Below are 57,671 nucleotides of genomic sequence, written 5' to 3' on the forward strand. Positions count from 1 at the left end.
CTAAAATGGAACTAAATGGTGTAATCAAACTTTATTTTGGTTTGGTTGCCATGGTAATTGCTTTTTTTCTTTTGCATTCTGTATTATACCTTTCTTTTGAAGTCTATTCAATGAAGGGTATTGGGCGCTATGTAAGCTATTTAATGTTTGCAATTATACTATCCCATTTCGATAGGAGCGATATTTCAAATAGCTTTAAAGTGCTAATTGTATACTTTGGCCTGTCTCTTCCCATAGCAGTTTATCAATTTCTGGAATTGGGGAGATATCAAAACATATTCAGCCATGCAAATCATTTGGCCTATGTCCTGGTAATGTGTATTTATTTTTTAATATTCTATAAGTCTTTTACTTCCTGGTGGAAGTATTTGTTTCTTGCCTTGTTGTTTGTTTCCTTAATCCTCACAAAATCTTCTGGGGCAATGCTGGTTCTACTTGGTTTATGGGCATTTAGTTTGATCAAGTCAAAAAAGATTTCTTCTGCAAAAAAGTTTATTTTATTATTTGTTTTTATTGGATTGACTATTATAATTTTAAATTCTTCAGAGAAAATATCAAGTCAAATAGATACTATTAATTATTTGAATTGGGACTTTTTATTAGAACGTGCCGAATCTTTTAAAGCTGGCGGTTATGGATCATTTATTTGGAGAATTGTTTACTGGTTAGAAATTATGTTATCATTTTTAGCGGAACCTTTTTATAAAATTTTCTTTGGTTTAGGGGTTGATTCATTAACAAAAGGAAATATGCCTTACGAGTTTATGTATAAAGATCCACATAATGATTTTTTGAAAATTTGCGTTGAATATGGGATTTTAGGACTAACCTTATTTATAGCATTAATAATGCGGGTTTATTATTTAACGAACAAAAACTTTAATTTAATAATTCTAATAATTATCCCATTGTTCTTTGGCAATGCCATTGTGAATTTTCCTTTTAACCTGGCCTTTTTAATGATCTGGATTTATGAGTATAAGAGAATTACTTAAAGTATTAACAAATGTTTTTATAGTCCTATTTTTGGCATTTACGATTCTACCCGTAAAGTTAAATTATAGTAGTATGGCTATAATAGGTCTGTTGGTTTTAGCCTTGGGAAATTTTTTTTATGAACGACAAGGACTTGTTCAACACAAGTCTTTTCTTTTAATCATGATTGCTCCACTACTGATATATTTGTTAGGGCTACTTAATACCCAAAATTTGGATTCGGGTTTTAGCTTCGTTACAAGAAACTTGAGTTTTATTGCCTTCCCAATTATATTTATTGGTGTGGGGAATCTGGTCCAGAAATCGTTTGTACTAAAAGCTTATGTTATTCTTGTTGTAATTATTGATTTGTACCTGGCCTATTTGTTTGTTTATTATTTTAATTTTGGAGAGCGGTTTTATATGATAATTCAACATGAAATCTATCATTCTACCTACCTTGGGATGTTTAATTTGTTTGCCTTTTGGATTAGTGTTTTGGCTTTCAGGAAACACCAGACAAAACGTAATGCAGCTATTGCAATTTTCTTTATTATTTGCGCAATTATAACAGCTTCCAGAATTGTATTTTTATTGTCTTTTGTTTCCTTGATAATTTCGATAGCATTTTTAATTCAATCAAGAACAAAAAGACTGTTTTTGGTACTTGCCACTGTAGCGATAACACTGTCAACATTATTCTATGCACCCGGCTTGAAACAGAAATTTAAACAGCTTGTGGAGATTAGTAAAATTGGTTTTGACCAAAATAATTACGAAAGTATTTCATCTCGTTTTGGAAAGTTAGAAGCTTCTGCCAATATAATTAAGAAAAACCCTGTATTTGGAACTGGTACTGGGGATTTGACTGATGAATTGGTTCTTGAATATAAAAGGATGAATTTTACAATGGGTTATAAATATAAATACAATCCTCATAATCAAATATTAAGCAATTTAGCCAGAAATGGTTTTGTTGGGGGGGGTCTATGTTTAATTTCAATTTTTATTTGGCCTGCCTATATGTCAACAATAAAAAAGAATGTTTTGTTATTAGCTTTTATAGGTGTCCTTTTTGGAGTAGGTTTAACCGAATCTATACTGGATGTCCATAAGGGTATAACTTTCTACACTTTTTTTAACAGCCTCCTTATGTACAACCTTATTATTCAAAGTAAAACGGGGAAGAGATTATAACTAAATGCAGAGGATAAAGATACTTAACACGAATATTCATAATTTAAGCATGAAAGAATCGCTTAAAGTAATTGAAAAATCGATTCAATCAAACAAACAGATTCATCATGTGGTGGTTAATGCGGGTAAAATAGTGATGATGCAAGAAGATTTACAACTACGACAAAGTGTCAACGAGAGCGATTTGATAAATGCAGATGGGCAGGCAGTAGTGTGGGCTTCAAAGGTATTGGGAAAACCGTTAAAAGAAAGAGTCGCAGGGATAGACCTTATGAGGAATTTGGTGCAATTGGCACACAAAAGAAACTATAAAATATTTTTCTTTGGCGCCAGAGAAGAAGTTGTTAAAAAAGTTGTCGATATTTATTCAGGAGAATATTCACCTAACCTCATTGCCGGCTATAGAAATGGGTATTTTAAAAAAGAAGAAGAACTATTGATTGCACAGGAAATTGCAAAAAGTGAAGCAAATATGCTATTTGTGGCAATTAGTTCACCTACAAAGGAAAATTTCCTTTTTGAAAATAAAACTATCTTAGAAAAGGTAAATTTTGTTATGGGTGTTGGGGGTAGTTTTGATGTGGTAGCCGGGAAAGTGAAAAGAGCACCATTATGGATGCAAAAAGCTGGACTTGAATGGTTTTACAGGTTTTTACAAGAGCCCAAGCGAATGTGGAAAAGATATTTGATTGGAAATTTAAAGTTTCTTTTATTAGTCTTTAAGGAAAGGTTTTATTTTTAATAATTTTAAATAGTTTAACTAGACAGGAAATATGTTCCTTAGAAAGGGTAAGTACTCTGGCATTATAGCCCCTATATCTTATTTGATTGATTTGTTGGTTATTAACCTCTTTGCGTTTTTTTTACCAATTAATTTAGTTGAAGTTGTCCTTTTTCACAGCTACATTTCACTTGCTTGGATAATAATCGCGCTTATGACCAAATTTTATGTCATATACAGATATACCAAGGCAACTCAAATTTTAATCTTACTTTTTAGACAATTCTTCTTTTACTTTCTAATATTATACGCTTTTATCGGGTTTTTCAAACAACCCAATATGAGTAGATTGGCCTTGGCCAAATATGCAATCTTTGTATTTCTCGCAATATCTACTATAAAGTTTATCAGTTATTTCCTCTTATTGAAGTATCGACAAAAAATAAAAGGAAATACAAGGAATGTAGTAGTTATTGGTAAAAATAAAAAAACAGAACAGCTTATAAATGTTTTTAACCAAAGAACGGAATATGGATATGAATTTGTAAGGCAATTTTGTCCCAGAAAAAGCGATTTTGATATACGCGCTTGTTTTCTATATATAGTGGAACAAAATGTAGATGAAATCTACTGTTCGGTTTCAGAGCTAAGAAATGACGAACTTGCAGAATTTATTGATTTTGCTGATAATAACTTAAAAACACTTAAATTTTTACCGGATAATAAAAAGATATTTTCTAAAAAATTAAAGTTTGAATATTACGATTACCTTCCAATTCTTTCTTTACGGGATATACCACTTCATAATCCAATTAATGCACTATTAAAAAGAACGTTTGACATTGTATTTTCTTTTATTGTAGTTTTTGGACTGCTAATTTGGATTGCTCCAATATTAGCTTTAATAATAAGCCTCGAATCTAAAGGCCCTGTATTTTTTGTTCAAAAAAGAACTGGATTTGACAATAAGGAATTTACATGCTTTAAATTCAGATCCATGACCTTAAATCCATCATCTGATTTGCAACAAGCAGGGAAGAATGACATGCGCGTTACACAAATTGGAAAGTTTCTGAGGAGAACCAGCATTGATGAATTACCTCAGTTTTACAATGTACTTTTTGGAAACATGTCCGTGGTAGGGCCCCGACCGCATATGATAAAACATACTGACGAATATGCAAGTAGAGTGGATAAATACATGTTACGCCACTTTGTTAAACCGGGAATTACCGGATTAGCACAAGTACGGGGCTACAGAGGTGAAATAGAAAAAGATAGTGATATTCAGAACAGAATTAAATTCGATATTTTCTACGTTGAAAACTGGTCATTTTTTCTCGACATTAAAATTATCATTCAAACTATACTTTTAGGTTTTTCAGGAGACGAGAAGGCCTATTAATCTGGAATAGATTGTTCAAAAAACAAAAAAAATGAAAAAGGTATTAATTACAGGTGCTGCGGGCTTTTTGGGATCTCATTTATGTGATCGTTTTATCAAAGAAGGTTTCCATGTAATTGCAATGGACAACCTTATTACAGGAGATTTAAAAAATATTGAGCACTTATTCCCATTGCAACAATTTGAATTTTACCATCATGATGTAACGACCTTTGTTCATGTTCCTGGTAAGCTTGATTATATCTTGCATTTTGCTTCCCCCGCCAGCCCGATAGACTACCTGAAAATTCCTATTGAAACTTTAAAAGTTGGGTCATTAGGCACTCTAAATCTTCTTGGATTAGCTAAAGAAAAGGATGCAACTATCCTTGTCGCTTCTACTTCTGAAGTTTATGGTGATCCATTGGTTCATCCTCAAAATGAGGATTATTACGGCAACGTAAGTCCGGTTGGCCCAAGAGGTGTCTATGATGAGGCCAAAAGATTTATGGAGTCAATTACTATGGCATACCATCGTTTTCATGGTGTTGACACACGGATTGTTCGTATTTTTAATACCTACGGATCAAGAATGCGACTAAACGACGGGCGGGTTGTTCCGGCATTCATGGGACAGGCACTCAGGGGTGAAGATCTTACGGTTTTTGGAGATGGAAATCAAACCCGTTCATTCTGTTATATAGATGATCAGGTTGAAGGCATATATAGGTTACTTATGAGTAATTATACAGACCCTATAAATATTGGAAATCCGCATGAAACCACTATAAACGAATTTGCCGAAGAAATAATCAAACTTACCGGGTCAACTCAAAAAATAATCCATAAACCCCTGCCTAAAGATGATCCCATGCAACGGCAACCGGATATTACCAGAGCCAAAGAAATTTTAAACTGGGAGCCAAAAGTAGAGCGATCTGTAGGACTGAAAAAAGTCTATGAGTACTTTCGTTCTTTATCTCCCGAAGAATTAAAAGTTAAGGAACATCGCGAATTTTCATAAATACCATGACCAATTATTTAGCACATCAATATTTTACCCACACCAGTAACCCATGAATATACTTATATTAGGCTCAGGCGGCCGGGAGCATACCCTTGCCTGGAAGATTAATCAGACTTCCAAACTAGATAAATTGTTTGTTGCTCCCGGGAATGCAGGTACAGAGGGCATTGCCCAAAATATTCCCATAGATGTGAATGATTTTGAAGCAATTAAACGAATTGTGAAAAAGGAAGGCATAAATATGGTTGTTGTTGGACCTGAAGATCCTTTGGTTAACGGAATTCATGATTTCTTTCTTCAGGATCCTGAATTAAAGGATGTTTCAGTGATTGGGCCCGCAAAGAAGGCAGCTACTCTGGAAGGGAGTAAGGAATTTGCAAAGCAGTTCATGATAAGGCATAAGATACCTACTGCTTCATATAAGAGTTTTACCTCAGATGAAATTGAAGAAGGACTTCAATTTCTAGACACAATAAAGCCGCCTTACGTGCTAAAGGCCGATGGACTTGCCGCAGGTAAAGGGGTTTTAATACTTGAATCTCTGGATGAAGCTAAGAAAGAGCTACGCGACATGCTTTTAAATGCCAAGTTTGGCAATGCCAGCTCAGTTGTTGTAATTGAAGAGTTTTTATCTGGAATAGAACTTAGTTGTTTTGTCCTCACAGATGGCAAGGATTATAAGGTATTACCCATGGCAAAGGATTATAAGCGTATTGGAGAAGGCGATACAGGATTGAATACAGGAGGTATGGGTGCAATATCACCAGTTCCTTTCGTTACCGAGGAATTCTTAGACAAAGTCCATGAACGTATAATAAAACCTACTATAGAAGGATTACACAAAGACCAACTGCCTTATAAAGGTTTTATTTTTATTGGGTTGATAAAAGTGGGGGATGATCCATTTGTTATAGAATACAATGTGCGATTAGGGGACCCGGAAACCGAGGTAGTAATTCCGAGAGTTAAAAACGATCTTATTGAACTATTTGATGCAGTGGCTAAAGGCGAACTAAATTCAATTGAACTGGAAATTGATGAAAGAACTGCAACCACGGTTATGCTTGTCTCCGGGGGTTATCCACAAGCCTATAAAAAGGGTATAGAAATAAATGGGATTGAGGATGTGGAAGATTCTATTGTTTATCACGCAGGCACACAATTAAAAGATGGAAAAATCCTGACTAACGGTGGCCGCGTTATGGCTATTACTTCCTTTGGAAGTGATTTCAGGGAGGGACTTAGCAAATCGTATCAGAACATTAAAAAAATAAACTTTGATAACATGTACTATAGGAAAGATCTTGGCTTTGATCTTTAGACTACAGGGATAAAGGTTACCCTCTTGATAAGACTTTACTAAAAACAGGAAAAAGTATATTTATAAGTAGGAATGTGCAGTAATGTCCTTATCTTCCTCTCCACTATCATCAAACTTTTTAAGTTGCATTAGCCAGTAAACCATGGCTATGGTTCCCAGAATTACAAAGAGCCAGTTTACAATATTGGAGGTCCACCAGTTAGACATAAATCGAAAAAAATCATAAGGCCAGAACAGTCCGTTCACGAATAAATCCTCTATGCCCTCAAAAAATGCTCTCATCTTGGTTATATTTACATTGCAAAAATATAAAAACCCGGGATGATTTCAGGCATTTTTGGAAAAACAAAACCAATAAACTTTATAATTCTTCAAGGTTTTTTATTTGTATTCTATTGGTTTGTCAATTTTGTACTCAATGATAACTACTATGAGCCGGAAAAGCTGGTAGTTAAATTTGTGGTCCTGGGGATTTTATTATTTAGTGTTTTTGCAGTTGATTTTATTGTAAAACGAAATCAGATTACAGCCACAAATTCATTTGCCATACTCTATTTTACCCTGTTAATTGTTATTTTTCCTGAAGTCTTGCTGGATGATAATGCCGTTTTTTGCAATTTCTTCCTTTTACTGGCATTAAGGAGACTTATTAGTTTAAAATCTTTAAAGAATATTAAACTCAAAGTATTTGATGCTACAATATGGACTCTGATTGCAAGCCTTTTTTACGATTGGGCCATATTATACCTCATTTTGGTTGGGATTGCTATATATTTCTATGAACCCAAGAATATAAAAAATTGGTTGGTTCCTTTGGCAGGGATTTTTACCATAGGCATAATTCTATACTGTTTTTTACTTATTACGGATAATCTTGCTTTTTTAAGCAGCCATTACCAATTGTCCCTGAAGTTTGATGTTGTGGGATACTGGATGGATAGTACAAAACTTGCAGTTTATGGCATAATAACATTTATTGGTGCTACGCTGGTATTTATTAAAATGAGTAAATTAGGCATGGGCAAAATAATTACCATGCGTCTTATTGCTATTTCACTTGTCCTTGGTTTTACCATTACCTTTTTAAAAACCTCTGATGATATTTATCCTGTCTTAATTACCTTCTGTCCGGGAGCAATATTTCTGGCTAAATACGTGGAATTGATTAAAAGAACAACACTCAAAGAAATCGTTTTAATGGTATCTTTAATTGCCCCATTTCTAATTTTGATTACAGAAATGATTGTGAAATAAAGGGTATATTTACATTAAAATTAAGCCACTATGTTCAGCAATTTAGCTTTTGGGATATTTGAAGAAAGTATTGTTAAGTATCATATAAAAGATGATGTTAATCAACCATTCAATAATCCATATCCAAAAGATAGTATTAATCATCTTTTGTATAGAAAAAATTGGATTGATACTGTTCAATGGCATTATGAAGATATTATAAGAGATCCTGAGATAGATCCGGAAAAGGCTTTAGAGTTAAAGCGAAAAATAGACGCCAGCAATCAGGATAGAACAGATTTAGTAGAATATATTGATAGCTATTTTCTAAATAAATACCAAGCGGTACAAACACTTCCAAATGCCAGGATAAATACCGAGACTCCGGCTTGGGCCATTGATCGCCTTTCCATTTTGGCATTAAAAATCTATCATATGCATGAAGAAACTGCACGCAAGGATGCGTCGCCCGAACACATTAAGAAATGTGGTGTAAAATTAAAGGTGCTTCTTGAGCAAAAAGAGGACTTATCTTCTGCAATAGATCAGTTACTTACCGATATTGAACAAGGAGCTATTTTTATGAAGACATACAAGCAAATGAAGATGTACAATGATGAGGAGTTAAATCCGGTTTTGCGTGGGCAAAAATAAAATCAAACACCTTTTAGTTATTCGTTTGTCTGCCATGGGCGATGTGGCTATGACAGTTCCTGTTTTGAGTGCACTTACAACACAACACCCCAATCTGCAGATTACTGTTCTTACAAGAGCCATTTATGGCCCAATGTTTAACTACTTGGCAAATGTTCATGTTTACGAAGCAGATGTTAATGGTAAACACAAGGGTATCTTTGGATTGTGGAAATTATTTAAAGAATTGAAAACAATGGGCATTGATGCTGTAGCCGATCTTCACAATGTCTTGAGAAGTTCTGTTTTAAGGAGGTTTTTTGTAATAAATAATGTTCCATTTATACAGATTGATAAAGGTAGAACAGAGAAAAAAGCGCTGACTGCCACAAAAAACAAGGTTTTCAAGCCTTTAAAAACTACTTTTCAGCGTTATGCCGATGTTTTTAATCAACTGGGATTCCCTGTACAGCTTCAAAATGCTCGAGTGTTGTCAAAAAGAGTATTGCCGGAAAAAGTACAACAGCTAATCAGGCCTGATAACCTAAAATGGATAGGAATAGCCCCATTCGCCACTTACACGGGGAAAATGTACCCCCTAGACCTTATGGAGAAAGTTATTATTTCCCTAAATAATACCAATAAGTATAAAATAATTCTTTTTGGTGGCGGGGATCATCAAAAGAAACAGGCAGAACAATGGTCTGATCTATACAAAAACTGTATAAATACTATTGACATCTTGTCCTTCGAAGACCAATTGGCACTAATATCCAACCTGGATCTTATGCTTTCAATGGATAGTGGCAATGGCCATTTGGCAGCAATGTTCAACATACCTACTATTACCCTATGGGGTGTTACGCATCCTTATGCAGGATTTTCACCATTCAATCAGGCTTCTGATAACAGTCTTCTCTCAGACAGGAACAAGTTTCCTTTTATTCCAACTTCAATCTATGGAAATAAAACTCCCAGGGGCTATGAAAATGTGATGTCTACCATTTTACCGGAAACTGTTCTATCCAAAATAACTTCGCTTGTAGAGATAAAGTAATTTAGTTTATGCAATTTCTTTTGTGGCTAAAGAACTGAAATAATGCCTTAATTGTTGCATGTACTTATAACGTAAGTTTCTACAGTTACCTTGTACCATTAGGGTTCTTACTCCCATGTATGAGCTAATTAAATATGTAGCAACTCCTTCACTGTCTACGTGCCTGTCTACATAGCCATCGGACTTTCCTTTTTGAAGGATTGAGACTAAATTTACCTCCCACACCTTATAAATATCCATTAAATAATTAGAGATGACAGTATTTCTCCTGTTGAACTCTGAAATAAAGTTGCTAAGGATAAAACCATAGTCCATTTCATTATGTTCAGCTGTTTCCAAAGCATCTTCAAAACATTTTTCAATCACACGAAAGGGGTTTTCCTTGCCCTCTATTGGTTCAATAAGCATACTGTATACTTTACGAACAATTAAGTTTTGAACAATACTTACAAAAAAATCTTCTTTTGACTGAAAATGATAGTAAAAAGCTCCCTTTGAAAGAGAAAGTGATTTTAAAATATCATCTATACTGGTATTATAATAGCCATTCTTATAGAACAATTCTAATCCAGTAACTTGCATCCGGTGCATGGTAGCCATGCGTTTTAAATTCTTATCCATTAGATTTGGGTTTTAGGGTTAAACAGACCATCGGGTCTATAAACAAAGAACCCTTGAAACCCCAGGAAGGTGAATATTAAAGGATGTACGACTTTAAAAATTCGTTAAAGTGATGAATTCCCGATAAACGGCATATCCAACCTGATTTTTTACCGACCACTTGGTCGGAAAAAAACATCGACGAATGGTATTTTATTGACTTTTTTAAGGTTTATGGACCTTAGATTTGCCTAAAAAATTAAAAAAGCAGGATCATTAATTATGTTTTATTGATTTCCTACATGGATTTTTAAGCAGTTAATGCCTAATTAGGTGTTTTTATGGGTAAAGTAACTCACGAAGATTGTTTTAAATTACCCGGTAACCCAAAATGAACCAAACAAACTGCTTAGTTTAAAACGGTGCGGTAAAAATTTCGGATATAAATTGTTATAATGGTTTTTTTGCCCAATCTTCCGGATTAAATGCATTTTTTTAGAGCAACTATTGTATATAAACAATACCTACAAACCACTTAGTTTCTAAAATACTGGGTTATCCAATATAATTTTAAACTAAAAAATGCAATCAACTACAACTATTATACATCGTCATAGTCTACTTTTATCGTTGCCGTTAACGGATGAGCCTGACAAGTGAGGACAAGTCCTTCTGCAATTTCGCTATCAGTAAGAATCTGGTTTTTATCCATTTTCGCTTTACCTTCAGTAATTCTTGCAATGCATGTACTGCAAACCCCTCCCTGACAAGAATACGGGGCATCGAGATCTTCATCAAGGACAGCATCTAAGATCGTAGAACTCTTATCCATACTAAAGGAGTATTCTTCATCGTCTAACAACACTTCTACTGTTGTTTTACCTTCAGGTGATATAGTTTCGGCAGTATCATTTTCCGTTGTAGTAAAAAGTTCAAAATAAATAACATCCTCAGCTATTCCATTTACTTTTAATGTGTCTCGTGTAAGATTTATCATGTCCTCAGGCCCACATAAGTAGAATGTTTTAAATCTTCTTTCTTTAAATTTATTTTTAAGAACAAAATTTATCACAGAAGCATCAATTCTTCCAAACAATGAATCGTCTTCCCTGGCTCTACTATAAACAAACTGAACTGTAAACCGGTCTTTATAGTCACTTTTGAGCTCTAAAATTTCATCTAGGAACATCGCTTCAGATTTATTTTGATTTCCAAAGACCAATACAAATGTATTTTGTGGGTGGCTTTTCAAAACAGTTCTGGCTATGCTCATAATAGGTGTAATGCCACTACCGGCTGCAAAAGCACATATATTTTCCTGTTCTGGAGAGTTTTTATAAATAAACCGCCCTTCTGGCGGCATTACCAATAATTGGTCTCCTTCGTTGAGTGAAGTATTCGCATACACTGAAAAGCGGCCTTCCGGCACTTTTTTGATACCTATTGTAATATGTTTGTCTTCCGGACTTGAGGAAATGGAATAGGCCCGCCTGACTTCCTCTCCATTTATTTTGTGTTTAATTGTTATATACTGACCGGCCTCAAAGACAAATATGTTTTCCAGTTCTTTGGGAATAGCGAAACTCAAAGCAACTGAGTTTGGGGTTAATCGGGATATTTTGTCTATTGTAAGGGAATAAAAATCACTCATAGTAAAAAATTTGTGCAAAATTAAGGATTGCTTTGGATTAATTATGAGAAATTAACTTCTCTTTGTAACAAAAGATAAATTTGAGGGACTAACTTTCTGGACGAAAAATACCAGCCTTGATGTTCAAACACTTTTTTAAGCTGCAATGGAAGTCATTTTTCAGGGCAGCTTCTTTTAAAACAAACCTGGCTTTTAAGATCCTGATGATTTTTGGGGCGCTGTATTTTATTGTCGTATTTCTGGCATTAGGGGTTGGGTCTTATTTTATTATTGAGAAAAATGGGCTGGGAGATCCATTGAAGTTTGTCAATAAATACATCATTTATTATCTGGTAATGGATGTCTATATCCGTTATATGCTTCAAAAAATGCCAATTTTGAACATCAAACCGTTACTTTATTTGCCATTTAAGAAAAGTCAGGTAGTTTCCTATTCCCTTGGGAAGACTGTATTTTCTTTCTTTAATTGGACTCATGCTTTTTTCTTTTTGCCATTTTCCATAGTTCTTATCATTGAAGGATACAATCCTGCAGGAGTCGTTGGCTGGCATTTAGGAATCATGGCCTTATTTTATTGTAATAATTTCATCAACATCATGATGAATAATAAAGACAGTGTTTTTTATCCCTTAGTCGCGATTTTATCAATATTGGCTGTTTGCCAGTATTATGAATGGTTCGACATTACACTATACACTTCTCCCATTTTTAATTTCTTTTACGATATACCCTGGACTTCTTTAATTTCCTGGGGGGCCTTAATCGGGCTTTATTTGGGAGCTTTTAACTATTTTAAAAAGAATATGTATCTGGATGCCGGTTTAGCTACAAAACATGATATTGCCAAAACTGAAGATTATACCTGGTTAAATCGGTTTGGAAACTTAGGAACGTTTCTTAAAAACGACATCAAGCTAATAAGGAGGAATAAACGATCTAAAACTACGGTAATAATGAGTTTTATTTTCCTTTTCTATGGGCTATTGTTTTTTACTAATAGTATTGAAGCTTATGACAACCCTGTTTGGAAAATTTTCGCAGGCATCTTCGTTTCCGGAGGTTTCTTATTTAGTTTCGGTCAGTTTGTACCAAGCTGGGATAGTTCTTATTATCCTCTTATGATGAGTCAGAATATACAATACAGGGAATATCTTTCTTCTAAATGGTATCTGATAATAATAGCGACAATAATTAGTACAATCCTATCTGTATTCTATCTGTATTTTGGCTTGGATGCTTATTTGGCGGTAATCGTCGGGGCAATTTATAATATTGGGGTCAATTCTTATCTGGTATTATGGGGAGGGGCCTATATTAAAACGCCGATCGATTTAACTTCTAACAAGAAAGCTTTCGGGGATAAGCAGGCGTTCAATGTGAAAACACTTCTTCTGACATTGCCAAAATTGTTATTACCTATCGCAATTTATGGGTTAGGCCATTACCTTATTAATCCAACGGCCGGATACATTTTTGTTGCCCTTACCGGTATATTGGGCTTTGCTTTTAAAAATTTGGTATTCAGAAAGATTGAAAACATATATAAGAAAGAAAAATATAAAACTCTTTTGGCTTATAAACAGAAAGCCTGATAAATTAAATTTGAAATGATTCACTCACAAAATCTCACCAAAGTTTACGGAGATCAGACCGTATTAAATATTGAAAGCCTTGATATACCCAAAGGCCAGAGCTTTGGTCTGGTTGGTAATAACGGTGCAGGGAAAACTACTTTTTTCAGTTTGCTGTTAGACCTGATTCAACCAACAACGGGTAAGGTAATCAATAATGATATACAGGTAAATATAAGTGAAGCATGGAAACCATTTACTTCCGCGTTTATAGATGAAACTTTTTTGATTGGATATCTTACGCCTGAAGAGTATTTCTATTTTATTGGCGAATTAAGAGGAAAATCTAAAACAGACGTCAATGAGCTTTTGGTCGGCTTTGAAGATTTTTTTCATGGGGAGATTTTAGGACAAAAGAAGTATTTACGAGATTTATCAAAAGGGAATCAAAAAAAAGTAGGGATAGTAGCATCATTTATAGGAGAACCACAGGTTATTATTCTTGACGAACCTTTTGCCAATTTAGATCCTACCACTCAAATAAGGCTCAAATCAATTATAAAAGAACTGGGAGAAGACAGGGAAGTAACTGTGCTAGTTTCAAGTCATGATCTTATTCATGTAACGGAAGTATGCGAACGGATTGTGGTATTGAATAATGGTGAAATTGTAAAGGATATTCAGACTTCAACCGAAACCTTGAAAGAACTTGAGTTATTTTTTAGCACCTGATATTATCCTAACATAATTCATTAATTTTTTCTTTTCTATCAGAGTTAATTTTTGCACAAATATTAGTGTTGTGCAAAATTTTAGACCCGGATCTGCATTTATCCCCCATTTTCAAGTGCTATGAGATAATAATCTTAGTGTTTTGCAGTTAAGTTTACATAAGAATACCAACAATTTTGAAGCTACGTATAAAATTTATTCTGGCTGGTGTTCTTGGGGGCATACTTTTTAACGCTTGTTCTACCAAGAAAGACACTTTTGTAAATCGCAATTGGCATGCGGTAAATACCAAGTACAATGTATTGTACAATGGTAATATTGCATTTGAGGAAGGGAGAGAGGCACTCAATATGTCATATCTGGATAATTATTGGGAAGTATTACCAGTTGAGAGGTTACAGGTTAAGGATGAAATAAAACTCGATTCTGAAAACAACAATCCAAATTTTGTTATCGCTGAGGAAAAAGCAACCAAGGCTATTCAAAAGCACAGTATGGACATAAAAGATGAAGAGCGCAATCCTCAGACAGATGAAGCCTTTATCCTTTTGGGCAAAGCGAGATACTTTGACCAGCGCTATATACCGGCTATTGAAGCATTTAATTATGTTTTAAGGAAATATACCCAAAGTGATAAGTTAAACGAAGCTACCATCTGGAGAGAAAAAACTAATATTAGGTTGAATAACGAGGAGCTGGCACTAAAAAATTTAAAGCGCCTTTTGAAATACGAACAACTTAGTGATCAGGAGTACGCAGACACTCATGCAATGATGGCACAGGCATATATAAATCTTAAAGCGCCCGACACAGCTATTCAACAACTAAAGATAGCTTCGGCTTATACAAAAAAGTTTCCTGAGAAAGGCAGGTATTATTTTATCATTGGCCAATTGTTTAATGAGTTGGGGTATAGAGATAGTGCAAATTATGCATTTGGAAAAATCATTGAGTTAAACAGAAAATCTCCAAGGGTGTACATGATAAATGCTCATTTACATCAAATTCAAAATACTGAAATAACGGAGGAAAATAAGGAAGAGATGCTGGAAGAACTGGTTGATCTCGAAGAGAATAGAGAGAACAGGCCATTTTTGGATAAGATATACAATCAGAAGGCGGAATATTATATGGCTACAGGGTCAGACAGTCTGGGAATTGTATATTATAATTATTCTTTGAGAGCAACACAAAATTCACCCCAGTTGAATGCTGTCAACTATGAAAATCTGGCAGAATATAATTTTGATGAGAATGAATATAAAACAGCCGGGAGTTATTATGACAGCGTGTTAACAAACTTGCCAGAGAATACCAAGAAATTCAGAACTATTAAAAAGAAATTAGATAATCTGGAAGATGTTATTAAATACGAAAATGTTGTTCAATATGCAGATAGTGTAATAACGCTATTTAACCTTCCAAAAATTGAACAACTGGCATTTTTTGAAGATTATATTGCCCAATTGAAGTTAGCCGAGGAAGAAGAAGCACAAAAAAAGGAAAATCGCGCTAATGCCGGCTTTGCTGCTTTTGCAGAGACTAAGGGAGGAAAACAAAACAAAGGCAAATTTTACTTTTACAATATCACAAGCCTTGGATATGGTAAAAACGACTTTAAAACCAGATGGGGAGAAAGGGTATTGGAGGATGACTGGCGTTGGAGTAATAAAAACACATCCAGGTTAGTAGAAGGTGCCGGAGCTGCTCTTATTGCTGATGGGGCTAATGGTTCAGAGGGAGAAATAACAGAAGAGCAGAAATATTCAGTAGAATATTATTTGGATCAGATACCAACAGATGTTTCAATTATTGACAGTCTTAAGACTGAAAGAAATTTTGCAAACTACCAGCTTGGACTAATTTATAAAGAGAAATTTAATGAGAATCTTTTGGCTGCAGGAAAATTGGAGAAAGTATTGGAATCAGATCCGGAGGAACGCCTGATACTTCCATCAATGTATAATTTGTACAAAATATACGAGGATTCCGGTAGTCCGCTCGCCGTTAATATGAAGCAAAATATTATCCAGAGCTATCCCGATTCAAGGTATGCCGAAATTTTGGTAAATCCACAAGCAGTTTTAACAGGCTCAGCAGATAGCCCTGACGCCAAGTATGCTCAACTCTATAAACTATATGAAAATCAGGAATATTTAAAAGTTATAACCGGCGCCGAAGCCAATATAAATTTGTATACCGGCGACCCTATCGTACCAAAATTTGAGATGTTAAAGGCTAATGCAATAGGAAGGTTGCAGGGATATAATGACTTCAAGGAAGCACTCAATTACGTAGCCTTAAACTACCCCAATAACCCGGAAGGCAAAAAGGCCCAACAAATAATTGCCGAACAATTGCCCAAACTGGAACCTAAGGATTTCTCCATGGAAATTGATTCAAAGGGAACGGCCAACTGGAAGGTTATATTTCCATTTAAAAGACAGCATGATGATAAGGCATTGGAACTAAAAACATTGTTGGAGAAATCCATTACAGATTTAAAGTATAACAACCTGGTTTCAAAGGATATTTATAATCTGGAGACGGAATTTATTGTTGTTCATGGATTCAGATCTAAGGACTATGCTTTGGGATATGTAGAACTACTAAATAAAAACAAGGATTACAGAATTGCTAAAGAGAATTTCGTAATTTTATCTTCCAACTATAAAATCATTCAAGTACATAAAAACTTAAAAGAATATTTAAATCAAGTGTTAACCCCAAAACCATAAACAAAATGTTTTCTGATAACAAAAAACCTAGAACTATGAACGAAATAGGCGGACAACCCAACAGAATTGAAAAGAACACCAAAATTAAAGGCGATATAATATCCGAAGCTGATTTTAGGATAGACGGTAAACTGGATGGAAATGTAAAAACTTCCGGAAAGGTAGTAATTGGCAAAGATGGCTATATTCATGGCAAAGTAGAATGTGTTAATGCCGATATTGAAGGAAGTTTTAACGGAGAGCTTCAAGTATCAAATTTATTAGCGTTAAAAGCATCTGCCGTTATCGAAGGTACTGTAACGGTTGCTAAACTGGCTGTTGAACCTGGTGCAACATTTAATGCGTCATGTACAATGAAAGGTAAAGCGGGGATAAGCTCAAATCAACCAATTAAGACGTCAACAGAAACTAGCTCCACGAATACTGGTTCAGGTAGTTATAAGTCTGGGGTTGCCAGTGGGTCTGGAAGTAAAAGTGAACCGGCTAAAGTTTCCTGATCGCATCGTTATTTAATTATCTGAATTAGTTCCAGCCTGAATGTATTGGGTTTAAACAGAACCCATTCTAACTTTTGGAATTCAGTAATTGCCCATAATCGTAAGAACCTAATAATTAGGTCAATTCCAATTTTGGTATTTTTATATTAGCGCAGAAATCTCAATAAAAATGTCCAAAGGGAAAAAACAAGCTAAATACTGGCTAAGTCTTACCGGAATAGCTGTTCAAATGGGGGTGATTATATACTTAGGAGCCAGATTAGGTCAATGGCTCGATATGAAATATCTGAACGATAAGAACACCTATACCATAATTCTTACTTTATTTGCTGTAGCCATTTCCATGTATTTGGTAATACAGCAAACCAAAAAATTAAACTCCTGATTTGAATAAAAAAATTATCATCTTCACGAGCCAATTGCTTGGTGCAATTTTGATTATTGGCCTGCTTCACACTGGGTTTTTATTCGCTCGCAACCTGGATTTCGATTTTACATTAGTACTCCTTGGTTATGTTATAAACTTGGCAATGGCTTTAGGAATATACTCCGTTCTACTCTATTTTTCGGAAAAGAAAAACAAGAATCTTGGGTTTTTATTTATGTTCGGAAGTACTTTAAAATTCGTAATCTACTTCCTGATTTTTGATCCAATTTTTATGTTGGATGGCAAACTCACCAAAGTCGAATTTTTTATATTTTTTGTACCGTATTTTACCTGTCTGCTCGTAGAGACCTTCGCACTAATAAAACTATTGCGGGAAATGGATTAGCAATAGAATCGGCATCACTGATTTTCAGGGGAAAATAAAACTCTAAATGCTTTTTTCTTTTTAAGAGAATAGCTTACATTTGCACGGATTTTTAGAGACCCATTTTTATAAGTGATATGCGAAATCCTCTTTTGGTAAATTTCTTACTGGTTTTCACAATTTTCTTCAGTGTAACAATTTTCGCGAATGAGTCGGAGATGAACAGCGATGAAACCAAAACCGACCTAAAAACAGAAATAGACGAATACATCCAACACCACTTAAAGGATTCTCATGACTTTTCACTGTTTTCTTATACAGACGATGATGAGGTTACGCATCATGTAGGATTTCCATTACCTGTTATTCTTTGGGATAATGGTTTAGTGGTTTTTTCCTCTTCCAAATTTCATCACGGTGAAGAGGTGGTTGCCTCAGGCAATAATCATTACAAATTATACCACGGTAAAATCTATAAAACCGATGCGTCCGGAACCATTAATTATGATCCTGACCACCATGCAACCAATATAAAACCTTTGGATTTTTCCATTACCAAAAGTGTAATGATGATACTAATCACGGGGTTTTTAATGTTCCTCTTATTCAGAGGCTTAGCAAAATCCTATTCTAGGAATGGAGGAATTGCAAAAGGAGTTGGACGATTTTTTGAACCGATAATAATATACATAAGAGACGATATTGCAATCGCTACAATAGGAGAAAAAAAGCATCAGAAATATATGCCTTTTCTGCTTACCATTTTCTTTTTTATATGGTTTCTGAATATGTTTGGATTAACACCACTAGGGGTCAATGTAACAGGTAATATTGCAATAACAACAGCACTGGCAATTCTGACTTTTTTGATTACCAACTTTACCGGAACCAAAACCTATTGGAAGCATTTATTTGATCCATTAGGGAGCTCAATGCCATGGTATGCAAAAATTCCCCTTTATGTAATTTTAATTCCTATTGAAGTATTAGGAATATTTATAAAACCATTTTCATTGTTGATCCGTCTGTATGCCAATATGCAGGCAGGACATATTGTGATTATGAGTTTAATTGGACTAATGTTCTTATTTAAAAATTGGATTGGAAGTTCTTTATCATTTGGACTTGCATTTGCCATTTCTTTAATAGAAATATTGGTAGCCGTATTACAGGCTTATATTTTTACAATGCTGTCCGCATTGTATTTTGGTTTTGCTTCTGAGGAGCACGAGCATGCAGAAGCACATTAATTTGAATGTTTAATTTTTAATTATATATACTATGACAATTCCAAGAATTGTAGGAGCAGGATTAATTGTAATCGGTGTAGGAGTGGGTATCGGTAGAATCGGTGGCCAGGCTATGGAAGCGATTGCACGTCAACCTGAAGCTTACGGAAAAATTCAAACAGCGATGCTTATTGTAGCGGCGCTTATTGAAGGTATTGGTTTTGCTGCACTTTTTGCAACTGCAGAAAACTAGAAAAATAACCAATGGTAGTAACGGTTGGTTACTACCATTGGTTTATATTCTTTTGGCAAACCTTATTGTTTTTGGCATTGGTTTTTTTATTGTGGAAATATGCATGGAAGCCTATCCTGAATGCAATAAATGACCGTGAAGAAGGAATTAAAGATGCATTGGCTGCTGCTGAAGAAGCCAAAAAGGAAATGCAGAATGTAACTGCAGATAATGAGAAATTATTAAAGGAAGCCCGGGCAGAACGCGAAAGTCTTTTAAAAGAAGCAAGGGAAATAAAGGAGAAAATTGTCACGGATGCTAAGGAGCTAGCTCAGGCTGAAGGCGATAAATTAATAAAGCAAGCGAAAGCCACTATTGAAAGTGAGAAAAAGGCAGCCGTAGCAGACATAAAGAATCAGGTAGCTGAACTCTCTGTTGAGATTGCTGAAAAAGTAATCAAAGAGCAGCTGTCCAATAAAGAAAAGCAGTTGAAATTGGTAGATGACATGCTGGGTGATATTAAACTGAATTAGATAAATGAACGAATCAAGAGCAGCCTTACGTTACGCTAAAGCGACTTTAAATCTTGCAATAGAGCAAAAAGCTACTGATGCTATTGAAAGTGATATGCGGTCAATTGTTCAAACTATTTCTGATAGCGATGAATTAAAGGAAATGATTGTAAGCCCTATTCTTGAAGGTTCATCAAAGAAGCAGGTCTTGCTAGCAGTTTTTAAGAATTTCAACAAGATCACCAAGGAACTCTTTGCATTACTTGTCTCTAAAAAAAGGATCGACCTGTTAACTGATGTGGCTGCGAAATATATAGCACTCAATGAGGATTTAAAAGGAGAAAAGCTGGCCATGGTTACTACAGCAGTTCCTTTAACCCCAGCTTTGGAGAAGAAGATACTTTCTCAAATTGAGAAAATAACTACGAATAAAGTCACTTTGGAAAATCAAATTGATGAAAGCATAATAGGTGGTTTTATATTAAGAATTGGGGATTTGCAATACAATGCCAGTATTTCCAATAAATTGAATAGTATAAAAAGAGAATTTACAAATAGTATTTAAATAGAAATTACGAATGTAAAAGGAGTGATTTCCTTTTAATCATCTTAGATCTGAAAAAAATGGCAGGAGTAAAAGCCGCAGAAGTATCTGCAATCTTAAAAAAACAATTATCTGGATTTGAAGCTAAAGCTTCATTAGATGAGATAGGAACCGTATTACAAGTAGGTGATGGGATAGCCAGGGTTTATGGCCTTTCTAATGCTGAATATGGTGAACTAGTTGAATTTGAAGGTGGTTTGGAAGGTATTGTTCTGAATCTTGAAGAAGATAATGTTGGAGTTGTATTGCTTGCACCATCAAGGGAAATTAAAGAAGGTGCTACTGTAAAACGCACGCAACGTATTGCTTCAATTATGGTAGGTGAAGGAATTATGGGACGGGTTGTAGACACACTTGGTAATCCAATAGATGGAAAGGGAGCCATTTCCGGAGACCTGTATGAAATGCCCTTAGAGCGTAAGGCTCCTGGAGTAATTTTCCGTCAACCGGTATATGAACCATTGCAGACTGGTGTTAAAGCTGTAGACGCTATGATACCTGTAGGAAGAGGTCAGCGCGAATTGGTTATTGGTGACCGTCAGACAGGTAAAACAACAGTTTGTATAGATACTATTATAAACCAGAAAGAGTTTTATGATGCAGGAGAACCTGTCTATTGCATATATGTAGCCATTGGGCAAAAAGCCTCTACGGTTGCTGCAATTGCAAAAACATTGGAAGATAAGGGCGCGTTAGCTTATACAACAATTGTTGCAGCAAATGCTTCTGAACCTGCACCAATGCAGGTTTATGCACCTTTTGCAGGTGCAGCTATCGGCGAATATTTTAGAGATACAGGTCGTCCGGCATTAATTATTTATGATGATCTTTCTAAACAGGCGGTGGCATATCGTGAAGTATCACTTTTATTAAGAAGACCTCCTGGACGTGAAGCTTATCCGGGGGATGTTTTCTATTTGCATTCAAGGTTATTGGAGCGCGCAGCCAAAGTCATAGATGATGATTCTATTGCACAGAACATGAATGATTTACCAGACGTTTTAAAACCTATGGTTAAGGGTGGCGGATCATTAACTGCCTTACCAATTATTGAAACCCAGGCAGGTGATGTATCTGCTTATATCCCTACCAACGTTATTTCCATTACGGACGGGCAAATATTTCTTGAACAGGATTTATTTAATCAGGGTGTACGCCCGGCGATTAATGTGGGGATATCAGTGTCTCGTGTTGGAGGTAATGCTCAGATTAAGTCAATGAAGAAAGTAGCGGGAACGTTAAAACTAGATCAGGCGCAATTCCGGGAATTAGAGGCATTTTCTAAATTTGGATCTGACCTGGATGCTGCTACTTTGAATGTAATTGAAAAGGGTAGGCGCAATGTGGAAATTTTAAAGCAGGCGCAGGCAGACCCATTTACAGTTGAAGATCAGATAGCTATTATTTATGCAGGATCTAAAAATTTATTAAGAGATGTCCCGGTAGATAAGGTAAAGGAATTTGAAAAGGACTTTTTGGAATTTTTAAATGCTAAGCACAGAGACGTACTAGACACCTTGAAAGCAGGGAAATTAACGGAAGAGGTCATGGATACCTTAACTTCTGTATGTCAAGATCTTGCTGGGAAATATCAAGGCTAATCCCTGAATTCACAATTTAAAAAATGGCAAATTTAAAGGAAATACGAAATAGAATAGTATCGGTATCCTCTACCATGCAGATTACAAGTGCCATGAAAATGGTATCTGCTGCCAAGCTAAAAAAAGCCCAGGATGCTATTACTGCAATGCGTCCTTATGCCAATAAACTTTCAGAATTGTTGCAAAATTTCAGTGGAAGTATAGATGGTGAAACAGGGAGTAAATATACAGACAACCGGGAAGTCAAAAACGTCCTGATTGTAGCCATTACTTCTAATAGGGGACTATGCGGGGCATTTAATTCCAATATAATTAAGCACTGCCTTTCAATGCAGAAAGACCATTACGATGGAAAGCAAGTAGATTTTATATCAATAGGAAAGAAAGCACAGGACCTTATTGGGAAAAAACATAATGTTATTTCTGACCACAGCCAAATCTATGATGCACTGAGTTTTAATAATGCAGCAGATATAGCGGAAGAATTAATGCAATTATATACTGATGGTTCCTATGACAAAATTGAATTGGTATATAATAAATTCAAAAATGCAGCTACGCAAATAGTAACTACAGAACAATTTCTGCCAATTGTGCCTATGGAGCAGAGTTCAAATACAACTGCCGACTATATATTTGAACCCGAAAAAGCAGCAATTGTTGAACAACTTATTCCTAAGTCGTTAAAAACGCAATTATTTAAGGCAATAAGGGACTCATTTGCAAGTGAGCATGGTGCCAGGATGACTGCTATGCATAAGGCTACTGATAATGCCACTGAATTGAGAGATCAGCTAAAACTAACATATAATCAGGCTCGCCAGGCAGCGATTACCAATGAAATTCTTGAAATAGTTGGTGGAGCTGAGGCTTTAAATAATTAAATTATACCAGAAGACAGGTATTGCAACAAAGTCCCGCTTTAGGCGGGATTTTTTATTTTGTAAAAATTTCATTTTGGCGTAGCTGACTTGTTTGGCACCGAATTTGGTTTTATATCTTTACGAAAGCATAAATAGAAGAGAATTATGAAAAATGCATCAATACTAATAGTTACTATTTTTAGTCTTTTCGGATGCTCCTCCCAAAAGAAATTTACAACAGCACCACCTTTCAGCATATATAATCCATCATATCAACAATATGCAGGAGGCAGGGAAGAAAGCGGTACAGGTTTTATTTTACAATTCCCTGTTGATCTGGAGGCTGGTAATGAAATTGAATTTGTCGAAGTCTTTTTCAGGGGGCATGTATTGAAAGCGGAACTGGAAGAACAAGGAGAAAACCTTCGCATTATCTGCAATCACAGGGATTCTGATGAGGATAAAAAACCAGATATTATAATGCATGCAGATCCTAAAATGGAAGTAGGAAATCAACCTCCGGGATCCATAAGTAAAAAAAATAAAGATTTTCCATTTGAATTGAAAAAGGATGAAGCGGTAATTAGTTATAAAAATATCACTGCAGATCCTCAAGAAAGCAAAATAACCTATTTCAAAATCACAGGGATAAAGACAAAACCTTCGCTAATATACAAGTGAACATAAAATAACAGACTTTGTTCCATGGGTTTAAATACCTAATTTTAAGCCCAAATCTTTAGCCTTTGAGTTTATTTAAAAAACTTTTTAAGCAAACATTCATTTATGGTTTAGCTACTGTTTTACCCCGTATGCTGTCCTTTATTTTGGTCCCTATTTACACAAAGGTTATGCCACCGGGATCATATGGAGAGGTTACATTGATTTTTTCCTGGTTTGCAATCTTTAACGTAATTCTGGCTTATGGCATGGAAACTGGTTTTTTCAGGTTCTTCAACGGGGAAGATGACAAAAACAAAGTAGTTACGACCTCATTAATTTCTTTAGCGGTTAGCACCGTCTTGTTTACGCTCTTTGCACTGCTGTTTCAATATCAACTGACTGAATTGTTAAATATTGAACACCGTTATATTAAGTATGTAATTTTTATTCTTGCCTTAGATGCACTTGCAATTATTCCTTTTGCGTGGTTGCGTGCAAATGAAAGGCCCATACGCTACGCCATGGTTAAAACGGTGAATGTTGCTGTAAATTTAGGGTTGAATATATTTTTCCTGCTTTTACTGCCCGGCCTTGCAGACGCGAATCCGGAAAGTTTGTTAAACGCCATATATATTGCAGATTTTGAAATATCCTATATTTTCATATCAAATTTGATCGCCAGTGGCCTTACTCTTATAATGATGGGCGGTTTGTATCTAAAAAGAACCTATTCTTTTGACAAGGCTTTATGGCTTAAGATGATAAAGTATGGTCTGCCGGTAATGATTGCTGGAATAGCTTTTACAATAAATGAAGTCTTTGATAGAATATTACTTGCCGAATTATTGCCACAAGATATTGCTAAAAGTGAAATGGGTAAGTATTCTGCATGTTACAAACTGGCACTTTTCATGACACTTTTTGCCACTGCCTTTCGCCTTGGGATAGAACCTTTTTTCTTTAGTCACTCCTCTTCGAAATATCCGCAACGTGCTTATGCCCAGATTACCAATTATTTTGTTGTATTGGGAAGCGTTATTTTATTGGCAGTTGTAGTATTTGCAGATGTCTTAAAAGTCATTTTTATTAGAGACGAGGCATATTGGGAGGCTATGCCAATAGTGCCGGTGATAGTTTTAGCGAGCTTTTGCCTCGGAATTTACCACAACCTTTCAGTTTGGTACAAAGTTACTGACAGGACGAGGTTCGGGGCCTATATTTCTATAGTAGGGGCGTTAATTACAATCGGAATAAACTATTTCTTTATTCCCGAATGGGGATATTATGCTTCTGCATATGCTACTCTGGCGGCTTATGGAAGCATGATGCTCATCTCTTATTTTTTTGGCAGAAAATATTACCCTATTCCTTATAACTTTAGGAAAATAACTTTTTATCTGGGATTGTCCATCCTGTTAGCCATCCTTTCTTTTTATGTTTTTAACAGAAATTTGATAATTGGCAGTGCTTTGCTTTTAGTATTTTTAATCATTCTCTATAAAATGGAAAGCGAAACGCTTAAAAGAATATTTTTAGCAGGGGTTAAAGGCCAAAATAATAGCACATAATATGAAAGTAAAAATCATCAATAAATCAGATCACTCAATACCGGAATATGAAACCCCGGCTTCTGCGGGGATGGATCTTCGGGCTAATATATCCGAATCAATTACATTACATCCATTGGAAAGAGCAGTGGTTAAAACAGGGCTATTTGTGGAAATTCCTGTCGGGTATGAAGCACAGGTAAGACCCCGAAGCGGTTTAGCGGCTAAGAAAGGAATTACAGTGCTCAATGCCCCTGGTACTGTGGATGCAGATTACAGGGGAGAAATTGGCGTGATTCTTGTTAATTTATCCAATGAAGAATTTACCATCGTCAACGGTGAGCGCATTGCACAATTAGTTATCTCCGCACATGAAAGAGCGGAATGGATTGAATCGGAAAGCTTAACTGAAACTGCCAGAGGAGAAGGTGGTTTTGGGAGTACCGGAACAAAATAGGAATAATCTTGTGGTTAGGATTTAAGTAGTCTGATTATATGAACTTTAGGCTTAAATATATTATTTATTTTTTGGGAATATTTATTTTCTCACAACTGAACTATGCCCAGGAGGAAGAAAGCGCCGAAGTATATTTAGAGGATTATACAGACGAATTTCAAGAAGCGTTTTTTGAAGCATTGAAGCAAAAGGGGATAGAAAATTACGATAAAGCTATTAACCTCTTTCTTGAATGTAAAAGGTTGGACAGTACAAGCAATGTGGTTGACTTTGAACTAGCTAATTCTTATTTAGCAAATAAGCAACCCATACTAGCGCAACAATACGGCATAGAGGCTTTAAATGCCAGACCAGAGAACTATTGGTATTTAAATGTTTTAGTGGAGATAATGGACAAACAAGGGAGATCTATTGAGACAATCAAAGATGAACTTGCGCTTGATAATGATAAACTGACAGAAAACCTTGCTGTTATTTACTTTCAAAAAAAGAAATTTCAGGAGTCTTTAAATATTCTAAAAGGAATGAAAGACTCTTCGTTTAAAAAATCACTTGCACAGAAGATCAAAGATTCTATAGATAATGCGAACAGAGTTGATCATATAAAACAAGCGCCATTAGAGCAAAATACGGATCTGACCCCACTTTTGAGATATAAGAAAGAAATTGGCGAATTAATAAGCAATGAGGATTATCCTTCTTTAGTTATTAAATCAGAGGAAGCACTGGAAGAGTTTCCGTCTCAACCCTATTTTTATTTTGCTAAGGGGATGGGCCTCAATAGAAGTGGAAAACAGAAAGAAGCAATAAGGGAATTGGAAACTGCACTCGATTTTCTTATAGAAGATAACGAATTGGGAAATAGTATATATAAAGAGTTGGCCAATGCATATACATTTTTAGGGAACTCATCAAAGGCAAATATGTATCTTAGTAAAATCAAATCTGGCTCCTGATCTAATGAAATGCAATACCTATAGATGGAATAGATGGATCATTATTGCCTTATTGGCAATGCTTTCCTTCTCTTGCAAAACAAGTAAGGTCGTTGCAACAGGCAAAGTAGATGAAAGACTTACCACTAAGGCAATAATCAAAAATCATTATAAAAATCAATTAGAATTCAGAACTATAAGCGGTAGGATGAAAGTGGCATATAATGATGGGGGAGCTGTTCAAAGTTTTAATGTAAGCCTGAGAGTTGAGAAGGATAAGGCAATTTGGATGAGTGCTCCATTAGGCGTTGTAAAGGCATTAATTACCCCTAAAAGGGTTACTTTTTATAATAAACTTCAGAATGAGTATTTTGACGGAGACTTTGCTTATTTGAGCAAGCTATTGGGAACTGAATTAGATTTCAACAAAATACAGAATCTAATACTGGGGGAAGCATTATTTGATTTGCGGGAACAGAAATATATTTCCCTTGCCACAGACGAATACTATGAACTGAAGCCTAAGAATATGGGGGACCTGTTCAAAATGCTATTCTTAATTGAACCAAAGAATTTTAAAATTGCTACCCAGCAATTATCTCAGCCATGGAAAGGCAGACTTTTAGAGATTTATTATAAATCGTACCAGGAAAAAAATAGCCAAATCCTACCGGAAGAAATTCAGATTATAGCAATTGATACTGATCAAACTACCAATATTGACATACAATTCAGGAATATTGAGTTTAATAGAACATTGAATTTTCCCTATAGAATACCAAAAGGATTCGAAGAAATAGTTTTGAAGTAAAATGAGAATTGCAAGGCAATATTCTGCATATATACTATTTATTATTTTAGCCGTACTGGGTTCAAATGCATATGGGCAAACCAACGAACAAAAGGCATTAGAAACCAGGAGAGAGCAGCTGCTAAAAGATATAGAGAACATAAACAGGCTGTTATTTGCTGAAAAAAAACAAAAAGGAACGGTTCTCGATCAAATGGAAGTACTGGATCAGAAGATTAATGTCAGACAGCAATTGATCCGTATTACAAATCAACAAGCTAACCTTCTCAGCAGGCAAATAAATGCAAATATTCGAAATATATCTAAGCTTCGGGAAGATTTGGAGGCTTTGAAAGAAGAATATGCCAAAATGATCCAAAAATCATATCAGAATAGGTCCCAACAAAGCAGGCTGATGTTTCTCTTATCTTCAGAAAACTTTTATCAGGCATTTAAAAGATTACAATACCTGAAACAATATACTGAGTTTAGAAAAAAACAGGGAGAGGATATTGTCAGGAAAACAGAGGAACTTACTCAATTAAATAATGACTTAACAAACCAAAGAAAGGAAAAGGAGGTTTTGCTAGCCGAGAATTTAAAGGCTAAAGGTGAATTGCTAGTTGAGATAACAGCTCAAAAAGAACTCTTAAAGTCTATAAGGCAAAATGAAAGTAAATATGCTTCTGCAATTAAGAAGAAAAAGCAGGAAGCACGTCAAATAGAAAAACAAATTGAACGGCTAATCCGAAGTGCCATTGCAGCTTCTAATAAAAAGGCCGGGAAAAAGGGATCATCAAATAAGTTTGTTTTAACACCGGAAGCGACATTGGTTGCAAATAACTTTTCTGCAAACAAGGGAAAACTTATCTGGCCTGTTGAAAAAGGAATAAAGCAACAGGGCTTTGGTGTCTACAAAGATGCAGTATACCCCGGGATTAAACATCAGAGCAATGGGGTGATTATTGCTACAGATGAAGGGGCTACTGCACGTGCTGTTTTTGAAGGGGAAGTTATTGCTATTCTGGCAGTACCAGGAGGCAATAAAGGTGTTCAGATTAAACATGGGAACTTCATAAGCACGTATTACAACCTTTCCAATTTGTATGTAAAAAAGGGAGATAAAGTAAGTTTAAAAGAAGAATTAGGAGAAATATATACTAATCGGTATAATGGTCTGACGCAGTTGAAATTTTATCTCTACAAGGATGCTACAAGATTAAATCCTGAAGAATGGATTTACCGGCTTTAATAGTAACAATATGAGTTCAATAACAGACATTAAGGGCACATTTACATTGCACAATGGCGTTAAAATGCCCTATTTTGGTTTAGGTGTTTACCTTTCTGAAGATGGAAGAGAAGTAATAAATGCGATAAAATGGTCATTAGAGGCAGGATATCGTCATATAGATACCGCCTCTATTTATAACAATGAAAAAGGTGTAGGGGCCGGTATTAAGGAAAGTGATGTGCCTAGGGAGGATATTTTTATTGTGAGTAAAGTATGGAACTCCGACCAGGGTTATGATAGCACCCTGAAGGCTTTTGACAAAAGCCTCAATAGACTGGATCTGGACTTTTTAGATCTTTACCTGGTACATTGGCCGGTTGAAGGAAAATATAAAGATACCTGGAAAGCTTTGGAATATCTTTACGAGCAAAAGCGGGTTAGAGCTATTGGGGTTAGTAATTTCATGAAACATCACCTGGAGGATTTGCTGGATACGGCAAAGACGGTACCTATGGTTAATCAGATGGAATTTCACCCATATTTGGTACAACAGAACCTGTTGGACTTTTGTGCATCAAAGAATATTCAGTATGAAGCCTGGTCTCCAATGATGCAAGGCAGGATTTTTGGAATTGATGTGTTTAAAGAACTTGCCGCAAATTACAATAAAACCGTTGCCCAAATAGTCTTGCGATGGAATTTGCAAAAAGGGGTTATAACCATTCCTAAATCATCAAAGCGTGAAAGAATTGTAGCAAATGCCAATATTTTCGATTTTGAATTAAGCCCTGATGATATGGTTAATTTGGATAGCTTAGACAGAAGGCAACGCTTTGGCCCGGATCCAAACAATTTTGATTTCTGAAACCAAGTGCCGGCGTCCAACTATTCTTTAATAAACAAGGCCCGTAGTTCAGTGGCCTCACTGGGCTTCATTTTACCTGCAAGTACTAAACTAAGCTGTTTTCTTCGCAATGCACCTTCAAAACGTTCAGATTCAAGCGCTGTCTCGGGGATTATGGGAGGAACTTCAGTTGGCTTACCGGTTTCGTCCACTGCAACAAATGTATAAATGGCTTCATTTGCTTTTGTGCTTTCCCCGCTAAATCTATCTTCCATCCAGACATCAATATATACTTCCATTGATGTTCTGAAGGTTCGGGATATTTTGGCCTCAACAGTAACTACACTTCCCAATGGTACGGAACGATTAAAAGCGACGTGGTTGACAGATGCTGTTACTGTAATACGGCGGCTGTGCCTTCTTGCAGCTATACTGGCAGCCCTGTCCATGCGGGCTAATAATTCACCACCAAAAAGATTATTTAGCGGATTAGTTTCGCTTGGCAAAACCATATCCGTCATTATAGTTCTTGAATCACTGGGTTTTCTTGGCTGCATCTTGATTTTTTTTCAAAGATACGCAGCAATTGTATTGAAGAAAAAGAAAGAAACTATTTTGTAGACAACATCCAGGCATCTTCAGATTCTGTCCGTTTCACTTGCCTTAGAAAAATTAAAGCTTCTTCAGGGTTTTCATAGCTTCCGTAAGTAACCTGGTGCAAACCATAACTATTAACACCAAGATACCTCGCATCATAGCCCTTTTTTCTTAGATAAATCACCTTTTTATCAGCATTTTGCCTTATTCTGAATGCTCCTGCGATTATATGGTGATTACCGGTGCTTTTTTTAGTTACATTGAGCTTGAGTTCAGGCAATTCAAGCGGTTTTGAGTTAAAGAATGTGGCTTCCTGAATATTTTTGGAAACAAGGCTTTGCGCTTCCTCGAGAACAACTTGCTTTTTGTTAAGCATCTCACCATAAAACCTATATCCTGTCATACCTGTCGCTAAGGCCAGTAATAGTATAGCGGCATACTTTAAATAGGGCCTGAAAGAACTTTTTCTTCGCTGTTCGGGTGTAATAATAAATGGAATCTTTTCTTCTAACTCCTCTACTTGCTCTTTAAGAGCTTCACGGGTAACCACAGGGGATACAAAGGATGAAAGCCCAAACGAAGAGGTAAGATAATTTATTTCGTTCGAAGGTTGGAATTGCAATTTACCTTCCCTGTTTAACCATAACTCACCTATGGATGATATTTTAAGCCTTTCTCCCGAATGCAATTGTTTTTTCCATGTTTTAGCTACATCCAGGGTGTACTTCAGCATATCCTCATATGACTTATTTTCGGCATTAGCCATATATGAAACTAATAAACCATCATTGGAGGATAATTGTTCATTAAACGATATTCGCTTTGATGGTGGGTAGAAGGTATTGGTAGACTTTATAATTGATGCAGATTTCATTTGAGTTAAAAATGCACCAAAATCCGGAACAACAACGCAGTTGTAACGATATAAAAGTTGTTGAATGTGGTTCTCAATTCCCATTTGCACAAAGATCAAAAAAAATTAAAGGGCTTCAAACTAGAGAAGAGAATTTTTTATTAACATAATATTTTGTGTAATTTGTGAATAACTAAAACTATTTTATAAATGACTAAGGATGAGTTAATTGCAGCACTTAGATTGCAAAATATCCCTCATATTGGTGATATAACAGCTAAAAAGCTGATTACTCATTGTGGCGGTCCAATAGCAGTTTTTACAGATAAAATGAAAAATCTGGCAAAAATTGAGGGAATTGGTACTGTAACCTTAAAAGGACTTCAAAACAGAAAATATCTTCAGGCAGCAGAACAAGAATATGAATTTATTCTTAAAAACAGAATATCCTATTCGTACTTTATGGATGTTGATTACCCAAAATACCTAAAACATTGCGTTGATGGCCCGATTCTGCTATTCAAAAAGGGCAATATTGAGCTCGAAAACAGAAAAATAATTAGCATAGTAGGTACACGGAATAGCACAAGTTATGGGAGGGACTTTTGTGAAGAATTCATAGCAAATATAGCGCCTTTGAATCCCGTAATTGTAAGTGGATTTGCCTATGGCATTGATATTTGCGCTCAACGAGCAGCACTGAAACACGGGCTTCAGACTATTGCATGTGTTGCGCATGGATTGAATCAAATATATCCAAAGGCACATCTTAAATATGTTGATGAAATAAGTAAAAATGGTGGATTTTTGACTGAATTCTGGAGTACAAGTAACCCGGATCGAGAGAATTTTTTGAAAAGAAACAGAATTATTGCGGGTATTAGCGAGGCAACAATAGTAATTGAATCTGCAGAAAAGGGAGGTAGTCTCGTCACAGCAGATATGGCAAATAATTATAATCGGGACGTATTTGCAGTCCCTGGGAGAGTAAAGGATAAATATAGTTTAGGATGCAATAATCTGATTAAGGCGCAAAAAGCACATATGCTTTCCTCAGCAGCAGATCTTATTTATTTAATGAATTGGCAATTGGAAGAATCAAATACTGCGCCTGTACAAAAACAGCTTTTTGTGGAATTGGATGAGAATGAGAAAATAATTTATTCCTTTTTGCAGAAAGATGGGCGTCAATTGATAGATCAAATAGCTTTGGAATGTCACTTGCCGGTATTTAAAACCGTATCCAGTCTTTTGACCATGGAAATGAAAGGAATGATACGACCTTTGCCCGGGAAAGAGTATGAAGCTATTTAGTTTTAATTAGACCGGGTAGTTTGTTTATTTCAAATGTATGATGCCCAAACCTTCTATTTAGTACGTTTATCGATAAAATGCACTAACTGGACTTAGGTTAGAAGGATTCTCTATTGGATAAAAAGCTGAATTACAAACCAGGTGGTCAGTAATAAGAAATCTAGTAGCCTACTTTATTCCTAACTCTTTCGAGAACTGAATTTGCCACTTTTTTGGCCTTTTCTGCACCAATTGATAATGCATCATCTACCTCATTAAGGTGGTTCATATAATAATCGAATTTTTCTCTGGGAGATTTAAACTTTTCAATGACTAATTCGTACAAAGCTTGTTTTGCATGCCCGTAACCATAATTTCCGTTTAGATAATTTGCGCGCATTTCGCTAATTTGATCGTCCGAGGCTAAAATTTTGTACAATGCAAATGTGGTATCCGTCTCAGGGTCTTTGCGATCTTCAAGTGATTTGCTATCGGTAATAATACGCATTACCTGTTTGCGCAGTTTCTTATCAGGTTGAAATATATCAATCAGGTTACCCTTACTTTTACTCATTTTCGCCCCATCCGTCCCCGGAATATACATTGTATCTTTTTGTACCTGTGCCTCCGGCATTACAAATGTCTCACCCATTTGAGCCTCAAACCGCGAAGCAACATCTCGCGTCATTTCTATATGTTGTAACTGATCTTTACCAACCGGCACAATATTGGCGTCATATAACAAAATATCAGCGGCCATTAACATAGGATAGGTAAATAACCCCGCATTGACGTCTCCCAGCCTGTCTGCTTTATCTTTGAAAGAATGTGCCAGGGTAAGACGTTGATAAGGATAAAAACAGCTTAAATACCATGCCAGTTGTGTTACTTGCGGAACATCACTCTGCCTGTAAAATACGGTACTTTCAATATCAAGCCCGAAAGCTAACCAGGTAGCAGCAGTTGCGTAGGTGTTGTGTCTTAACTCATCCCCATTTTTTATTTGAGTAAGTGAGTGCATGTCTGCAATGAACAGAAAAGAGTCATTTTCACGATCTTTAGCCATGTTTATCGCAGGTATAATTGCGCCAAGTATGTTTCCAAGGTGGGGAATTCCTGTACTTTGTATACCAGTTAAAATTCTTGCCATTTGATTTATATTACAGGGGCAAAAGTAAAAGAAATACGATTACCCTGCTAAAATTGTTATTTTTGATTTATGCGCTTACTTCTGCAAAAATTGGGACAAGTTCTCTATCGTATTTGGTTCTATATCCTGGTAAGCCTTCCAATTTTTGTCTTTTTCCCAATACTTCTTTTAACAACCTTATCAGAAAGGACATATTCTCAATTTTTTTGGCTGGCTCGAAATATATGGGCAAATTTTATTATTTACGGGATGTTTTGCTTTCCACGAATATCCTATGAGCAAAAGCTGGTAAAAGGCCAAAGTTATATGTTAGTAGCCAATCATACCAGTATGCTCGATATAATGATGATGTTAAAAACCAGTAAGAATCCGTTTGTTTTTGTGGGCAAGAAGGAGTTGGTAAATATTCCGGTTTTTGGATTTTTTTATAAACGTGTTTGTATACTGGTTGACAGGGAAGACAGCCGAAGCAGGAGTGCAGTTTATAGAAGGGCACAGAAAAGATTAAATCAAGGACTTAGTATTTGCATTTTTCCGGAAGGAGGTGTGCCCGAGGAGAACATAATACTCGATAAATTTAAGGATGGGGCCTTTAAAATGGCAATAGCCCATGATATTCCCGTAGTTCCAATTACTTTTTATGACAACAAAAAACGATTTCCGTTCACATTTTTCAGCGAAGGTCCGGGCATTTTAAGAGTAAAGGTCCATTCTTTTTTCGACACAAAAGGACTGAAAGAAAATCAGAAATCCGAATTACGGGAACAAGTGAGAACAATAATGCTAAAGGAGCTACAAGAGGAGCCAAATATCCCATAAATGCGGTAAATAACACCATATACCAAATGGTATTAAAATAGAATTACTTAATTTCTCTTGTGTAATGCTCGTTTAATATTTCCATTTTACTCATTAAGGAGAGTAGGCTATTCAATTATTAAAGGGTTTAAAATTTAAAATTAAGACCGGTATAGACCCCTATAGAGAATGGTTGAAAATCTCCTGCTGTTTGTGTAAACGTATTTAATTGATACTTGAACATCGGTTCCAGGTTCAATTGTAACATTGGGGAAAATTTATAATTTAGTCCAAAACCAATGTTCGTACTTAAATTCAAATCATTAATATTATTTGCCTCACCCATTTCAACAGTATTTCCATTAGCCTCAAGAACAACCGAATTAGAAACAAGGAAAAGTGAGCTTAATCCGCCTATAACATTTATTCCAAATTTCCGGTCAAGTAAGGCATAATTTAATTCTAAGGGCAATTCTATATAACCAAAATCCTGAATCATTCTTCCATTACGCGCAGGACTTTGAGCGGTAAATTCCAAACTAATTGTCTGCTGAGAAAGCTTGCTGTCCTCCATATTTCTAACAACTAAATTTCTTGAAGTAGACGCATAATTTATATTATCTATTTGATCATTCGTTGATGCCGTAAGTGAAGCCGAAAAAGAGATTTCATTTGTGTCATAGCCATAGTCCACTCTGTTGAGTCCTGAGCGAACGCTTAGCTTTTTGCTAATATCGTACGAGACCCTTAAGCCGTAACTAAGATTTACATTGCCACTCTTTGAATTAGCCACGAAATTGGAATGAATTGGCGAACCATTTCCAAAAGAATTAAAATAAACCGGCCCTAAAGTTGGTCCAACAGACCATCTATTGCTAATATTTTCAGCTACTTGTGTCTCCTGAGATTTTTCAATTTCGTCGTAAATAGACTTTTTACCCTTATCTGATTTTACATCTTCCTCCTCTTTTTCCTCAATTAAATTACCTGCACCACTTGCGATTGCAGTTTCTTTGAGACCAGTTTCGGTTTGGATAGTAGCCTTCTCGCTCTTAGCAGCTATAGGATCTTTATCAGGGGAATCTATTTTGGCGGCGATAGCAGTATTTTCATCTTTAGGATTCTGCTGAGCCTTATTTGTTTTGCTTGCCTCATCTTTCTTGGTATCGCCGGCTGTTCGTTCTGAAGGATCAGCTGCAACTGTTATTTCTGAGTCTGAAGGCCTGGTATTATTTGTATTCTCTTCTGTTTCTAAATTGTTATTTTCAGTTGTCGCAACAACAGAAGTCTCAACATCTGGTAATACCTTGGCGGCCCTGTTGTTGCTACTTGTAGGAGCTGAATTTTTTTCTTCTTTTAGCACATCAGATGATGTTACAACACTACTTCCATTTTCATTATCCTTGTCAGACAAAATAGGTTCAACATCTTTTACCTTTGAATTATCCAGGGAAGGAGAACTTTCAACATCCGTGATTATTTGTTCTGTCTTTTGAGCACCTTCAAAAGGGTTAAAAACGTAAAATGATACGGCTAAAATGGCCGCTACGCCTCCTAGTTTCCACCAAAGAGGAATAATAGGACGCGACTTTTTCTTTTTATCCAGTGAGGCAGCAATATCCTTCCAGACTTTTTCATCCGGAACTTCATTGAAGTCTTTCAACTTCTCCTGGAACAATTTATCAATATTTTCTTTTTTCATGGCTTAGGTAATTAAGCGATATTTATGTTTTCTTTCTTTATTTTGTCTTTTAAAATCATTCTGGCCCTGGCCAGGTTTGATTTTGATGTTCCCTCTGAAGTCCCTAATTGTTCACTTATCTCTTTGTGCGTAAACCCATCAAGGACATACATATTAAAGGTGAGTCTATATTTATTAGGAAGTTCCTGTATGTATCGCAGCAGTGTGGGGAGTTCAATATCCAGGAAATCTGAATCACTTTCGGTTTCTTCTGCGACATTATCATTTACTACTTTCAGATATTCTTCCTTTCTATATTTCTGCAGTACCGTATTAACAGTAATCCTTTTTATCCAGCCTTCAAAAGAGCCCTTAAATTTATACTGACCAATTTTATCATATATAATCATAAAACTGTCGTGGAGATTATCTTCAGCCTCCGTTTTATTGCGTGAGTATTTAAGGCAGATACCGAACAATATTTTTGCATAATTTCTATACAATTGTTCCTGCGCTATTCTATCTCCTCTTTTACAATTATGTATGAGTTCTTTCAGACTCAAAATATTGGTTAGATTAACAGACCTAAAATAGTAGATTATTGGGTTACAGGCACTTCAATTTCCAAATATTCTTGCTCGCCGTTTTCATCTTCTCCTGTCCAGAACCTAAAGAGGTAAGTATCTGTATAAAGGCAGACAAAGTTAAATGAACCTTCTACTTCAGCCCCTCCATCCACGCATTCCGGATCATCAAACTGAGATCCTATTGGGACAACATTTCTTGTTGTTTCTGCAATTGGGGTTACGTCAAAACCCTCAAAAGAGGCACAGCCATTAGGCAATAAATAAGTTACATTAATTTGATAGGTCTCATGCAGTGTAAATGATACGGGCAATTCCGCACTTACTACCTGGAGAGGAATAAAATAATAATTTGGTTCATCATCGCTCAAACTGCAAGAAGACAAAACAAATATGAATAATACGAAAAACAGGGAAACTACTCTTTTCATAATCATCTATTAAAATCTTTAATATTAGATGATAAGTTCAGACAAAGGTTGCTTATAAACCCAATAATATAGGAAAGATGAAATTCTAAATTATACTTTTACGGTATTAATTGCGTCTTTTATTTTACCTTCTAATTCTTCAAGCAGTTCCGGATTATCCGCCAGAAGGGATTTAACCGCATCTCTTCCTTGACCAAGTTTTGTGTCTCCGTAACTAAACCAGGATCCACTCTTTTTAATAATTTCATACTGTACTCCAAGATCCAGAATTTCACCAACTTTAGATATGCCTTCACCGTACATTATATCAAATTCTGCGGTTTTAAAAGGAGAAGCCACTTTATTTTTGACAACCTTCACCCTGGTTTTATTCCCCAGGACAGCACCTTCTGTATCTTTAATCTGGGTAGATCTGCGTATATCCAGTCTCACCGAAGCATAAAACTTTAAGGCGTTCCCCCCGGTAGTGGTTTCCGGATTTCCAAACATAACCCCTATTTTTTCCCTTAATTGATTTATGAAAATAACCGTACAGTGAGTTTTGCTGATAGAGCCTGTTAATTTTCTAAGTGCCTGTGACATCAATCTGGCGTGTAAACCCATTTTAGAGTCTCCCATCTCACCTTCAATTTCACTTTTTGGTGTTAGAGCTGCTACTGAATCTATGATCACTATATCTATCGCACCTGATCGAATTAAATTATCGGCAATTTCTAATGCCTGTTCACCATGATCGGGCTGTGAAATAATAAGGTTGTCAATATCGATGCCCAAATTCTTGGCGTAAAACCTGTCAAATGCATGCTCGGCATCAATAAATGCTGCAATACCACCATTTTTTTGAGCTTCAGCTATGGCATGTAAAGTAAGTGTGGTTTTACCAGAGGATTCAGGGCCGTATATTTCTATGACTCTTCCACGAGGATATCCGCCAACACCCAAAGCAATGTCTAAACCAAGTGAACCAGAAGGGATAACTTCTACATCCTCAACAACAGAGTCGCCCATTTTCATGACAGCGCCCTTGCCATATGTTTTATCCAGTTTATCTAGTGTAAGTTTTAATGCTTTAAGTTTTGCGTCTTTATTGTTGCTCATTTGTGATTTTCTATAAAATTAGGAAAGCTAAATTACCATTTCTTTTTTCATATAACAATGTCAAAAGCAACCTTTTTGGTATTCCCGCATCTCAGGTGTAAGTGTTCGTACTTAAACACAAAATATTCCATCGTTCCAATGAACTTTGGGCAATGGTGACCACATCCTTTTAGGTTAATCTATGAAAGAGAAAATTACTAAGGAGTGGCCCCTAAAGAGTCTTGAAAATTCAAGGCTCTTTTTTATTTGGAGCGGCCTGTCTCCGTAATATTTTGGACTATCAGCCTCAAAATCAATTGGTTTTCTCTTGTGCCAAAGCGGAATATGTTTAATTTTGCATACTATTATTTATTTAAACTTAATAATTAGTATAGCATGCAACTGTACAATACATTAAGTGCTAAAGAACGGGAGACCCTTATTGAGGAAGCCGGAAAAGAACGTCTGACGATTTCTTTTTATAAGTACGCACATATTCTTAATCCAAAATTATTCAGGAATTATTTATTTATTCATTGGAATGAACTGGATGTTCTGGGAAGGATCTATGTGGCGCCGGAAGGCATTAATGCCCAATTGTCTGTTCCGGCAGATAATTTCGAAAAGTTCAAAGCTCATATAGATTCTATTACATTTCTTGAAAATGTTCGCCTTAATATTGCCATAGAGCAGGATAATAAGTCCTTTTTGAAACTCAAGATTAAGGTTCGAAAAAAAATTGTAGCGGATGGTTTAAATGATGACACTTTCGATGTAACTAAAAAAGGAATACATGTAGATGCCACTCATTTTAACGAGTTAATAGACGACCCGAATACGGTATTGGTTGATATGCGAAATCACTATGAAAGTGAAATTGGCCATTTCAAAAATGCAATTACACCCGATGTGGATACCTTCAGAGACTCATTGGATATTATAGAAAAGGATTTGTCTGACTACAAGGAAGATAAAAACCTGGTCATGTATTGTACGGGAGGAATCCGATGTGAAAAGGCGAGTGCCTACTATAGGCATAAAGGATTTAAAAATGTATTTCAACTCGAAGGAGGGATTATAGAATATACCCGCCAGGTAAGAGCTAAGAATCTGGAAAATAAATTTCTGGGCAAAAATTTTGTATTCGATCACAGAAGAGGTGAACGAATAACAGAGGATATTATAGCCGTATGTCATCAATGTGGAGAATCTTGTGACACCCATGTTAACTGTGCCAATGAGGCTTGCCATCTTCTTTTTATTCAGTGTGAATCTTGTGCTGATAAAATGAATAACTGTTGTTCGGACCACTGTAAAGAAATTCATGAATTACCTTTTGAAGAACAAAAAAAACTTAGAAAGGGGAAAGTGGTTAGCAATAAAATTTTCAAGAAAGGCAGATCAGAAGTATTGAAATTTAAAAAATAACCATGCAGATTTTTTCCTGGTCATTAGCACAGAAGATTTTCACACTTTTGTTTTAAATCTTTCCTCTTTGTTATAAGATAAGAAGATGGATTAATTTCACACTATATTTCTCACTTTCCATCGGAGCAAAAAAGTACTATCTTTACCTTCAATAATTAATTATGAACCTTTTTTAGCAGATCCCACTTTTGGTTTTGCTAAACCAAGATATAAAATATGGGTTGTAACAGTTGTTCAACCGGCAAGGATGGACAGCCACGTGGATGCAAAAATAATGGGACTTGCGGCACAGATAGCTGCAATAAGTTGACTGTATTTGACTGGCTTTCTAATATGTCTCTGCCAAGTGGTTCTCAGCCATTTGATTGTGTTGAAATTCGATTTAAAAACAGTAGAAAAGAGTTTTTCAGAAACACAGAAAATATTTCCTTATCCATAGGTGATATTGTCGCCACCCAGGCTAAATCTGGCCATGACATTGGCATGGTCACATTAACCGGAGAATTGGTTAAGGTACAGATGAAGCGAAAGAAAGTTTCCGATTCTCAGGATGAAATCCCGAAAATTTATCGCAAGGCAACTCAAAAAGATATTGACAAATGGCAGCGATGCCGGGCGAAAGAAGAAGAGATAAAGAAACGCTCTCGTGAAATGGCAATTTTGTTAAAATTACAAATGAAAATCTCAGATGTAGAATTTCAGGGAGATGGTTCCAAGGCAACTTTTTACTATACTGCGGAAGAACGTGTTGATTTCAGACAATTGATTAAGGATATGGCTAAGGCCTTTGGCATTCGCATAGAAATGAGACAAATTGGCTATAGACAAGAAGCGCAGCGTTTAGGAGGTATTGGTTCTTGCGGGAGGGAATTATGTTGTTCAACCTGGTTGTCAGATTTCCGTTCGGTAAGTACTTCCGCAGCACGTTATCAACAGCTTTCACTTAATCCACAAAAATTAGCTGGCCAATGCGGGAAACTGAAATGTTGTTTAAATTATGAATTGGATCTTTATTTAGAGGCCCTGGAAGATTTCCCTTCTAATGACAGCAAATTATTCACTGAAAAAGGAATAGCCTTTTGTCAAAAAACAGATATTTTTAAAGGACTATTGTGGTACTCCTATAAGGATGATCCTTCTAATTGGCATACACTCACAAAAGAACAGGTTCAGGAGATACTGGATATGAATAAAGCTAAAAAACCTGTAATGAGCCTTGAGGAGTTTGCCGTTGAAAACTTTGAGGATGAGAAGTTAATCTTTGAAAATGTTGTAGGGCAAGATAGTCTCACCAGGTTCGATCGTCCGAAGCGGAAAAATAAGAGAAGCAAGAGTAAAAAGAGAAGTAGTAACAGAAAAAGACCAGCTAAAAATGCCTAAGAGGATTTTCTATTCAATTTTGGTTTTATTTATTTGGGCATGTAATAATAACTTGATTCATTCAGAATTTCAGCCAAATCCTGGTGGAATATGGACCAAAAGTGACACTAAGGAATTCAGTTTCACAGAAAATGACACCATTAACCCAAAAGACATATTTATTTCCATAAGAAATGATGATACTTTTCCTTACAGCAATTTATTTTTAATAGCAGATCTGAAGTACCCAAATGGTGATGTCCAAAGGGATACTCTGGAGTATGAAATGGCTATGCCAGATGGAAAATGGCTGGGGAAAGGATATGGTAGTATAAAAGAAAATAAACTTTGGTATAAGGAAAACATCATTTTTCCCGTTAAGGGCGTATATACTTTACAAATTTCCCATGCTATGCGAAAAAATGGAAACGCAGATGGGATCATGGAACTGGAAGGCATCACTGATGTTGGTTTCTTAATTGAAAAGCGTAAATAAGTTATGGCAAAAGCCCGGAAAAAAAATGTTTCTTCCAATTTTTCTAAGTTTATAAAATGGTTTTGGATTCTGTTTGCTTCAGGACTATTTATGATTTTTTTGATCTTTCTTTTGGCTTCATGGGGGTTTTTTGGAGAAATGCCAACTTTTGAACGACTAGAAAATCCGCAAACAAATTTAGCTACAGAGATCATCTCTTCAGATGGTAAAACCCTTGGTAAGTTTTATTTAGATGATAACAGAACTCCGGTTTCTTATGACGAGTTACCCCAAAATTTGGTTAATGCATTAGTTGCAACAGAAGATGCAAGATATTTTGAACATTCAGGGATAGACGCGAGAGGCACTTTGAGAGCTATGGTATTTCTAGGAGCGAAAGGAGGCGCCAGTACCATTTCTCAGCAATTATCTAAATTACTGTTTACCAAACGAATATCCGGCGGGGTTCCGGGCAGAATCATTCAAAAAGTAAAGGAATGGGTAATCGCAATACGCCTGGAAAGACAATATACCAAGGAAGAGATTATTGCCTGGTATTTAAACACCTATGACTTTATAAACAATGCAGACGGAATACGTTCTGCTTCCAGAATTTATTTTGGCAAGGAACCTAAGGATCTTAGGACCGAGGAGTCTGCAGTATTGGTTGGGATGCTAAAAAATTCTTCGCTATATAATCCTATAAGAAGAGAAGAACTCGTTTTAAACAGACGTAATACGGTACTGGGCCAAATGGCCAAATACGATTTTATCACGGAAGAAGAGAAGGATTCCCTGCAGGATTTAAAAATGGACATAAATTTCACCCCTGAATCTCATAGAGATGGCTTGGCTACCTATTTTAGGATGTATTTACAAGGATTTCTTAATGATTGGATTGACAAAAACCCAAGACCGGCAGCTGAAGGTGAAAGAGACCGATGGAATATATATTTAGACGGGCTTAAAGTATATACCACTGTTGATTACCGTATGCAGAAAAATGCTGAAGATGCAGTTAAGGAACATATGAAGAGACTTCAAAAAGAATTTTTTCATCAAAATACACCGGAAAGAAATAGTACAGCTCCATTTCTGGAACTGAATACTGAAGAGATAGACCGAATTATGGAGCGGGCTATGAAAACTTCTGAACGTTGGCGCATCATGAGTGACAATGGTAAATCTGAAAAAGAGATCAGGGCGTCGTTTAAGGAAAAAACTGAAATGACGGTATTTGACTGGAATAGGGAAACCCAGGAGAAGGATACCATTATGACCCCTTTAGATTCCATAAGGTATTACAAAACCTTTTTAAGGGCTGCAATGATGTCAATGGAACCCCAAACAGGTCACGTTAAAGCTTGGGTAGGCGGACTCAACTATAAACATTTTCAATACGACAATGTTATACAGGGGGCTAGACAGGCCGGTTCAACCTTTAAGCCATTTGTATATGCCGCTGCTATAGATCAATTAAGATTATCCCCCTGTGACTCACTGCCTGATAGTCAATATTGTATTGAAGCGGGAAAACATGGCAATCCGGAGCCTTGGTGTCCTAAGAATGCCGATGGTAAATATTCCGGAAATATGTATACATTAAAACGAGCCCTTGCAAACTCGGTGAACTCAGTTACTGCGCAATTAATTGACAGGGTGGGGCCAAAACCCGTAGTAGCCATTGCCAAGGACCTTGGAATAAAAGGAGAAATGCTTGAGGTGCCTTCAATTGCCCTGGGAACCCCTGATCTTAATGTATATGAAATGGTAGGAGCTTATGGGACTTTCGTTAATCAAGGTGTTTTTGTTAAGCCGGTTATGGTTACCAGAATAGAAGATAAGAATGGCACAGTACTATATGAATATGTTCCCGAAACAAAAGATGTACTAAGCAAAGAGGTAGCCTATGCAATGGTAAACTTAATGGAAGGCGTTACAAAAGGCGGCTCAGGGACCAGGCTAAGGCATTCTTCCAATATAGACCAAACGGTATATAAAGAAATAATCACAGGTTATCCATATGAGTTTACAAACCCGATTGCCGGTAAAACCGGAACAACACAAAATCAAAGTGACGGTTGGTTTATGGGAATGGTGCCCAATCTGGTGACCGGTGTATGGGTTGGCGGTGACGAAAGGGCAGTACATTTTAAAACAATAACTTATGGCCAGGGAGCTTCAATGGCATTGCCTATCTGGGCTTTATACATGAAAAGTAATTATGCAGATGAGGAATTAGGAGTTTCTATGGAGGAATTTCCGGTCCCGGAAGAGCTGACCATTAGTGTTGATTGCTCAAAAGAAACTGAAGAAACAATTGAGAAAGATAAACTAGACGATGATCTCGATGATGACCTTGATGATCTGGATTTTTAATAATTATCAATCTTTTTCAAGACATTTCGTTTTAAACTAATCCCGCTAAAAAGCGGGTTTTTTTATTTAAAAATGTATTTTAGTAGCTATAGGAAATAACCATATTTATTAGCTTATGATACGTAAAACGGTGGCCAATGTGCAGGAGGCATTACTTGGAGTAGAAGACGGAATGACCTTTATGCTGGGAGGTTTTGGTCTTTGTGGAATACCGGAAAATGCAATTTCGGAGCTTGTTCGCCTGGGGATAAAAGATATTACCTGTATAAGCAACAATGCGGGTGTTGATGATTTTGGTTTGGGCCTGTTGTTACAAAAGCATCAGATAAAAAAAATGATTTCCTCCTATGTTGGCGAAAACGAGGAATTTGAAAGGCAGATGTTGAGCGGAGAACTGGAAGTTGAATTAACACCACAAGGGACCCTTGCGGAAAAGTGCAGAGCTGCTCAAGCCGGATTTCCGGCGTTTTATACCCCCGCAGGTTACGGGACAGAAGTAGCGGAGGGCAAGGAAACACGGGACTTTAATGGTAAAAAGTATGTTCTGGAGCATGCCTTTGAGGCCAGTTTTGCATTCGTTAAAGCCTGGAAGGGTGATGAAGCGGGAAATTTAATTTTCAAGGGCACTGCCCGTAATTTTAATCCCTGTATGTGCGGTGCAGCTAATATAACAGTTGCAGAAGTGGAAGAACTGGTGCCCGCCGGAGGTCTTGATCCAAATGAAATTCATATTCCGGGGATATTTGTACAACGAATCTTTCAGGGAGAACACTATGAAAAAAGAATAGAACAACGGACTGTAAGATCGAGGAACTAAATACGAAGTAAGGAAAATATTATGCTGGATAAAATTGGTATTGCAAAAAGAATAGCCAGGGAGGTAAAAGACGGGTATTATGTTAATCTCGGTATTGGCATTCCAACCTTGGTAGCAAATTATGTCCGAGACGATATCAGCGTTGAATTTCAAAGCGAAAATGGTGTTTTAGGTATGGGTCCATTCCCGTATGAAGGTGAAGAAGATGCCGATATTATCAATGCTGGGAAACAAACCATTACAACATTGCCTGGTGCTTCCTTTTTTGATTCTGCAACTAGTTTTGGAATGATCCGTGGAAAACATGTTGACCTTACTATTCTTGGGGCTATGGAAATAGCTGAAAACGGGGATATTGCAAATTGGAAAATACCCGGGAAAATGGTTAAGGGTATGGGTGGAGCAATGGATCTTGTTGCATCGGCAGAGAATATTATTGTTGCCATGATGCATACTAACAAAAAGGGCGAATCAAAGCTGTTAAAAAAATGTTCACTGCCTCTTACCGGGGTGGGATGTGTAAAAAAAGTAGTTACCAATCTTGGTGTTCTGGAGGTTACCTCTAAAGGATTCCGTTTGCTTGAAAGGGCACCCGGTGTAACTATTGATACTATAAAACAAGCAACAGAGGGGTCTTTAATTGTTGAAGGTGATATTCCAGAGATGACCGTTTAACGATCATATTATACACTTTATCGACATATTGAAATTAGTTACTTATTTCACAACAATTTGGAGATGCTTCACAACAAATTTTTAGAGTCCTGAATCTTACACATTATCTTTAACTCATAATTTTTCAACCCCAAATCATATTTTATTAAATTTTAAAAGCTATGGACGCACAAATTAACCACAGACCTATTGAAGAAGAAATCCAGGTTTACCGAAACGAGTTTTTTAGCGGTATTATAATGCTGACCAGAAAATTGTTTATGTTTTAGTACATAATATCAGAATAAATTGAGAGGAGTAAAGCAATATGTTTTACTCCTTTTTTTATTTTCGTGGATATTATATACCGGCATGAATCTTCATTTGGCAAAATGTACTAATACCGACTTAGATAAACTTATTTCCATTTCCAGAGAGACATTTATTGAAGCCTTTGAAAAGCAAAATACCCCTGATGATTTTAAAGCCTATATGGAAAAAGCTTTTTCCAGAGAACAACTTTTAAATGAACTAGAAGATCCTCAGATGCATTTTTACCTGGTTCACTTGGAAGATGAGCCAATAGGATATTTTAAATTAAATGAAAATGAAGCCCAGGGAGATGTAAAGGATAAAGATTCTATCGAACTAGAAAGAATTTATGTAAAAAGCGCATTTCAGGGAAATAAGATAGGGCATTTTATACTGGATCATATTAAGCGTATTGCGACTAACAAAAACAAAAGTTACATCTGGCTCGGAGTTTGGAAGAAGAACAATAAAGCAATCAGATTCTATGAAAATAATGGATTTATAAGGTTCGGAGAACACCCTTATTACATAGGCAGCGATAAGCAAATGGATTGGCTAATGAAGCTGAATTTGATTACCTTGGAAAAATAAATTTATGAACAATGAAAGTAAAAACCCTTGCCTCAGCTTTTTTGTTATTTTCAATAAATACTGCAATAAGTCAGGAGGCGTATTATTTTCCAGAAAGAAATGCTACCTGGCAAGAACGCCCCCCATCCGCTTTTAAACTCAATGAAAAGAAACTTAACGAAGCAGTGAATTTTGCGAAAAGTAACGAATATTCGGGGTCAAGAGATTTGCGCATTGCAATTTTAAAGGGATTTGCTCACGAACCATTTCATCAAATTTCAGGTCCTACTAAAAAACGAGGAGGTCCGGCAGGGATAATATTGAAAAACGGTTACATTATTCAACAATGGGGTGATATAGAAAGGGTAGATATGACTTTTAGCGTTACCAAAAGTCTTTTATCTACGGTAGCCGGCCTTGCAGTAGACAATCATCTAATTCAAAGCACAGACGACAAGGTTTCTTCTTATATCTGGGATGGTACATTTGCGGGAGAACATAATAGCAAAATTAGCTGGAAGCATTTATTACAACAAAACTCAGATTGGTCCGGAGAACTGTGGGGAGGCAAGGATTGGGCAGACAGACCCCCGAAAGAGGGAGGACTGGACGATTGGAAATTCAGAAAACTCAATGAACCGGGCACAGTAATGGAGTACAATGATGTACGCGTAAATGTATTGGCTTATGCATTGACTCATGTATGGCGAAAGCCTGTTCCTGCTGTACTTAAGGAGTATTTAATGGATAAAATTGGTGCTTCAACTACCTGGCGGTGGTATGGTTATGACAATGCCTGGACTGTAATTGACGGAATAAAAATGAAATCCGTTACAGGGGGTGGTCATTCAGGGGCCGGGATTTTTATAAGTACTGAAGATATGGCTCGTTTTGGCCTGCTATTTCTTAATAATGGAAAATGGAACTCAGAACAGCTTCTTAGTGAGGCCTGGATAAAAGAGGCAATTACACCTTCGGCACCAAATCCTAACTATGGTTATATGTGGTGGCTTAATCAAAAGGGAGATCGGCAATGGAAGGGACTTTCAGAAGACATCTATTACGCCGCAGGTTTTGGGGGTAATTTTATTGTTATCGACAAGGCCAATAGCCTTGTAGTTGTCACAAGATGGCTGGAACCTTCCAAGATAGGAGATTTTATGGACCTGATACAGGATGCCATGGATTAGAAATAATGTTACTGCAATTTTATTTAATAAACAGCAGGCTAGATTGCTGTTATAATTTCGGCTGCCTTTAAAAGAGTTTCAGGAGTCTTTGCAAAACAAATCCGAATCTGTTTATTATCTACAAGATCTCTATTAAAAACTGAAATTGGGATAGTTGCAATCCCGAACTCTTTAGTGAGTCTTTCTGAAAAAGCAACATCGCTTTCGTCACTGATTTCTGAAAAATCCAATAGTTGAAAATAAGTTCCCTGGGTTGGGGTAAACTTGAATCTTGAATTTTGGATTGCTGTTAAAAACAAATCGCGTTTTTCCTGATAAAACCGGCCTAAATCCAAATAGCGGGCAGGTTCTTTCAGATATTCGGCCAGTGCCCGCTGAAATGGGTGATTAACACAAAACACATTGAATTCATGAATTTTCTGAAATTCTTTCATTAGTTCTGCAGGCGCTGCACAATAACCCATTTTCCATCCGGTTGCGTGAAAAGTTTTACCAAATGAGGCACAAACAAAGCTTCGAGATGCTAAATCAGGGTACTTGGAAGCACTTTCATGTGTGTTACTATCAAATACTATATGCTCATACACTTCGTCACTTAACAAGATAATATTTGTATCCTTAAGACAACTTTGGAGTTGTAACATATCAGAACTGGAAAATACCATCCCGCTTGGGTTATGTGGTGTATTAATAATCACCATCCTGGTTTTGTCATTGAGATGTGCTTTAAATACATCCCAGTCTATGGCATAATCCTTTCCCCTTAACTGAATTAAAACAGGAATCCCCCCATTTGTTTTAATTGCTGGCTCATAACAATCATAGGCCGGTTTAAGCACTATTACTTCGTCACCTGGCCAGACCATTGCAGAAATAGCAGTAAAAATTGCTTGAGTAGCTCCTACCGTTAAGGTTATTTCAGACTGTGGATGATAATTAGTCCCATACAAAAGAGAGATCTTTTCAGCTATAACCTCTTTAAGAGGATAGATACCACCTAAAGGCGCATATTGATTATACCCGTCTTTCATTGCTTTCGCAACCAATTCAATGAGTACAGGATCTGGTTCAAAATTGGGAAAACCCTGCGAAATGTTAATAGCATCATGCTCTTTTGCAAGTCGGCTCATTGTAGTAAATATCGATTCCGGCAGTTCTGGTAATTTTGAATTAATATTGTGTGCAGATGACTTCATAGGATAATAGTTATGGTAAAAATAGTAAAAAAGGCAGGGCATTATTCCAAATAAAAATCCCGGATAATACTACCCGGGATTCTATAAAGATGTACATTTCTAAATTAACCTTTTATAGAGGCACTTAAATACTCCCTGTTCATTCTGGCAATATTCTCCAATGAAATTCCCTTTGGGCATTCTATCTCACAAGCACCAGTATTAGTGCAATTTCCAAAGCCTTCCAGATCCATCTGGCGCACCATGTTTTGCACGCGTTCTGTAGCTTCAACACGTCCCTGCGGCAATAGTGCAAACTGGGATACTTTAGCTGAAGTAAATAACATTGCGCTGGCATTTTTACAAGCTGCCACGCATGCTCCACAGCCAATACAAGCCGCCGCGTTAAATGCCTTATCTGCATTCTCTTTTCTTATCGGGATGTTATTTGCGTCAACAGTTTTACCTGAAGTATTAACCGAAATAAAACCACCGGCTTGCTGAATGCGTTCGAACGCATTTCTATCCACAATCAAATCTTTGATAACCGGGAATGCTTTGGCTCTGAAGGGTTCAATTACAATGGTGTCACCATCTTTAAAACTACGCATATGCAGTTGGCATACCGTGATAAGCCTGTCAGGACCATGCGGACGCCCATTAATTTGAAGAGAACATGTCCCGCAAATACCTTCGCGGCAATCATGATCAAATTCGATAGGCACCTCACCTTTTGAAATTAAATCCTCATTTAATATATCCAGCATTTCAAGGAAGGACATGTCGCCTTCAATCCCATCCATGGTATAGTCTACTATTTTTCCTTTTGAGGAAGCATCTTTTTGACGCCATATTTTAAGATAAATCTTCATAGCTTTTTATTTATAGGAACGCGTCTTTACTTCAATATTTTCATAAACTAAATTCTCTTTATGCAATTTGGCGTCTTTTGGTTCTCCTTTATATTCCCAGGCCGACACAAATTTGAAATTTTCATCGTCACGTAATGCTTCTCCTTCAGGGGTTTGGTATTCTTCTCTAAAGTGACCTCCACAAGACTCATTCCGTACCAAGGCATCCATCGCAAAAAGTTCTCCAATTTCTAAGAAATCTGCCACACGTCCGGCTTTCTCCAATTCCTGATTTTTGTCATCTGCAGCTCCAGGGACTTTTACATTCTCCCAAAAATCTTTTCTCAAGGCAGCTATCTCTTTAATAGCATCCTTCAATCCTTCTGCATTACGAGACATACCACAATTATTCCACATGATCTTGCCCAATTTTTTGTGATAATAATCAACGGAATTAACTCCCTTTGCAGACATTAATCTATTGATCTTATCTAAAACATCCTTCTCGGCATTATCAAATTCTTCGGTATCCGTTGGTATAGGTCCTGTACGGATGTCATCGGCTAAGAAATCACCTATGGTGTATGGAAGCACAAAGTAACCATCTGCCAAACCTTGCATTAAAGCGGAAGCTCCAAGTCTGTTTGCTCCATGGTCACTAAAGTTGGCCTCGCCTGCGGCATAACATCCTGGAATAGTTGTCTGTAAATTGTAATCAACCCAAAGGCCTCCCATCGTATAATGCACAGCGGGGTATATCATCATAGGGGTTTTATATGGATTTTCATCCACAATTTTCTCATACATCTGGAACAAGTTGCCATATTTGGCTTCCACGACCTCTTCCCCAAGTTTTCTAATGTGGGCATCGTCCGCATCTTTTAGTCCGGTTGTAAGTGCTTTTTCACTTCCATATCGCATGATTGCCGCGTCAAAATCGAGATAAACTGCTTCTCCGGTTTTATTTACACCATATCCGGCATCGCAGCGTTCCTTAGCAGCCCTTGAGGCTACATCCCGTGGTACGAGATTTCCAAATGCAGGGTATCTGCGTTCTAAATAATAATCTCTGTCTTCTTCTTTTAATTGCGTTGGCTTTAATTTACCTTCCCTGATGGCCTTAGCATCCTCTAAATTTTTAGGCACCCATATACGTCCGTCATTCCTAAGAGACTCAGACATTAGAGTAAGTTTTGACTGATGTTCTCCTGAAACCGGGATGCATGTAGGATGGATTTGCGTGTAGCAGGGATTTGCAAAGAATGCACCTCTGCGATGTGTTCTCCATGCAGCCATTACATTGGCCCCCATACAATAGGTAGAGAGAAAAAATAAATTACCATATCCACCAGAAGCTATTACAACCGCATGAGCAGAGTGACGCTCAATTTCTCCTGTGACCAGATCTCTTGCAATAATCCCCCTGGCTTTGCCATCAACAAGAACCAAATCAAGCATTTCATGTCTTGTATATGATTTAATTTTGCCTCGATGTATTTGCCGGTTCATTGCAGCATAGGCACCTAATAAAAGTTGCTGACCTGTTTGACCCTTCGCGTAAAAAGTCCTGGAAACCAGAACTCCACCGAAAGATCGGTTATCTAAAAGACCTCCATAATCACGGGCGAAGGGCACTCCCTGAGAAACACATTGATCAATAATATTACCAGATACTTCTGCTAGACGATAAACATTGGCCTCACGAGACCTGTAGTCACCACCTTTTACGGTATCGTAAAATAGTCTGTAATCACTATCTCCATCTCCCTGATAATTCTTTGAAGCATTTATTCCGCCTTGTGCGGCAATAGAGTGCGCTCTTCTGGGAGAATCCTGGTAACAAAATGTTTTAACATTGTACCCTAGTTCTGCAAAAGAAGCAGCAGCAGAACCACCGGCCAGACCAGTACCCACGACAATAATGTCAATATTTCTTTTATTGGCTGGGTTTACTAAATTTATTTCATTTTTATGTTTTGTCCATTTCTCAGCCAATGGCCCTGATGGAATTTTTGAATCTAGAATGCCCATAATTAATGCGTTATTGGGTTAAGATGATGATATATAGCAATAAAGACAAATACCAAGGGAATTACTATTGCATAGATTTTAGTAAATGATTTGATAGATGGTGTATATTTATTGTTTACTCCCATACTTTGAAAAGATGAAGCAAAGCCATGCCATAAATGAAGACTTAGTAATGCAAAAGAAATTACATAAATGACTGTTCTCCAAATGGGAGCAAATTTTTCCACGGTTTCACGATAATAGCGTGTAGGATCTTCAGGATTAACCTCTATATATTTATAGGTCATTTCATGAATCCAAAAGTCATAGAAATGCAAACCGAGAAAGGCAAGCACAACAAGGCCGGTTATTATCATATTCCGTGAAACCCATGGAGCATTCGCAGCACCATTGAATTTGGTATATTTAATTGTCCGCGCCCCCATATTTTGAAACTCAAGAACTATTCCCATTACAAAATGCACAATAACACCAAGTATTAAAATGGGCTGCATTATGTATTGCACTAATCCATTATATCCCATAAAATGGGACCATTGGTTAAAAGTGTCGGGCGAAATTACGGAGGTGAAATTAATGGTTACATGAAGTGCCAAAAACAATACCAAAAAAAGACCCGAAAGTGCCATTACCACCTTCCGGGCTATGGACGATTTAATCAGTGAACTCATTAGTTATAGTTTAGGGCAGCAAATTTAAGCCAAGAGCGAATCATTAACAAATTTCAGGACCTAATAGAATGGAATTTATATCGATTTTAAGCAAATAGCAAGAGGTTTGCCAACTTTAAAAGATAAAACTGTTATTTTGCCAATAAATAAAAGGGCGAAATTGAATTATAAATTACAATGAATACCTTTATTTCTAAGTTTTGTCTCCCATATCTGACAATTGAATTTTGAGGGAATTCGTAGAGAGTTGGACTTCAATTAAAGATAAAATCAAAGAAATCATAAGAGCAAGTAAGCTAATGCCGAAGATGAGGTTGGCCCAGAATTCTTGTTCAATATAGATAAGGAACATAGTAATGGCACTAAAGAGGAAACTCAGTATTGCAACGGCCTGCATGTTCTTAATAATTCTAAGTCGTCTTTCTAATTGACGCACTTGTATCCCTAATCCACGGGATGCTTTTTCCTGATATTGCTTGTGCAACTGACGTATGAGCGCTGCAATTGCCAGATATCGTGCATTATAGGCTAACATGCTTAATGAAATAGCAGGGAATAATAGAGCCGGAATACTTAGTGTTAGTTGCATATATAGATTTAAGGTTTATTCAATTTTGAAATAAATTTTTTCACTTACCGTATCTGAAGAAATTTCAACCCCATACTCACCTATTGGTAAATAGGTTTTGCCATCCTTTGCAGTTTTTAGTTTCACTTTGTTTTTTTTCAAATAAGCTAGTTTTCCTTTTTTGGAAAATGCTACATCAAAAGACATAACATTTAAGCCCTTGTCTGTCTTAAGTACGGATTCACTAACTACTGTATTATCCGAAGAATATACTTTTACAGAATAAGTCGCTGAATTTTTTGAGTATACTACAATATCCAATCCGGGAGTATCTGGTTTGGACCAGGAACTATATGGATTACCCCAGCTTTGAGAGTGTTTAATGTTATCGGGTTTAAAAACATGCAATTCTTTAGCTAGGATTCCCTTGTTCATTTCCTGCAAACTTGAAATATTTACCTTGTAGATACTTCTGCCATGGGTCCCAACCAACAGGTCTTTGGCCTCTGGTTGAATTACCAAATCGTGCACAGCAACCCCGGGAATACCGCTTTGAAAAGATTCCCAGGAATCACCCTGATTGATAGACATGTATAGTCCATTGTCTGTACCTATAAACAAGAGATTTTCATTTTCAGGATCTTCAATGATTATATTAACAGGCGAAGCAGGGATGTTGGATGCGATATTTTTCCAGGAATTACCATAGTCATTACTCATATAAATATAAGGAGTAAAATCATCTTTTCGGTAGCCGTTAAGAGTTAGGTAAACCCGCTCTTTTTTGTGTTTCGATGCCACAACTCTGCTAATCCAGAGATTTTGAGGAAGTTCAGCAGATATCAAATCCCAGCTACTACCACTATTTTTTGATAGATGAACGAGACCGTCATCACTCCCGGTATAAATCAAACCAAATTTTAAAGGAGATTCACTAATCGCAGATATAGTTCCAAAGGGGACATTCCCTTTTTTTCCTCCACGTGTAAGATCCCCGGAGATGATCTCCCAGTTATCTCCCTGATCGAGTGATCGATGAAGATAGTTACTTCCTAAATAAAGAATATCCTGATTATGTGAGGATAGCACTATGGGCGTTTGCCAATTAAAGCGATATGCCTGCTCACCAAGTTCATGCCTTGGTTTTATGCTGGTGGATTTATCTTCATTCAAGTCAAGACGATAATAATTGCCAAATTGAAATCCGCTGTAAACAATATTTGAATTCCTTTTGTCTATTTGAACCTGCATCCCATCGCCCCCGAGAATCCTTTTCCAGGGGTATTGTCCGGTCTGATGCCATTTGCTATTCTCCACAGAATTATTGGCCCCTTTCCACACACCGTTATCCTGAAGGCCTCCATATACATTATAAGGTTTTTCATAGTCAATATTAATGGTATAGAATTGACCTACGGCCGGGTTGTTATTTTTAATCCAATTCGCTCCGTCATCATAGGAGATATTTACTCCCCCATCATTTCCATTAATCAGGTGTCCGGGTTTTTGAGGATTTACCCATAGCGCGTGATGGTCCACATGTACATTATCCCCATTAATTGAAACAAAGGTTTTACCGCCATCATCGGACTTTATTAGCGGAACACCGCCCGTGTAAATTTTATTTTTATCAGATGGATCTACTCTGACCTGTGCAAAATAGTACCCAAAGCTGTAATAAAGATCATCGAGATATTTTTCATTTCTTTTGCTCCAGCTTATGCCCCCATCTTCACTTCTGTATATTTCAGCACCAATAACCGGGGTATCAACTAAAGTGGCATTGGGGTTTTCAAGATAGCTGGCGAGATCCTGAGGTTTAGCTGTACCATTTTGAATAAGCTGTTTTACATTCTCAGCTTCATATTTTTTGGGAAACCCATTTCTTTTCAGGTACTGATTAAGTTCCTTATTATCCAGTTTTAGAAAAGTATCAACATTCATAGACTTAAACATATCTTTAGTAAGTCCGTCGGTTTTTTCAGGATCAATTTCCTTCTTACTTCTTCGAAACTGATTATCCAGAACCGCATACAGGGTATTTTCATCATATACCGCCAGCCCAATCCGACCTACATTTTCCCCTGTCGGGAATCCACTGTCAGTACCACTAATTTTGGTCCAGTTTGTACCCCCATCAATACTTTTATATATCCCGGAACCGGTGCCATTACCTTTAAAATTCCAGGCTTTTCGATCTTTTTCCCAGGCTGCGGCATACATAATATTAAAATTCCCAGGGACAAAGGCCAAATCAATTATACCAGTGGAATCATTTATATACAAGGATTGTTCCCAGGTGGCACCTCCATCGGAAGTTTTATAAATGCCTCGCTCTTCATTTTTTGTATACAAATGACCCGTTACACCCACTACCAACTCGTTTGGATTATCTGGATTTATAACAATCCGTCCAATATGTTGTGAATCCAGAAGGCCCATATTTGTCCAGGATTTACCCATATCCTCTGATTTAAGGACACCTATTCCGGCATAAGATGAACGAGAAGCGTTGTTTTCACCAGTTCCTACCCAAATGGTCCCGGAATTCCAATGGACTGCAATATCCCCAATATTTTGTGTGGCTGAATTATCCATAACAGGCGAAAATGTGGTTCCGTTATTATTTGTATGCCATAAGCCTCCAGAGGCATAGGCTACAAAAAATTCAGTGGGATCATCGGGATTTACATCAAGATCTACAACTCTTCCGCTCATTATTGTAGGTCCAATACCAGAGAAAGAAATATTCTTAACAAGGGAATTAGCTTCCATTTGTTTTTTTAGCTCCAGGGCCTCTTTAATATTTTGGGACTGAGCTGATACAGATGGCGCTGTACAAATCAAAAAAAAGACAAATAGTATTTGTGACAGATTTAATCTCATGGGTTTTTATATAGATATTAATACGTGAAAATATGAAATTGGAGTTGTGGAGACAAGAATAAGCTAATAGACTTCAGATTGCTTATTTATTTGATTAGGAATTATTGAAGTATAAATAGGTATTAATATGTCTTCCTATTTGAAGTGATGGTGCTTATGCTTATTTTTGAGCAAAGTACTTCGTTTTATGAAATATGAACAAATAGACAGCGAGCTGTTCAAAAAAAATCGGGCTAAATTCATGGCTCAAATGAAGCCCAAGAGTATTGCCATTTTTAATTCCAATGATATTTATCCTATTAGTGCAGACAGTACGATGCCCTTTCAGCAGCATAGGGATATTTTATATCTCAGTGGTGTAGATCAGGAAGAATCTATCCTTTTACTTTTCCCGGATGCCATTGACAAAAAAAATAGGGAGATATTATTTGTAAGGGAAACAAACGAGCATATAGCAATTTGGGAAGGAGCAAAATTAGATAAGGAACAAGCCACTGCTGTTTCCGGGATAGAATCTGTGCATTGGTTAACAGAATTCGACAAGGTATTTTTTGGTCTAATGACTGAAGCGGAATGTATTTATTTTAATACTAACGAGCACTACAGGCAATCAGTAGAGACTCAAACAAGAGAAGACCGTTTTATTATAAAATGCAAGAAAGAATTTCCAGCGCATAGTGTGGCCAAGAGTAATCCTATTTTACAACAGATCAGGGGCGTAAAAGAAGCAAAGGAGATTAAACTAATCCAGCATGCTTGTAATATTACAGAAAAGGGTTTTCGTCGCGTATTAAAATTTATAAAACCCGGTATTTGGGAGTACGAATTAGAAGCCGAATTTCTACACGAATTTATTAGAAACCGCTCAAAGGGATTCGCTTATACTCCAATACTAGCGTCAGGCAATAATGCGAATGTTTTGCATTATATTGAAAATAACAATCAATGCAAAGATGGAGATCTTATCCTGATGGATGTAGGTGCTGAATATGCAAATTATGCAAGTGATATGACCAGGACCATTCCGGTTAACGGCAAATTTTCTAAAAGGCAACGTGAAGTTTATGAAGCTGTACTCCGTGTTAAGAATGAGGCCACTAATATGTTGGTGCCTGGTACGCTATGGGCAGATTATCATGTTGAAGTAGGAAAGCTAATGACATCTGAACTACTTGGGCTGGGATTACTTGACAAAGAAGATGTTCAAAAAGAAAATAAAGACTGGCCCGCCTATAAAAAATACTTTATGCACGGCACGAGTCACCATATGGGATTAGATACTCACGACTATGGTGCTTTAAAGACACCCATGAAATCTAATATGGTTTTTACAGTAGAACCTGGCATTTATATTCCGGATGAAAAAATGGGAATTCGTCTTGAAGATGATGTGGTTATTACGGAAAAAGGATCTCCCTTCAATCTAATGCGGGATATCCCGATTGAAATTGATGAGATAGAAGATCTTATGAATAGCTAATTTAGAAAACCAGTTCTGGTTGATCTTTCACAGGGAGCCGGCAGACTTATTTCCTTTACCAATATTAGCTAAAATAAAAACCGCTGAAGCGGGTAATACCCATCCCATACTTAAGGTGCTTAGCGGAATCCATCTTGTAATGGATTCTATATAACCGCTTAAGCCAATACTTCCTAAAAAATCAGGAATACTGAAAAGAATTGTAGTAATTACAACCGCCCTGAAAACTTTAGGGGAACCAAATTTTTCAGGAATCACATTAAGTAAGATTAAAACTATAGTAATTGGATAAATAAACATTAGAATAGGTAATGCAATAGCAATGATGTAATCTACATTAAATTGCCCCATTAGCACTCCAAGGAAACAACTGACCACCGCAGTAATCAAATATGCCTTGTTCGATTTTGGAAAACGCGATTTTACAAAATCTGCTGTTCCGACTACAATTCCTACAGCCGTAGTAAAACATGCCAGGCTTACTAATATTCCTAAAAATAGATTTGCCTTAGAACCTAATGTAATTTTACTTATCCCGGTAATAAGTGAAGTACGTGAAATAGCCCCATCAAACTCTCCCTGCATAACAGCCCCAGTAAAAATTAACCCAGAATAAATCAATATTAAGCCGAATCCGGCCAGCCAACCGGCCCTCCCAAGTAAGGCTTTTTTGCGCTCATAGGAAGCTTCTTTATCCCTAAGGTTAATAGAGGTTATAATGACCCCTCCCACGACAATGGCTCCTATGGCATCAAAGGTTT

56 protein-coding genes (1 of these 56 running past the window's edge) are annotated in these 57,671 nt (G+C 36.6%); 39 read left to right on the forward strand and 17 right to left on the reverse strand.

The window, feature by feature from the left end:
• From Q0X89_RS00885 to purD, 6 genes are all read left to right on the forward strand, one after another.
• On the forward strand, positions 1-995 hold a 995-nt coding region (locus tag Q0X89_RS00885; RefSeq protein WP_297690723.1), incomplete at its 5' end, for an O-antigen ligase.
• A gap of 73 nt (positions 996-1,068) precedes the next feature.
• Positions 1,069-2,172, forward strand: a complete 1,104-nt coding sequence (locus Q0X89_RS00890) for an O-antigen ligase (protein ID WP_297690724.1) — start codon at positions 1,069-1,071, stop codon at positions 2,170-2,172.
• A 49-nt stretch (positions 2,173-2,221) separates the two neighbouring features.
• The gene (locus Q0X89_RS00895; protein WP_297690725.1) at positions 2,222-2,914 is read left to right on the forward strand and encodes a WecB/TagA/CpsF family glycosyltransferase; all 693 of its coding nucleotides are present in this window, start codon (positions 2,222-2,224) and stop codon (positions 2,912-2,914) included.
• A 31-nt stretch (positions 2,915-2,945) separates the two neighbouring features.
• Positions 2,946-4,298, forward strand: a complete 1,353-nt coding sequence (locus Q0X89_RS00900; protein WP_297690726.1) for an exopolysaccharide biosynthesis polyprenyl glycosylphosphotransferase — start codon at positions 2,946-2,948, stop codon at positions 4,296-4,298.
• Positions 4,299-4,329: 31 nt separating this feature from the next.
• Positions 4,330-5,301 carry a UDP-glucuronic acid decarboxylase family protein gene (locus tag Q0X89_RS00905; RefSeq protein WP_297690727.1) on the forward strand — a complete coding sequence of 324 codons (972 nt, stop codon included), beginning with the start codon at positions 4,330-4,332 and terminating at the stop codon, positions 5,299-5,301.
• A gap of 52 nt (positions 5,302-5,353) precedes the next feature.
• On the forward strand, positions 5,354-6,625 hold the full coding sequence (gene purD / locus Q0X89_RS00910) for a phosphoribosylamine--glycine ligase (protein ID WP_297690728.1): 1,272 nt from the start codon (positions 5,354-5,356) through the stop codon (positions 6,623-6,625).
• A 60-nt stretch (positions 6,626-6,685) separates the two neighbouring features.
• On the opposite strand, the gene Q0X89_RS00915 is transcribed toward purD, so the two are convergent.
• Complete coding sequence (locus Q0X89_RS00915; protein WP_297690729.1) at positions 6,686-6,907, reverse strand: uracil phosphoribosyltransferase; 222 nt, start codon at positions 6,905-6,907, stop codon at positions 6,686-6,688.
• A 39-nt stretch (positions 6,908-6,946) separates the two neighbouring features.
• Between Q0X89_RS00915 and Q0X89_RS00920 the strand changes: the two genes are divergently transcribed.
• The 3 genes from Q0X89_RS00920 to Q0X89_RS00930 are packed head-to-tail and all read left to right on the forward strand — an operon-like array spanning position 6,947 to position 9,548.
• Positions 6,947-7,879 (forward strand): hypothetical protein, encoded by a 933-nt coding sequence (locus Q0X89_RS00920; protein ID WP_297690730.1) that lies wholly within the window; start codon positions 6,947-6,949, stop codon positions 7,877-7,879.
• A 30-nt stretch (positions 7,880-7,909) separates the two neighbouring features.
• Positions 7,910-8,512 (forward strand): DUF4254 domain-containing protein, encoded by a 603-nt coding sequence (locus tag Q0X89_RS00925; protein ID WP_297690731.1) that lies wholly within the window; start codon positions 7,910-7,912, stop codon positions 8,510-8,512.
• A complete protein-coding gene (locus Q0X89_RS00930; protein WP_297690732.1) occupies positions 8,499-9,548 on the forward strand; it encodes a glycosyltransferase family 9 protein in 1,050 nt (349 codons plus the stop codon). The genes Q0X89_RS00925 and Q0X89_RS00930 overlap by 14 nt, the downstream gene beginning before the upstream one ends.
• Positions 9,549-9,554: 6 nt before the next feature.
• On the opposite strand, the gene Q0X89_RS00935 is transcribed toward Q0X89_RS00930, so the two are convergent.
• Together Q0X89_RS00935 and Q0X89_RS00940 are read right to left on the reverse strand one after the other, a co-directional pair.
• Positions 9,555-10,169 carry a TetR/AcrR family transcriptional regulator gene (locus tag Q0X89_RS00935; RefSeq protein WP_297690733.1) on the reverse strand — a complete coding sequence of 205 codons (615 nt, stop codon included), beginning with the start codon at positions 10,167-10,169 and terminating at the stop codon, positions 9,555-9,557.
• Between the two features lie 580 nt (positions 10,170-10,749).
• Positions 10,750-11,799: a ferredoxin--NADP reductase gene (locus tag Q0X89_RS00940; protein WP_297690734.1), complete on the reverse strand. Its 1,050-nt coding sequence runs from the start codon at positions 11,797-11,799 to the stop codon at positions 10,750-10,752.
• Between the two features lie 119 nt (positions 11,800-11,918).
• Here Q0X89_RS00940 and Q0X89_RS00945 point away from each other — a divergent pair, with 119 nt between their 5' ends.
• The 19 genes from Q0X89_RS00945 to Q0X89_RS01035 all read left to right on the forward strand — a co-directional run bounded on the left by Q0X89_RS00945 (position 11,919) and on the right by Q0X89_RS01035 (position 29,621).
• The gene (locus Q0X89_RS00945; RefSeq protein WP_297690735.1) at positions 11,919-13,391 is read left to right on the forward strand and encodes a DUF5687 family protein; all 1,473 of its coding nucleotides are present in this window, start codon (positions 11,919-11,921) and stop codon (positions 13,389-13,391) included.
• A 15-nt stretch (positions 13,392-13,406) separates the two neighbouring features.
• Entirely contained in the window at positions 13,407-14,102 is a 696-nt protein-coding gene (locus Q0X89_RS00950; protein ID WP_297690736.1) for an ABC transporter ATP-binding protein, read from the forward strand.
• A gap of 176 nt (positions 14,103-14,278) precedes the next feature.
• On the forward strand, positions 14,279-16,840 hold the full coding sequence (locus Q0X89_RS00955; protein WP_297690737.1) for a hypothetical protein: 2,562 nt from the start codon (positions 14,279-14,281) through the stop codon (positions 16,838-16,840).
• 5 nt (positions 16,841-16,845) lie between these two features.
• Positions 16,846-17,337, forward strand: coding sequence for a polymer-forming cytoskeletal protein (locus tag Q0X89_RS00960; protein ID WP_297690738.1), 492 nt, complete (start codon positions 16,846-16,848; stop codon positions 17,335-17,337).
• Between the two features lie 169 nt (positions 17,338-17,506).
• Positions 17,507-17,722: an AtpZ/AtpI family protein gene (locus Q0X89_RS00965; RefSeq protein WP_297690739.1), complete on the forward strand. Its 216-nt coding sequence runs from the start codon at positions 17,507-17,509 to the stop codon at positions 17,720-17,722.
• 1 nt (position 17,723) lies between these two features.
• The gene (locus Q0X89_RS00970; protein WP_297690740.1) at positions 17,724-18,110 is read left to right on the forward strand and encodes a hypothetical protein; all 387 of its coding nucleotides are present in this window, start codon (positions 17,724-17,726) and stop codon (positions 18,108-18,110) included.
• Between the two features lie 116 nt (positions 18,111-18,226).
• Complete coding sequence (atpB, locus tag Q0X89_RS00975) at positions 18,227-19,339, forward strand: F0F1 ATP synthase subunit A (RefSeq protein ID WP_297690741.1); 1,113 nt, start codon at positions 18,227-18,229, stop codon at positions 19,337-19,339.
• Positions 19,340-19,370: 31 nt separating this feature from the next.
• A complete protein-coding gene (atpE, locus tag Q0X89_RS00980; protein WP_019670925.1) occupies positions 19,371-19,571 on the forward strand; it encodes an ATP synthase F0 subunit C in 201 nt (66 codons plus the stop codon).
• An 11-nt stretch (positions 19,572-19,582) separates the two neighbouring features.
• On the forward strand, positions 19,583-20,083 hold the full coding sequence (locus Q0X89_RS00985) for a F0F1 ATP synthase subunit B (RefSeq protein ID WP_297690742.1): 501 nt from the start codon (positions 19,583-19,585) through the stop codon (positions 20,081-20,083).
• Between the two features lie 4 nt (positions 20,084-20,087).
• The gene (atpH, locus tag Q0X89_RS00990) at positions 20,088-20,627 is read left to right on the forward strand and encodes an ATP synthase F1 subunit delta (protein WP_297690743.1); all 540 of its coding nucleotides are present in this window, start codon (positions 20,088-20,090) and stop codon (positions 20,625-20,627) included.
• 59 nt (positions 20,628-20,686) lie between these two features.
• Positions 20,687-22,267 (forward strand): F0F1 ATP synthase subunit alpha, encoded by a 1,581-nt coding sequence (gene atpA / locus Q0X89_RS00995; RefSeq protein ID WP_297690744.1) that lies wholly within the window; start codon positions 20,687-20,689, stop codon positions 22,265-22,267.
• A 23-nt stretch (positions 22,268-22,290) separates the two neighbouring features.
• On the forward strand, positions 22,291-23,151 hold the full coding sequence (atpG, locus tag Q0X89_RS01000) for an ATP synthase F1 subunit gamma (protein WP_297690745.1): 861 nt from the start codon (positions 22,291-22,293) through the stop codon (positions 23,149-23,151).
• 144 nt (positions 23,152-23,295) lie between these two features.
• A complete protein-coding gene (locus tag Q0X89_RS01005; RefSeq protein WP_297690746.1) occupies positions 23,296-23,811 on the forward strand; it encodes a hypothetical protein in 516 nt (171 codons plus the stop codon).
• 65 nt (positions 23,812-23,876) lie between these two features.
• A complete protein-coding gene (locus Q0X89_RS01010) occupies positions 23,877-25,361 on the forward strand; it encodes an oligosaccharide flippase family protein (RefSeq protein ID WP_297690747.1) in 1,485 nt (494 codons plus the stop codon).
• A gap of 1 nt (position 25,362) precedes the next feature.
• Entirely contained in the window at positions 25,363-25,797 is a 435-nt protein-coding gene (dut, locus tag Q0X89_RS01015) for a dUTP diphosphatase (RefSeq protein ID WP_297690748.1), read from the forward strand.
• Between the two features lie 71 nt (positions 25,798-25,868).
• Positions 25,869-26,753 carry a hypothetical protein gene (locus tag Q0X89_RS01020; protein WP_297690749.1) on the forward strand — a complete coding sequence of 295 codons (885 nt, stop codon included), beginning with the start codon at positions 25,869-25,871 and terminating at the stop codon, positions 26,751-26,753.
• Positions 26,754-26,757: 4 nt separating this feature from the next.
• Positions 26,758-27,543 carry a DUF4292 domain-containing protein gene (locus tag Q0X89_RS01025; RefSeq protein ID WP_297690750.1) on the forward strand — a complete coding sequence of 262 codons (786 nt, stop codon included), beginning with the start codon at positions 26,758-26,760 and terminating at the stop codon, positions 27,541-27,543.
• Position 27,544: 1 nt separating this feature from the next.
• Complete coding sequence (locus Q0X89_RS01030; RefSeq protein ID WP_297690751.1) at positions 27,545-28,774, forward strand: peptidoglycan DD-metalloendopeptidase family protein; 1,230 nt, start codon at positions 27,545-27,547, stop codon at positions 28,772-28,774.
• A gap of 10 nt (positions 28,775-28,784) precedes the next feature.
• Positions 28,785-29,621: an aldo/keto reductase gene (locus tag Q0X89_RS01035; RefSeq protein WP_297690752.1), complete on the forward strand. Its 837-nt coding sequence runs from the start codon at positions 28,785-28,787 to the stop codon at positions 29,619-29,621.
• A 20-nt stretch (positions 29,622-29,641) separates the two neighbouring features.
• Here the strand turns inward: Q0X89_RS01035 and Q0X89_RS01040 are convergent, their stop codons facing one another.
• Entirely contained in the window at positions 29,642-30,157 is a 516-nt protein-coding gene (locus Q0X89_RS01040; RefSeq protein WP_297690753.1) for an acyl-CoA thioesterase, read from the reverse strand.
• Between the two features lie 53 nt (positions 30,158-30,210).
• A complete protein-coding gene (locus tag Q0X89_RS01045; protein ID WP_297690754.1) occupies positions 30,211-31,155 on the reverse strand; it encodes an SPOR domain-containing protein in 945 nt (314 codons plus the stop codon).
• A 105-nt stretch (positions 31,156-31,260) separates the two neighbouring features.
• On the opposite strand from Q0X89_RS01045, the gene dprA reads away from it, so the two are divergent.
• On the forward strand, positions 31,261-32,364 hold the full coding sequence (dprA, locus tag Q0X89_RS01050; protein WP_297690755.1) for a DNA-processing protein DprA: 1,104 nt from the start codon (positions 31,261-31,263) through the stop codon (positions 32,362-32,364).
• Between the two features lie 160 nt (positions 32,365-32,524).
• On the opposite strand, the gene trpS is transcribed toward dprA, so the two are convergent.
• Complete coding sequence (trpS, locus tag Q0X89_RS01055; RefSeq protein WP_297690756.1) at positions 32,525-33,493, reverse strand: tryptophan--tRNA ligase; 969 nt, start codon at positions 33,491-33,493, stop codon at positions 32,525-32,527.
• Between the two features lie 69 nt (positions 33,494-33,562).
• Here trpS and Q0X89_RS01060 point away from each other — a divergent pair, with 69 nt between their 5' ends.
• Positions 33,563-34,312 carry a 1-acyl-sn-glycerol-3-phosphate acyltransferase gene (locus Q0X89_RS01060; RefSeq protein WP_297690757.1) on the forward strand — a complete coding sequence of 250 codons (750 nt, stop codon included), beginning with the start codon at positions 33,563-33,565 and terminating at the stop codon, positions 34,310-34,312.
• Positions 34,313-34,439: 127 nt separating this feature from the next.
• Here Q0X89_RS01060 and Q0X89_RS01065 read toward each other — a convergent pair whose 3' ends face one another.
• The 4 genes from Q0X89_RS01065 to recA all read right to left on the reverse strand — a co-directional run bounded on the left by Q0X89_RS01065 (position 34,440) and on the right by recA (position 38,085).
• Positions 34,440-35,993, reverse strand: coding sequence for an outer membrane beta-barrel protein (locus Q0X89_RS01065; RefSeq protein ID WP_297690758.1), 1,554 nt, complete (start codon positions 35,991-35,993; stop codon positions 34,440-34,442).
• 11 nt (positions 35,994-36,004) lie between these two features.
• Positions 36,005-36,535 carry a sigma-70 family RNA polymerase sigma factor gene (locus tag Q0X89_RS01070; protein WP_297690759.1) on the reverse strand — a complete coding sequence of 177 codons (531 nt, stop codon included), beginning with the start codon at positions 36,533-36,535 and terminating at the stop codon, positions 36,005-36,007.
• Between the two features lie 35 nt (positions 36,536-36,570).
• Entirely contained in the window at positions 36,571-36,987 is a 417-nt protein-coding gene (locus tag Q0X89_RS01075) for a hypothetical protein (protein WP_297690760.1), read from the reverse strand.
• A gap of 90 nt (positions 36,988-37,077) precedes the next feature.
• The gene (gene recA, locus Q0X89_RS01080) at positions 37,078-38,085 is read right to left on the reverse strand and encodes a recombinase RecA (RefSeq protein ID WP_297690761.1); all 1,008 of its coding nucleotides are present in this window, start codon (positions 38,083-38,085) and stop codon (positions 37,078-37,080) included.
• 375 nt (positions 38,086-38,460) lie between these two features.
• Here recA and Q0X89_RS01085 point away from each other — a divergent pair, with 375 nt between their 5' ends.
• From Q0X89_RS01085 to Q0X89_RS01120, 8 genes are all read left to right on the forward strand, one after another.
• Positions 38,461-39,492, forward strand: coding sequence for a rhodanese-related sulfurtransferase (locus Q0X89_RS01085; RefSeq protein ID WP_297690762.1), 1,032 nt, complete (start codon positions 38,461-38,463; stop codon positions 39,490-39,492).
• Positions 39,493-39,708: 216 nt separating this feature from the next.
• Positions 39,709-40,872: a regulatory iron-sulfur-containing complex subunit RicT gene (locus Q0X89_RS01090; protein WP_297690763.1), complete on the forward strand. Its 1,164-nt coding sequence runs from the start codon at positions 39,709-39,711 to the stop codon at positions 40,870-40,872.
• Positions 40,865-41,347: a gliding motility lipoprotein GldH gene (locus tag Q0X89_RS01095; protein ID WP_297690764.1), complete on the forward strand. Its 483-nt coding sequence runs from the start codon at positions 40,865-40,867 to the stop codon at positions 41,345-41,347. Before Q0X89_RS01090 ends, Q0X89_RS01095 begins: the two co-directional genes overlap by 8 nt.
• A gap of 3 nt (positions 41,348-41,350) precedes the next feature.
• A complete protein-coding gene (locus Q0X89_RS01100) occupies positions 41,351-43,705 on the forward strand; it encodes a transglycosylase domain-containing protein (protein ID WP_297690765.1) in 2,355 nt (784 codons plus the stop codon).
• Between the two features lie 115 nt (positions 43,706-43,820).
• On the forward strand, positions 43,821-44,522 hold the full coding sequence (locus Q0X89_RS01105) for a CoA transferase subunit A (RefSeq protein ID WP_297690766.1): 702 nt from the start codon (positions 43,821-43,823) through the stop codon (positions 44,520-44,522).
• A 21-nt stretch (positions 44,523-44,543) separates the two neighbouring features.
• On the forward strand, positions 44,544-45,197 hold the full coding sequence (locus Q0X89_RS01110) for a 3-oxoacid CoA-transferase subunit B (protein ID WP_297690767.1): 654 nt from the start codon (positions 44,544-44,546) through the stop codon (positions 45,195-45,197).
• 351 nt (positions 45,198-45,548) lie between these two features.
• On the forward strand, positions 45,549-46,079 hold the full coding sequence (locus Q0X89_RS01115; RefSeq protein WP_297690768.1) for a GNAT family N-acetyltransferase: 531 nt from the start codon (positions 45,549-45,551) through the stop codon (positions 46,077-46,079).
• 11 nt (positions 46,080-46,090) lie between these two features.
• Positions 46,091-47,248: a serine hydrolase gene (locus Q0X89_RS01120; protein WP_297690769.1), complete on the forward strand. Its 1,158-nt coding sequence runs from the start codon at positions 46,091-46,093 to the stop codon at positions 47,246-47,248.
• 38 nt (positions 47,249-47,286) lie between these two features.
• On the opposite strand, the gene Q0X89_RS01125 is transcribed toward Q0X89_RS01120, so the two are convergent.
• The 6 genes from Q0X89_RS01125 to Q0X89_RS01150 all read right to left on the reverse strand — a co-directional run bounded on the left by Q0X89_RS01125 (position 47,287) and on the right by Q0X89_RS01150 (position 55,430).
• Entirely contained in the window at positions 47,287-48,444 is a 1,158-nt protein-coding gene (locus Q0X89_RS01125) for a methionine aminotransferase (protein ID WP_297690770.1), read from the reverse strand.
• Between the two features lie 104 nt (positions 48,445-48,548).
• The gene (locus Q0X89_RS01130; protein ID WP_297690771.1) at positions 48,549-49,295 is read right to left on the reverse strand and encodes a succinate dehydrogenase/fumarate reductase iron-sulfur subunit; all 747 of its coding nucleotides are present in this window, start codon (positions 49,293-49,295) and stop codon (positions 48,549-48,551) included.
• 6 nt (positions 49,296-49,301) lie between these two features.
• Positions 49,302-51,305 (reverse strand): fumarate reductase/succinate dehydrogenase flavoprotein subunit, encoded by a 2,004-nt coding sequence (locus tag Q0X89_RS01135; RefSeq protein ID WP_297690772.1) that lies wholly within the window; start codon positions 51,303-51,305, stop codon positions 49,302-49,304.
• A 2-nt stretch (positions 51,306-51,307) separates the two neighbouring features.
• On the reverse strand, positions 51,308-51,976 hold the full coding sequence (locus Q0X89_RS01140; RefSeq protein WP_297690773.1) for a succinate dehydrogenase cytochrome b subunit: 669 nt from the start codon (positions 51,974-51,976) through the stop codon (positions 51,308-51,310).
• Between the two features lie 193 nt (positions 51,977-52,169).
• Complete coding sequence (locus Q0X89_RS01145; protein WP_297690774.1) at positions 52,170-52,565, reverse strand: DUF2721 domain-containing protein; 396 nt, start codon at positions 52,563-52,565, stop codon at positions 52,170-52,172.
• A 15-nt stretch (positions 52,566-52,580) separates the two neighbouring features.
• Positions 52,581-55,430 (reverse strand): sialidase family protein, encoded by a 2,850-nt coding sequence (locus tag Q0X89_RS01150; protein ID WP_297690775.1) that lies wholly within the window; start codon positions 55,428-55,430, stop codon positions 52,581-52,583.
• A 187-nt stretch (positions 55,431-55,617) separates the two neighbouring features.
• On the opposite strand from Q0X89_RS01150, the gene Q0X89_RS01155 reads away from it, so the two are divergent.
• On the forward strand, positions 55,618-56,910 hold the full coding sequence (locus Q0X89_RS01155) for an aminopeptidase P family protein (RefSeq protein WP_297690776.1): 1,293 nt from the start codon (positions 55,618-55,620) through the stop codon (positions 56,908-56,910).
• 27 nt (positions 56,911-56,937) lie between these two features.
• Here the strand turns inward: Q0X89_RS01155 and brnQ are convergent, their stop codons facing one another.
• Positions 56,938-57,671, reverse strand: partial view of a branched-chain amino acid transport system II carrier protein gene (gene brnQ, locus Q0X89_RS01160; RefSeq protein ID WP_297690777.1) — the 3' portion only. Its footprint extends 553 nt past the window's final position; the window shows 734 of its 1,287 coding nt (coding positions 554-1,287); its start codon lies off the right edge, out of view; it ends in the stop codon at positions 56,938-56,940.

The sequence above is a fragment of the uncultured Eudoraea sp. genome, from assembly GCF_947258525.1.
Taxonomy (GTDB): domain Bacteria; phylum Bacteroidota; class Bacteroidia; order Flavobacteriales; family Flavobacteriaceae; genus Eudoraea.

Coding starts and splice junctions, on each gene's coding strand:
- Q0X89_RS00890 (WP_297690724.1), top strand. CDS start 1,069: ATGGCTATAATAGGTCTGTTGGTTTTAGCCTTGGGAAATTTTTTTTAT.
- Q0X89_RS00895 (WP_297690725.1), top strand. CDS start 2,222: ATGAAAGAATCGCTTAAAGTAATTGAAAAATCGATTCAATCAAACAAA.
- Q0X89_RS00900 (WP_297690726.1), top strand. CDS start 2,946: ATGTTCCTTAGAAAGGGTAAGTACTCTGGCATTATAGCCCCTATATCT.
- Q0X89_RS00905 (WP_297690727.1), top strand. CDS start 4,330: ATGAAAAAGGTATTAATTACAGGTGCTGCGGGCTTTTTGGGATCTCAT.
- purD (WP_297690728.1), top strand. CDS start 5,354: ATGAATATACTTATATTAGGCTCAGGCGGCCGGGAGCATACCCTTGCC.
- Q0X89_RS00915 (WP_297690729.1), bottom strand. CDS start 6,907: ATGAGAGCATTTTTTGAGGGCATAGAGGATTTATTCGTGAACGGACTG.
- Q0X89_RS00920 (WP_297690730.1), top strand. CDS start 6,947: ATGATTTCAGGCATTTTTGGAAAAACAAAACCAATAAACTTTATAATT.
- Q0X89_RS00925 (WP_297690731.1), top strand. CDS start 7,910: ATGTTCAGCAATTTAGCTTTTGGGATATTTGAAGAAAGTATTGTTAAG.
- Q0X89_RS00935 (WP_297690733.1), bottom strand. CDS start 10,169: ATGGATAAGAATTTAAAACGCATGGCTACCATGCACCGGATGCAAGTT.
- Q0X89_RS00940 (WP_297690734.1), bottom strand. CDS start 11,799: ATGAGTGATTTTTATTCCCTTACAATAGACAAAATATCCCGATTAACC.
- Q0X89_RS00945 (WP_297690735.1), top strand. CDS start 11,919: ATGTTCAAACACTTTTTTAAGCTGCAATGGAAGTCATTTTTCAGGGCA.
- Q0X89_RS00950 (WP_297690736.1), top strand. CDS start 13,407: ATGATTCACTCACAAAATCTCACCAAAGTTTACGGAGATCAGACCGTA.
- Q0X89_RS00960 (WP_297690738.1), top strand. CDS start 16,846: ATGTTTTCTGATAACAAAAAACCTAGAACTATGAACGAAATAGGCGGA.
- Q0X89_RS00965 (WP_297690739.1), top strand. CDS start 17,507: ATGTCCAAAGGGAAAAAACAAGCTAAATACTGGCTAAGTCTTACCGGA.
- atpB (WP_297690741.1), top strand. CDS start 18,227: ATGCGAAATCCTCTTTTGGTAAATTTCTTACTGGTTTTCACAATTTTC.
- atpE (WP_019670925.1), top strand. CDS start 19,371: ATGACAATTCCAAGAATTGTAGGAGCAGGATTAATTGTAATCGGTGTA.
- Q0X89_RS00985 (WP_297690742.1), top strand. CDS start 19,583: ATGGTAGTAACGGTTGGTTACTACCATTGGTTTATATTCTTTTGGCAA.
- atpH (WP_297690743.1), top strand. CDS start 20,088: ATGAACGAATCAAGAGCAGCCTTACGTTACGCTAAAGCGACTTTAAAT.
- atpA (WP_297690744.1), top strand. CDS start 20,687: ATGGCAGGAGTAAAAGCCGCAGAAGTATCTGCAATCTTAAAAAAACAA.
- atpG (WP_297690745.1), top strand. CDS start 22,291: ATGGCAAATTTAAAGGAAATACGAAATAGAATAGTATCGGTATCCTCT.
- Q0X89_RS01005 (WP_297690746.1), top strand. CDS start 23,296: ATGAAAAATGCATCAATACTAATAGTTACTATTTTTAGTCTTTTCGGA.
- dut (WP_297690748.1), top strand. CDS start 25,363: ATGAAAGTAAAAATCATCAATAAATCAGATCACTCAATACCGGAATAT.
- Q0X89_RS01025 (WP_297690750.1), top strand. CDS start 26,758: ATGAAATGCAATACCTATAGATGGAATAGATGGATCATTATTGCCTTA.
- Q0X89_RS01030 (WP_297690751.1), top strand. CDS start 27,545: ATGAGAATTGCAAGGCAATATTCTGCATATATACTATTTATTATTTTA.
- Q0X89_RS01035 (WP_297690752.1), top strand. CDS start 28,785: ATGAGTTCAATAACAGACATTAAGGGCACATTTACATTGCACAATGGC.
- Q0X89_RS01040 (WP_297690753.1), bottom strand. CDS start 30,157: ATGCAGCCAAGAAAACCCAGTGATTCAAGAACTATAATGACGGATATG.
- Q0X89_RS01045 (WP_297690754.1), bottom strand. CDS start 31,155: ATGGGAATTGAGAACCACATTCAACAACTTTTATATCGTTACAACTGC.
- dprA (WP_297690755.1), top strand. CDS start 31,261: ATGACTAAGGATGAGTTAATTGCAGCACTTAGATTGCAAAATATCCCT.
- trpS (WP_297690756.1), bottom strand. CDS start 33,493: ATGGCAAGAATTTTAACTGGTATACAAAGTACAGGAATTCCCCACCTT.
- Q0X89_RS01060 (WP_297690757.1), top strand. CDS start 33,563: ATGCGCTTACTTCTGCAAAAATTGGGACAAGTTCTCTATCGTATTTGG.
- Q0X89_RS01065 (WP_297690758.1), bottom strand. CDS start 35,993: ATGAAAAAAGAAAATATTGATAAATTGTTCCAGGAGAAGTTGAAAGAC.
- Q0X89_RS01075 (WP_297690760.1), bottom strand. CDS start 36,987: ATGAAAAGAGTAGTTTCCCTGTTTTTCGTATTATTCATATTTGTTTTG.
- recA (WP_297690761.1), bottom strand. CDS start 38,085: ATGAGCAACAATAAAGACGCAAAACTTAAAGCATTAAAACTTACACTA.
- Q0X89_RS01085 (WP_297690762.1), top strand. CDS start 38,461: ATGCAACTGTACAATACATTAAGTGCTAAAGAACGGGAGACCCTTATT.
- Q0X89_RS01090 (WP_297690763.1), top strand. CDS start 39,709: ATGGGTTGTAACAGTTGTTCAACCGGCAAGGATGGACAGCCACGTGGA.
- Q0X89_RS01095 (WP_297690764.1), top strand. CDS start 40,865: ATGCCTAAGAGGATTTTCTATTCAATTTTGGTTTTATTTATTTGGGCA.
- Q0X89_RS01100 (WP_297690765.1), top strand. CDS start 41,351: ATGGCAAAAGCCCGGAAAAAAAATGTTTCTTCCAATTTTTCTAAGTTT.
- Q0X89_RS01105 (WP_297690766.1), top strand. CDS start 43,821: ATGATACGTAAAACGGTGGCCAATGTGCAGGAGGCATTACTTGGAGTA.
- Q0X89_RS01110 (WP_297690767.1), top strand. CDS start 44,544: ATGCTGGATAAAATTGGTATTGCAAAAAGAATAGCCAGGGAGGTAAAA.
- Q0X89_RS01115 (WP_297690768.1), top strand. CDS start 45,549: ATGAATCTTCATTTGGCAAAATGTACTAATACCGACTTAGATAAACTT.
- Q0X89_RS01120 (WP_297690769.1), top strand. CDS start 46,091: ATGAAAGTAAAAACCCTTGCCTCAGCTTTTTTGTTATTTTCAATAAAT.
- Q0X89_RS01125 (WP_297690770.1), bottom strand. CDS start 48,444: ATGAAGTCATCTGCACACAATATTAATTCAAAATTACCAGAACTGCCG.
- Q0X89_RS01130 (WP_297690771.1), bottom strand. CDS start 49,295: ATGAAGATTTATCTTAAAATATGGCGTCAAAAAGATGCTTCCTCAAAA.
- Q0X89_RS01135 (WP_297690772.1), bottom strand. CDS start 51,305: ATGGGCATTCTAGATTCAAAAATTCCATCAGGGCCATTGGCTGAGAAA.
- Q0X89_RS01140 (WP_297690773.1), bottom strand. CDS start 51,976: ATGAGTTCACTGATTAAATCGTCCATAGCCCGGAAGGTGGTAATGGCA.
- Q0X89_RS01145 (WP_297690774.1), bottom strand. CDS start 52,565: ATGCAACTAACACTAAGTATTCCGGCTCTATTATTCCCTGCTATTTCA.
- Q0X89_RS01150 (WP_297690775.1), bottom strand. CDS start 55,430: ATGAGATTAAATCTGTCACAAATACTATTTGTCTTTTTTTTGATTTGT.
- Q0X89_RS01155 (WP_297690776.1), top strand. CDS start 55,618: ATGAAATATGAACAAATAGACAGCGAGCTGTTCAAAAAAAATCGGGCT.